Annotated in this window: 53 protein-coding genes and 1 tRNA gene (2 of these 54 only partly in view); 34 read left to right on the top strand and 20 right to left on the bottom strand. The window is 68.8% G+C overall.

Going from position 1 to position 57,174, the window contains the following annotated elements; all coding sequences use genetic code 11:
- Window positions 1-208, top strand: partial view of a TatD family hydrolase gene (locus tag RAC81_RS11020; RefSeq protein ID WP_375082382.1) — the 3' portion only. Its footprint begins 671 nt before the window's first position; 208 of the gene's 879 nt are visible here — the last part of the coding sequence; the start codon falls outside the window, past its left edge; it ends in the stop codon at window positions 206-208.
- Here RAC81_RS11020 and RAC81_RS11025 read toward each other — a convergent pair.
- Complete coding sequence (locus RAC81_RS11025; RefSeq protein ID WP_375082383.1) at window positions 187-1,452, bottom strand: MFS transporter; 1,266 nt, start codon at window positions 1,450-1,452, stop codon at window positions 187-189. The genes RAC81_RS11020 and RAC81_RS11025 overlap by 22 nt on opposite strands.
- A gap of 54 nt (window positions 1,453-1,506) precedes the next feature.
- Here RAC81_RS11025 and rsmA point away from each other — a divergent pair, with 54 nt between their 5' ends.
- From rsmA to RAC81_RS11060, 7 genes are all read left to right on the top strand, one after another.
- Window positions 1,507-2,376 (top strand): 16S rRNA (adenine(1518)-N(6)/adenine(1519)-N(6))-dimethyltransferase RsmA, encoded by an 870-nt coding sequence (rsmA, locus tag RAC81_RS11030; RefSeq protein WP_375082384.1) that lies wholly within the window; start codon window positions 1,507-1,509, stop codon window positions 2,374-2,376.
- A 9-nt stretch (window positions 2,377-2,385) separates the two neighbouring features.
- Complete coding sequence (gene mgrA / locus RAC81_RS11035) at window positions 2,386-3,453, top strand: L-glyceraldehyde 3-phosphate reductase (protein WP_375082385.1); 1,068 nt, start codon at window positions 2,386-2,388, stop codon at window positions 3,451-3,453.
- A 9-nt stretch (window positions 3,454-3,462) separates the two neighbouring features.
- A complete protein-coding gene (locus tag RAC81_RS11040; RefSeq protein ID WP_375082386.1) occupies window positions 3,463-4,395 on the top strand; it encodes a 4-(cytidine 5'-diphospho)-2-C-methyl-D-erythritol kinase in 933 nt (310 codons plus the stop codon).
- Between the two features lie 116 nt (window positions 4,396-4,511).
- Complete coding sequence (locus RAC81_RS11045; protein ID WP_375082387.1) at window positions 4,512-5,525, top strand: LacI family DNA-binding transcriptional regulator; 1,014 nt, start codon at window positions 4,512-4,514, stop codon at window positions 5,523-5,525.
- Between the two features lie 152 nt (window positions 5,526-5,677).
- Window positions 5,678-7,198: a multiple monosaccharide ABC transporter ATP-binding protein gene (mmsA, locus tag RAC81_RS11050; protein ID WP_179297497.1), complete on the top strand. Its 1,521-nt coding sequence runs from the start codon at window positions 5,678-5,680 to the stop codon at window positions 7,196-7,198.
- On the top strand, window positions 7,195-8,553 hold the full coding sequence (gene mmsB, locus RAC81_RS11055; protein WP_375082388.1) for a multiple monosaccharide ABC transporter permease: 1,359 nt from the start codon (window positions 7,195-7,197) through the stop codon (window positions 8,551-8,553). The genes mmsA and mmsB overlap by 4 nt, the downstream gene beginning before the upstream one ends.
- 59 nt (window positions 8,554-8,612) lie before the next feature.
- Window positions 8,613-9,734, top strand: a complete 1,122-nt coding sequence (locus RAC81_RS11060) for a substrate-binding domain-containing protein (RefSeq protein WP_375082389.1) — start codon at window positions 8,613-8,615, stop codon at window positions 9,732-9,734.
- Between the two features lie 249 nt (window positions 9,735-9,983).
- On the opposite strand, the gene RAC81_RS11065 is transcribed toward RAC81_RS11060, so the two are convergent.
- A complete protein-coding gene (locus tag RAC81_RS11065) occupies window positions 9,984-11,120 on the bottom strand; it encodes a DUF222 domain-containing protein (RefSeq protein ID WP_375082390.1) in 1,137 nt (378 codons plus the stop codon).
- A gap of 3 nt (window positions 11,121-11,123) precedes the next feature.
- The gene (locus tag RAC81_RS11070; protein WP_375082391.1) at window positions 11,124-11,348 is read right to left on the bottom strand and encodes a hypothetical protein; all 225 of its coding nucleotides are present in this window, start codon (window positions 11,346-11,348) and stop codon (window positions 11,124-11,126) included.
- Window positions 11,349-12,295: 947 nt separating this feature from the next.
- Between RAC81_RS11070 and RAC81_RS11075 the strand changes: the two genes are divergently transcribed.
- From RAC81_RS11075 to RAC81_RS11100, 6 genes are all read left to right on the top strand, one after another.
- Window positions 12,296-13,216 (top strand): phosphotransferase, encoded by a 921-nt coding sequence (locus tag RAC81_RS11075; protein ID WP_375082392.1) that lies wholly within the window; start codon window positions 12,296-12,298, stop codon window positions 13,214-13,216.
- Window positions 13,217-13,266: 50 nt separating this feature from the next.
- Complete coding sequence (locus RAC81_RS11080) at window positions 13,267-15,075, top strand: ABC-F family ATP-binding cassette domain-containing protein (protein ID WP_375082393.1); 1,809 nt, start codon at window positions 13,267-13,269, stop codon at window positions 15,073-15,075.
- A gap of 103 nt (window positions 15,076-15,178) precedes the next feature.
- Window positions 15,179-16,993, top strand: coding sequence for a Na+/H+ antiporter (locus tag RAC81_RS11085; RefSeq protein WP_375082394.1), 1,815 nt, complete (start codon window positions 15,179-15,181; stop codon window positions 16,991-16,993).
- A 101-nt stretch (window positions 16,994-17,094) separates the two neighbouring features.
- Window positions 17,095-18,003, top strand: a complete 909-nt coding sequence (locus RAC81_RS11090; RefSeq protein WP_375082395.1) for a MetQ/NlpA family ABC transporter substrate-binding protein — start codon at window positions 17,095-17,097, stop codon at window positions 18,001-18,003.
- Window positions 18,004-18,109: 106 nt separating this feature from the next.
- Window positions 18,110-19,153, top strand: a complete 1,044-nt coding sequence (locus RAC81_RS11095; RefSeq protein WP_375082523.1) for a methionine ABC transporter ATP-binding protein — start codon at window positions 18,110-18,112, stop codon at window positions 19,151-19,153.
- Window positions 19,153-19,812: a methionine ABC transporter permease gene (locus tag RAC81_RS11100; protein ID WP_375082396.1), complete on the top strand. Its 660-nt coding sequence runs from the start codon at window positions 19,153-19,155 to the stop codon at window positions 19,810-19,812. Before RAC81_RS11095 ends, RAC81_RS11100 begins: the two co-directional genes overlap by 1 nt.
- Here the strand turns inward: RAC81_RS11100 and RAC81_RS11105 are convergent.
- Both RAC81_RS11105 and RAC81_RS11110 read right to left on the bottom strand, forming a co-directional pair.
- The gene (locus tag RAC81_RS11105; RefSeq protein WP_375082397.1) at window positions 19,799-20,740 is read right to left on the bottom strand and encodes a pseudouridine synthase; all 942 of its coding nucleotides are present in this window, start codon (window positions 20,738-20,740) and stop codon (window positions 19,799-19,801) included. The genes RAC81_RS11100 and RAC81_RS11105 overlap by 14 nt on opposite strands.
- A gap of 16 nt (window positions 20,741-20,756) precedes the next feature.
- Window positions 20,757-21,692 (bottom strand): helix-turn-helix domain-containing protein, encoded by a 936-nt coding sequence (locus tag RAC81_RS11110; RefSeq protein WP_341933898.1) that lies wholly within the window; start codon window positions 21,690-21,692, stop codon window positions 20,757-20,759.
- A 107-nt stretch (window positions 21,693-21,799) separates the two neighbouring features.
- On the opposite strand from RAC81_RS11110, the gene RAC81_RS11115 reads away from it, so the two are divergent.
- Complete coding sequence (locus RAC81_RS11115; protein ID WP_375082398.1) at window positions 21,800-22,741, top strand: NADP-dependent oxidoreductase; 942 nt, start codon at window positions 21,800-21,802, stop codon at window positions 22,739-22,741.
- A gap of 48 nt (window positions 22,742-22,789) precedes the next feature.
- Here the strand turns inward: RAC81_RS11115 and RAC81_RS11120 are convergent, their stop codons facing one another.
- Entirely contained in the window at window positions 22,790-23,284 is a 495-nt protein-coding gene (locus RAC81_RS11120) for a MarR family winged helix-turn-helix transcriptional regulator (RefSeq protein ID WP_251587361.1), read from the bottom strand.
- Window positions 23,285-23,374: 90 nt separating this feature from the next.
- On the opposite strand from RAC81_RS11120, the gene RAC81_RS11125 reads away from it, so the two are divergent.
- The 6 genes from RAC81_RS11125 (at window position 23,375) to RAC81_RS11150 (ending at window position 28,963) form a co-directional block, all read left to right on the top strand.
- Window positions 23,375-23,446: transfer RNA gene (locus RAC81_RS11125), tRNA-Gln, on the top strand.
- Window position 23,447: 1 nt separating this feature from the next.
- Window positions 23,448-24,875 carry a bifunctional UDP-N-acetylglucosamine diphosphorylase/glucosamine-1-phosphate N-acetyltransferase GlmU gene (glmU, locus tag RAC81_RS11130; protein WP_375082399.1) on the top strand — a complete coding sequence of 476 codons (1,428 nt, stop codon included), beginning with the start codon at window positions 23,448-23,450 and terminating at the stop codon, window positions 24,873-24,875.
- Between the two features lie 8 nt (window positions 24,876-24,883).
- On the top strand, window positions 24,884-25,918 hold the full coding sequence (locus RAC81_RS11135; RefSeq protein ID WP_375082400.1) for a ribose-phosphate diphosphokinase: 1,035 nt from the start codon (window positions 24,884-24,886) through the stop codon (window positions 25,916-25,918).
- A 95-nt stretch (window positions 25,919-26,013) separates the two neighbouring features.
- The gene (locus tag RAC81_RS11140; protein WP_375082401.1) at window positions 26,014-26,469 is read left to right on the top strand and encodes an FMN-binding protein; all 456 of its coding nucleotides are present in this window, start codon (window positions 26,014-26,016) and stop codon (window positions 26,467-26,469) included.
- A gap of 16 nt (window positions 26,470-26,485) precedes the next feature.
- On the top strand, window positions 26,486-27,343 hold the full coding sequence (locus RAC81_RS11145) for an FAD:protein FMN transferase (RefSeq protein WP_375082402.1): 858 nt from the start codon (window positions 26,486-26,488) through the stop codon (window positions 27,341-27,343).
- 45 nt (window positions 27,344-27,388) lie between these two features.
- Window positions 27,389-28,963, top strand: coding sequence for an FAD-dependent oxidoreductase (locus tag RAC81_RS11150; protein WP_375082403.1), 1,575 nt, complete (start codon window positions 27,389-27,391; stop codon window positions 28,961-28,963).
- Between the two features lie 38 nt (window positions 28,964-29,001).
- Here the strand turns inward: RAC81_RS11150 and RAC81_RS11155 are convergent, their stop codons facing one another.
- Window positions 29,002-30,489, bottom strand: a complete 1,488-nt coding sequence (locus RAC81_RS11155; RefSeq protein ID WP_375082404.1) for a sensor histidine kinase — start codon at window positions 30,487-30,489, stop codon at window positions 29,002-29,004.
- Window positions 30,490-30,515: 26 nt separating this feature from the next.
- A complete protein-coding gene (locus RAC81_RS11160; protein ID WP_375082405.1) occupies window positions 30,516-31,244 on the bottom strand; it encodes a response regulator transcription factor in 729 nt (242 codons plus the stop codon).
- Window positions 31,245-31,418: 174 nt separating this feature from the next.
- Between RAC81_RS11160 and RAC81_RS11165 the strand changes: the two genes are divergently transcribed.
- Entirely contained in the window at window positions 31,419-32,879 is a 1,461-nt protein-coding gene (locus RAC81_RS11165; RefSeq protein ID WP_375082406.1) for an ABC transporter permease, read from the top strand.
- A gap of 35 nt (window positions 32,880-32,914) precedes the next feature.
- Window positions 32,915-33,640 (top strand): ABC transporter ATP-binding protein, encoded by a 726-nt coding sequence (locus RAC81_RS11170; RefSeq protein ID WP_375082407.1) that lies wholly within the window; start codon window positions 32,915-32,917, stop codon window positions 33,638-33,640.
- Between the two features lie 56 nt (window positions 33,641-33,696).
- Here the strand turns inward: RAC81_RS11170 and gndA are convergent, their stop codons facing one another.
- Both gndA and RAC81_RS11180 read right to left on the bottom strand, forming a co-directional pair.
- Window positions 33,697-35,151: an NADP-dependent phosphogluconate dehydrogenase gene (gene gndA, locus RAC81_RS11175; protein ID WP_375082408.1), complete on the bottom strand. Its 1,455-nt coding sequence runs from the start codon at window positions 35,149-35,151 to the stop codon at window positions 33,697-33,699.
- A gap of 79 nt (window positions 35,152-35,230) precedes the next feature.
- Complete coding sequence (locus RAC81_RS11180; RefSeq protein WP_256999418.1) at window positions 35,231-35,356, bottom strand: hypothetical protein; 126 nt, start codon at window positions 35,354-35,356, stop codon at window positions 35,231-35,233.
- A gap of 218 nt (window positions 35,357-35,574) precedes the next feature.
- Here RAC81_RS11180 and RAC81_RS11185 point away from each other — a divergent pair, with 218 nt between their 5' ends.
- Together RAC81_RS11185 and pth are read left to right on the top strand one after the other, a co-directional pair.
- Window positions 35,575-36,198 (top strand): 50S ribosomal protein L25/general stress protein Ctc, encoded by a 624-nt coding sequence (locus RAC81_RS11185; protein WP_375082409.1) that lies wholly within the window; start codon window positions 35,575-35,577, stop codon window positions 36,196-36,198.
- A 99-nt stretch (window positions 36,199-36,297) separates the two neighbouring features.
- Window positions 36,298-36,879, top strand: coding sequence for an aminoacyl-tRNA hydrolase (gene pth / locus RAC81_RS11190; protein ID WP_375082410.1), 582 nt, complete (start codon window positions 36,298-36,300; stop codon window positions 36,877-36,879).
- A gap of 115 nt (window positions 36,880-36,994) precedes the next feature.
- Here the strand turns inward: pth and RAC81_RS11195 are convergent, their stop codons facing one another.
- The 8 genes from RAC81_RS11195 to sdhC form a co-directional block, all read right to left on the bottom strand.
- Entirely contained in the window at window positions 36,995-37,753 is a 759-nt protein-coding gene (locus RAC81_RS11195) for a hypothetical protein (protein ID WP_375082411.1), read from the bottom strand.
- Window positions 37,754-37,778: 25 nt separating this feature from the next.
- On the bottom strand, window positions 37,779-38,783 hold the full coding sequence (gene trpS / locus RAC81_RS11200; protein ID WP_375082412.1) for a tryptophan--tRNA ligase: 1,005 nt from the start codon (window positions 38,781-38,783) through the stop codon (window positions 37,779-37,781).
- Between the two features lie 36 nt (window positions 38,784-38,819).
- A complete protein-coding gene (locus RAC81_RS11205; RefSeq protein WP_375082413.1) occupies window positions 38,820-39,659 on the bottom strand; it encodes an exodeoxyribonuclease III in 840 nt (279 codons plus the stop codon).
- Window positions 39,660-39,669: 10 nt separating this feature from the next.
- Complete coding sequence (locus RAC81_RS11210; protein ID WP_375082414.1) at window positions 39,670-40,884, bottom strand: YihY/virulence factor BrkB family protein; 1,215 nt, start codon at window positions 40,882-40,884, stop codon at window positions 39,670-39,672.
- Window positions 40,885-40,971: 87 nt separating this feature from the next.
- Window positions 40,972-41,739: a succinate dehydrogenase iron-sulfur subunit gene (locus tag RAC81_RS11215; protein ID WP_341933913.1), complete on the bottom strand. Its 768-nt coding sequence runs from the start codon at window positions 41,737-41,739 to the stop codon at window positions 40,972-40,974.
- A gap of 2 nt (window positions 41,740-41,741) precedes the next feature.
- Complete coding sequence (gene sdhA, locus RAC81_RS11220) at window positions 41,742-43,568, bottom strand: succinate dehydrogenase flavoprotein subunit (RefSeq protein WP_375082415.1); 1,827 nt, start codon at window positions 43,566-43,568, stop codon at window positions 41,742-41,744.
- Window positions 43,569-43,602: 34 nt separating this feature from the next.
- On the bottom strand, window positions 43,603-44,046 hold the full coding sequence (locus RAC81_RS11225) for a succinate dehydrogenase hydrophobic membrane anchor subunit (RefSeq protein WP_251587388.1): 444 nt from the start codon (window positions 44,044-44,046) through the stop codon (window positions 43,603-43,605).
- Entirely contained in the window at window positions 44,046-44,480 is a 435-nt protein-coding gene (sdhC, locus tag RAC81_RS11230) for a succinate dehydrogenase, cytochrome b556 subunit (RefSeq protein ID WP_096713723.1), read from the bottom strand. The genes RAC81_RS11225 and sdhC overlap by 1 nt, the downstream gene beginning before the upstream one ends.
- Window positions 44,481-44,674: 194 nt before the next feature.
- On the opposite strand from sdhC, the gene RAC81_RS11235 reads away from it, so the two are divergent.
- The 9 genes from RAC81_RS11235 to RAC81_RS11275 all read left to right on the top strand — a co-directional run bounded on the left by RAC81_RS11235 (window position 44,675) and on the right by RAC81_RS11275 (window position 55,366).
- Window positions 44,675-45,832, top strand: a complete 1,158-nt coding sequence (locus RAC81_RS11235) for a mannose-1-phosphate guanylyltransferase (RefSeq protein ID WP_375082416.1) — start codon at window positions 44,675-44,677, stop codon at window positions 45,830-45,832.
- A gap of 155 nt (window positions 45,833-45,987) precedes the next feature.
- Entirely contained in the window at window positions 45,988-47,100 is a 1,113-nt protein-coding gene (locus RAC81_RS11240; protein ID WP_375082417.1) for a BMP family protein, read from the top strand.
- A 138-nt stretch (window positions 47,101-47,238) separates the two neighbouring features.
- Window positions 47,239-48,753, top strand: a complete 1,515-nt coding sequence (locus RAC81_RS11245; RefSeq protein WP_375082418.1) for an ABC transporter ATP-binding protein — start codon at window positions 47,239-47,241, stop codon at window positions 48,751-48,753.
- On the top strand, window positions 48,750-50,060 hold the full coding sequence (locus tag RAC81_RS11250) for an ABC transporter permease (protein WP_375082419.1): 1,311 nt from the start codon (window positions 48,750-48,752) through the stop codon (window positions 50,058-50,060). The genes RAC81_RS11245 and RAC81_RS11250 overlap by 4 nt, the downstream gene beginning before the upstream one ends.
- A complete protein-coding gene (locus RAC81_RS11255; RefSeq protein WP_375082524.1) occupies window positions 50,060-51,343 on the top strand; it encodes an ABC transporter permease in 1,284 nt (427 codons plus the stop codon). The genes RAC81_RS11250 and RAC81_RS11255 overlap by 1 nt, the downstream gene beginning before the upstream one ends.
- Window positions 51,344-51,365: 22 nt before the next feature.
- On the top strand, window positions 51,366-51,764 hold the full coding sequence (locus tag RAC81_RS11260) for a cytidine deaminase (RefSeq protein WP_096713717.1): 399 nt from the start codon (window positions 51,366-51,368) through the stop codon (window positions 51,762-51,764).
- A complete protein-coding gene (locus tag RAC81_RS11265) occupies window positions 51,761-53,053 on the top strand; it encodes a thymidine phosphorylase (protein WP_375082420.1) in 1,293 nt (430 codons plus the stop codon). Before RAC81_RS11260 ends, RAC81_RS11265 begins: the two co-directional genes overlap by 4 nt.
- 69 nt (window positions 53,054-53,122) lie before the next feature.
- Window positions 53,123-54,238 (top strand): adenosine deaminase, encoded by a 1,116-nt coding sequence (locus RAC81_RS11270; RefSeq protein ID WP_375082421.1) that lies wholly within the window; start codon window positions 53,123-53,125, stop codon window positions 54,236-54,238.
- A gap of 18 nt (window positions 54,239-54,256) precedes the next feature.
- Window positions 54,257-55,366, top strand: a complete 1,110-nt coding sequence (locus RAC81_RS11275) for a polysaccharide deacetylase family protein (protein WP_375082423.1) — start codon at window positions 54,257-54,259, stop codon at window positions 55,364-55,366.
- A 22-nt stretch (window positions 55,367-55,388) separates the two neighbouring features.
- Here the strand turns inward: RAC81_RS11275 and RAC81_RS11280 are convergent, their stop codons facing one another.
- A complete protein-coding gene (locus RAC81_RS11280; RefSeq protein ID WP_375082424.1) occupies window positions 55,389-56,135 on the bottom strand; it encodes an alpha/beta hydrolase in 747 nt (248 codons plus the stop codon).
- 123 nt (window positions 56,136-56,258) lie between these two features.
- Window positions 56,259-57,174 carry the 3' portion of a mannitol-1-phosphate 5-dehydrogenase gene (locus RAC81_RS11285; protein ID WP_375082425.1) on the bottom strand. 242 nt of this gene lie beyond the right edge of the window, so the window shows 916 of its 1,158 coding nt (coding positions 243-1,158); the start codon falls outside the window, past its right edge — the gene reads right to left on this strand; it ends in the stop codon at window positions 56,259-56,261.

A 57,174-nucleotide genomic window follows, 5' to 3' on the forward strand; every position in this document is an offset into this window, starting at 1 on the left:
CCTCGCGGTCACGCCTCTGGACCGCATCCTCGTCGAGACCGACGCGCCGTTCCTCACGCCGACCCCGCTGCGTGGTCGTCCGAACGCGCCCTACCTGGTTCCGATCACCGTCCGCTTCATGGCGGCCGAGCTGGCCATGGACCTCGACGAGCTGTGCGCGCAGCTCGCCGCCAACACCCTTCGCGTCTACGGCTCGTTCGACGCCTGAGGCTTCGCGCTGACGATCTGCGAGATCGGACGCCATACGAGCAGCAGCGTGATCGCCGCGCCGGCGAAGGCGAACCACCACGGCGCGGTGAGGCCCCACACCTGTGCGATCACGCCGCCGAGCGCCTGCCCGATCACCATGCCGGCGAAGACGCCGACCATGTTCACCGACGCCACCCGGCCCTGGAGCTCTGCGGGTACGAGACGCTGCCGCACCGTCGTCGAGATGGTCGCCCACACGAAGGCGTAGGCGCCGAACACGAACATGATCACGAGCGCGACCCAGCCGGTCGTCGTGAGAGCGAAGGCCAGGTGCATGAGCACCTCGAGGGAGAGCACCACCCGCATGAGGGTGGCGAACGACACATGCCGCTCGAGCCATCCGAAGCTCAGGGTGGCGAGGATTCCCCCGGCGGCGGATGCCGTGGTGAGGGCGCCGTAGCCGACCGCGCCCATGTGGAGATGCTCCGTGGCGTACAGCACGAGCACGCCCCAGGGCGCCGCCCAGGTCACGTTGAAGACGAGGATGATGAGCACGAGGGTGCGTACCGGCGGGTTCTGCCACAGCCATCGCAGCCCCTCGGCGATGTCCGTGTGCACACGTGGTCTCTGCGCGACGCCCTCCTCAGCCGCCGCCGCGCGCGGGGGAACCGGCGTGCAAGCCATGCGGGAGACGAGCACGATCGCGAGCGTGACGCACAGCACTTCGAGCAGGAAGGGCCAGGCCGTCCCCGCCGCGAAGAGGAAGGCTCCGAGCGGGGGCCCGGCGAACTGGTTCGCGACGAGATACCCCGCCTGCAGTCGGGCGTTGCCGAGACCGAGGTCGGCGCGGTCGACGATCATCGGCAGGAGCGTGCTGCCGGCGGTGTCGACGAAGACCTCGGCGGTTCCGTAGAGGAAGGCCACGGCGAGGACGATGCCGATGTTCGCGGTGCCGGTGATCAGGAAGACGCAGAGGGCGGCGAGCACCACGGCGCGTGCCGCGTTCGCGACCATGACGAGTCGGCGGCGGTCGAACCGGTCGGCGATCGCCCCGGCGTGCAGGCCGAAGATCAGCCACGGGAGGAACTGCAGGATCGCTCCCGACGCGACGAGCAGCGGAGACGAGGTCAGCGAGGCGATCAGCAGCGGAGCGGCGGCCAACCCGACCCCGTCGCCGACGTTGCTCGTCCACGACGAGGCGAGCAGCCACCGGAAGTCGCGGCCCATGCGCCGTGGAGCGACCAGTTCACCGAGGGAGGGCATCCCTGAACACTAGTGCGGACCGGAGACATCGACGGGGTGGGGGAGAATGGACGAATGACCGTCACCCTGCTCGGCGCCACCGAGATCCGCCGCCTCGCCGCCGAGCTCGACGTCACCCCGACGAAGAAGCTCGGCCAGAACTTCGTCGTCGACGCCAACACGGTCCGCAAGATCGTGCAGGCCGCGCGCGTCGACGCGGGGGAGCGGGTCGTCGAGATCGGACCGGGGCTCGGGTCCCTCACGCTCGCGATCCTGGAGACCGGTGCCGCGGTCACGGCGGTGGAGATCGACCATCGCCTCGCCGCACGACTGCCGCAGACGGCGATCGACCACGGCGTCGAGCCCGACCGCCTCACGGTGGTGGATGCCGACGCCATGCGCGTCACGGAGCTTCCCGGCGAGCCGACCGTGCTGGTCGCGAACCTGCCCTACAACGTCTCGGTGCCGGTGCTGCTGCACTTCCTCGAGACGTTCCCGTACCTGGAGCGCGGTGTCGTGATGGTGCAGGCCGAGGTCGCCGAGCGCCTCGCCGCGAAGCCGGGGTCGAAGATCTACGGGTCGCCCAGCGTGAAGGCGGCCTGGTACGGCGAGTGGAGGCTCGCCGGTACCGTGTCGCGTCAGGTGTTCTGGCCGGTCCCGAACGTCGACAGCCTGCTCGTCGGGTTCGACCGCTCCGAGGGGGAGCGCGGTTCGGAGGATGAGCGCCGCCGGACGTTCCAGATCGTGGATGCCGCGTTCAACCAGCGCCGCAAGATGCTGCGGCAGGCGCTGTCGGGAATCTTCGGAAGCTCGGCCGCAGCCTCCGACGCCCTCGTCGCGGCCGGGGTCGCGCCGACCGCGCGCGGCGAGGACCTCACGGTCGACGACTACCAGCGTGTTGCGCAGCAGGTCGTCGAGGTCGGCGTGCCGGCCGCCACGGACTAATCTGGCACCGTGACCGACTCTCCTCGCTTCCGCCCGAACGTCCCAGAGCTCCACCGCCCGTACGCCGCCGACGAAGGCCGCTACCAGCAGTTCGAGTACCGTCAGGTCGGGTCCTCCGGACTGTACCTGCCCCCGATCTCGCTGGGGCTGTGGTGGAACTTCGGCGACAACATCCCGCTCGACAATCAGCGCGCGCTGCTGCGCCACGCGTTCGACCGCGGCATCACGCACTTCGACCTGGCCAACAACTACGGACCGCCCTACGGCTCGGCCGAGAAGAACTTCGGTCGCATCTTCGCCGAGGACTTCCGCCCGTACCGCGACGAGCTCATCATCTCGTCGAAGGCCGGGTGGGACATGTGGCCCGGACCGTACGGCGACTTCGCGAGCCGCAAGTACATCCTCGCCAGCGCCGAGCAGTCGCTGACCCGCATGGGCCTCGACTACGTCGACATCTTCTACTCGCACCGCGTCGACCCCGTGACGCCCATCGCCGAGACGATCGGCGCGCTCGACACCCTGGTCCGACAGGGCAAGGCGCTGTACGTGGGCATCTCGTCGTACAGCGCCGAGCGCACGGCCGAGGCGGTCGCGGTCGCTAATGATCTGGGCACGCCGCTCGTCATCCACCAGCCCGCGTACTCGATCCTCAACCGGTGGGTGGAGGACGGCCTGACCGAGACCCTCGAGCAGTCCGGGCTCGGGGCCATCGCCTTCACGCCGCTCGCGCAGGGGCTCCTCACCGACAAGTACCTCGGCGACGGCACGGCCGACCGTGCCCAGAAGCGCGGATCGCTGCCGGACGCTCCGCTCGGCGAGGAGGCGCTGCAGATCCTGCGCTCGCTGAACGAGATCGCCCGCGGTCGCGGCCAGTCCCTCGCTCAGCTCGCCCTGCAGTGGACGCTCCGCAATCCCGTCGTCGTCTCGGCGCTGATCGGAGCCTCGCGCCCCGAGCAGCTCGACGAGAACATCGCCGCCGTGAACGGTCCCGCCTTCACCGACGAGGAGCTGTCGCGCATCGACGAGCTCTCCGGGTCGATCGACGTCGACCTCTGGGCGACCTCCACCGAGCTCTGACGGCCCGTCATGACGTTCGCCGCCCCCGCCGAGTCCGTGCACGTGCGTGCACCGGGAAAGATCAACGTCTATCTCGGCGTGGGCGGCCGTCACGACGACGGATACCACGCACTGGCGACGGTGTTCCAGGCCGTGTCGCTCTACGAGGATGTCATCGCGCGCCATGCCGACGACTTCTCGCTCACGGTGTCGGGTGTCGACGACCCGGACACCGTGCCGGTGGACGACCGCAACCTCGCGATGCGTGCGGCCAAGCTCCTCGCGGCGGCAGCCGACTACCACGGCGGCGTCGCGCTGGAGATCCGCAAGAGCGTCCCGGTCGCCGGCGGCATGGGGGGCGGGTCGGCGGACGCCGCGGCGGCCCTCGTCGCCTGCGACGCCCTCTGGGGCACCGGCTTCTCGACGACACGGCTGCACGAGCTGGCAGCCCGTCTGGGCGCGGACGTGCCCTTCGCGCTGCACGGCGGCACCGCGGTCGGCACCGGCCGCGGTGATCAGCTGAACCCCGCTCTCGCGCGCGGCCGTTTCGACTGGGTGCTCGTGCCGAGCGAACAGGGCCTCTCGACGCCGCTGGTCTACGCGCGGCTCGACGCGCTCCGCGAGGAGGAGGGGGCGCTCGCCGATGATCCGCCGCTGTCTCTCGACGTGCCGATTCCGGTGCTCCAGGCGCTCCGTTCCGGTGACCCCGAGCTGCTCTCCGAGAGCATCTACAACGACCTCCAGGAGGCCGCGCTGCACGAGCGGCCCGAGCTGGAGACGACCATCCTCCGCGGCATCCACGCCGGCGCCCTGCAGGGGATCGTGTCGGGCTCGGGGCCGACGGTCGCCCTGCTGTGCGCGAACGCTGATGCCGCGAGGACCGTGCAGACGTCGCTCGACGAGCACGGGATCGACTCGCTGCACGTGCACGGCCCCGTCGCCGGCGCGCGCATCCTCGGCTGAGCGTCGACCCGCCCCGCGCTCTCCGGGCGACGTCGGGTGTCGTCGAAGTGCGTTCCCGCGCTCGCGGAGACATAATGGTGTGACGATGTGACCGTGCACATGCGAGGAGGCCTGCGGTGTCGACTGCCTCCGAGCGCGCCAGGATGCCCAGCATCCGCGATGTCGCGCGTCTCGCCGGAGTGTCGCATCAGACGGTATCCCGAGTGCTCAACGATCACCCCAGCATCCGCCCGGAGACGAAGGCGAAGGTCCTCGACGCGATCTCCGTGCTCGACTACCGGCCGAATCTCGCTGCGCGGGCGCTCGTCACGAGCAAGTCGAACATGCTCGGCATCCTGTCGGCGACCGTGGGGGAGTTCGGTCCGACGTCGTCGATCGTCGGCATCGAGGATGCCGCGCGCGAGGAGGGATACTCGGTCTCGACGCTGAACCTGTCCGCGACCTCGCCCGAGGCCATCGGCAGCGCGCTGCGCCAGCTCGCGCGCGAGCAGGTCGACGGGATCGTCGTGCTCGCGCCGCAGGTGCGCGTGTTCCATGTGCTGCGAGCAATGGCGAGCGATACGCCCTTCGTCTCGCTGCAGACCGCCTCGGGATCTGATGGCGTGAGCCTGTCGGCCGACCAGGTCGCGGGCGCTCGCACTGCCACCGAGCATCTCATCGCGCTCGGGCACAGCGATATCATCCACCTGGCGGGGCCGCAGGACTGGATCGAGGCGGAGTCGCGGATGCGCGGATACCTCGAGGCGCTGCGCGAGGCGGACCTGCCGACCTTCCCGCCGATCCGCGGCGATTGGACAGCCGACTTCGGCTACTTCGCGGGGCAGGAGCTTGCCCGTCGCCGAGATTTCACGGCCGTCTTCGTCGCGAACGACCAGATGGCCATCGGCCTCATGCACGGGTTCCGCGACGCGGGGATCCGCGTGCCGGAGGACGTGAGCGTGGTGGGCTTCGACGATATTCCCGTCTCGGCACACGTCGCACCGACGCTGACGACCGTGCATCAGGACTTCCCGGAGCTCGGCCGCCGGGCGGTGCGGCTCCTGCTCGCGCAGATCCGCGGCGAGGATCCGCCCGAGTTCGGGTCGTTGCAGACGACGCTGCGAACCCGGGAATCGGCCGCAGCTCGATAAGCGAACAATTCGCGTCGCGGTCTTGACACCGCCTCAGCGAGCGTAGACTATGTACCAATGTGAACGGTCACATCGACAGTGACCGCACGTAGCGAGGAAGATCCGTGAGCACCACAGCAACGTTGCCGGTCGTGTCTGGCCCCATCCTGGAGATGCGCAGCATCACCAAGGAGTTCCCGGGGGTCAAGGCGCTGTCTGACGTCTCCATCACCGTCCGCGCCGGAGAGATCCACGCGATCTGCGGCGAGAACGGCGCAGGCAAGTCCACCCTCATGAAGGTGCTGTCGGGCGTCTACCCGTATGGCTCCTACGACGGCGAGATCCTGCTGTACGGCGAGGAGCAGCGGTTCCGCGACATCGCCGCCAGCGAGCAGGCGGGCATCGCGATCATCCACCAGGAGCTGGCGCTCATCCCGGAGCTGTCGATCACCGAGAACATCTTCCTCGGCAACGAGATCCGCCGGTTCGGCCGCATCGACTGGCAGGCCCAGCGGCAGCGCGCCACCGAGCTGCTCGCGCGCGTCGGCCTCAAGGAGGACCCGGATGTCGCGATCAAGACCCTCGGCGTCGGCAAGCAGCAGCTGATCGAGATCGCGAAGGCGCTCAACAAGGACGTCAAGCTGCTCATCCTCGACGAGCCGACGGCCGCGCTCAACGAGAACGACTCGCAGCACCTGCTCGACCTGATCCTCGGCCTCAAGGCCAAGGGGATCGCGTCGATCATGATCAGCCACAAGCTCAACGAGATCGAGCAGATCGCCGACGAGATCACGATCATCCGCGACGGCCGCACGGTCGAGACGCTCGACATCTCGCGCGGCGAGATCAACGAGGACCGCATCATCCGCGGCATGGTCGGCCGCTCGCTGGAGAGCCGGTACCCCGACCGCACGCCCGAGATCGGCGAGGTGTTCTTCGAGGTCAAGGACTGGTGGGTCCAGCACCCGTCGGTCGCCGAGCGCATGGTCGTCAAGGGGTCGAGCATCAACGTGCGCCGCGGCGAGGTCGTCGGCATCGCCGGGCTCATGGGGGCGGGCCGCACCGAGTTCATGATGAGCCTGTTCGGTCGCTCGTACGGCAACTTCCAGTCGGGAACGATCATCAAGGACGGCCAGGAGGTCGTCATCCCCGACGTCGCCTCCGCGATCAAGCACGGACTCGCGTACGTGAGCGAGGACCGCAAGGTGCTCGGCCTCAACCTGCTCGACACGATCAAGCGCTCCGTCGTCGCCGCCAAGCTGTCGAAGATCACGCACCGCGGTGTCGTGGACGAGCGCGAGGAGTACACCGTCGCCGAGCGCTACCGCAAGGCGCTGCGCATCAAGACCCCCTCGGTCGAGGAGGGCGTCGGCAAGCTGTCGGGCGGCAACCAGCAGAAGGTCGTCCTCGCGAAGTGGATGTTCACCGACCCCGACCTGCTCATCCTCGATGAGCCGACCCGCGGCATCGACGTCGGCGCCAAGTACGAGATCTACGCGATCATCAACGAACTCGCCTCGCAGGGCAAGGGCGTCATCGTGATCTCGAGCGAGCTGCCCGAGCTGCTGGGCATCTCCGACCGCATCTACACCGTCTTCGAAGGTCGGGTCACCGACTGCATCCCGGCCGACCAGGCAACACCCGAGGCCCTCATGCGCAGCATGACCTCCGCGACTCAGAAAGCATCCGCATGACCACCGACCTCACGACAACGAAGCGTGGCTTCCACTTCGGCGACATCCGCAAGATGTTCGGGAGCAACGGCACCTCGTCGCTGCGCCAGTTCGGCATCCTCGGCAGCCTGATCGTCATCATCGTCCTGTTCGAGATCTTCACGCTGCTGCGGAACGGTCCGAACGGTGCGACGCTGACGCCGGGCAACGTGATCAACGTCATCAACCAGTACTCGTTCATCCTGATCCTGGCGATCGGCATGGTGATGGTCATCATCATGGGCCACATCGACCTGTCGGTCGGTTCGGTGGCCGCGTTCACGGGCATCATCGTGGCGAAGTCGATGGCCGAGTGGAACCTCCCGTGGCCGGCCGCGATCCTGCTCGGCCTCGCCGTCGGAGCTCTGGTCGGCGCCTGGCAAGGGTTCTGGGTGGCTTACGTGGGGGTCCCCGCCTTCATCGTGACCCTCGCGGGCATGCTGTTCTTCCGCGGGGCGCAGCAGTGGATCGGCGACGCGCAGACCATCCCGGTTCCCAAGGGCTTCCAGTACATCGGAACCGGCTACCTGCCGGAGATCGCGCTGCCGCTGCCCTTCAACGTGCCCACCATGATCCTCGCGCTCGTCGGTGTCGCCTGGCTCATCTTCTGGGAGATCCGCACCCGCCGCATCCAGCACAAGATGGGCTCGGACTCGGCGCCCGTCTGGGTCAGCACCGTCAAGGTCGTACTGCTCTCGATCGTCGTGCTCGCCGCCGGGTGGATGTTCGCGACCGGCCGCCCCGGCACGAGCTTCCCCGTCCCGGGCATCATCCTGCTGGCCCTCGTCATCATCTACTCGTTCGTCACCCGCAACACGGTCTTCGGCCGTCACATCTACGCGGTCGGCGGCAACCGTCAGGCCGCGCGCCTCTCGGGTGTGAAGGACCGCTGGGTCGACTTCTTCGTGATGATGAACATGTCGGTCATGGCCGCTCTCGCCGGCATGATCTTCGTGGCCCGCTCGCAGGCCTCCGGTCCGAACGACGGCACCGGCTGGGAGCTCGACGCCATCGCGTCGGTCTTCATCGGCGGTGCGGCCGTCGCGGGCGGCATCGGCACCGTGATCGGCTCGATCATCGGTGGTCTCGTCATGGCCTTCCTCAACAACGGCCTCGCGCTGCTCGGCCAGGGCGCCGACGTCGTCTCGATGATCAAGGGCCTCGTGCTCCTGCTCGCGGTCGGCATCGACGTCTGGAACAAGCAGCAGGGCCGCCCCTCGATCATCGGCTTCATGACCCGTCGCTGGGGCCGCAAGGACGACCCCGAGGCGTCGCCGGTGTTCGAGCCCAACAAGACTTACCAGGCCCCACCCGTCGAGAAGACGCGGGGCGAGTAAGCGAATCCTCGCGCAGTGCTCGCGCGCTGGATCCGTCACATCACACAGAAAGAGATCACATGAAGAAGATCATCGTCACAGCGACAGCGCTCGTCGCGACGGCTGCCTTCGCCCTGACCGGCTGCTCGGCCGAGCGTGGCGGCGACACCGGCTCGGGTTCGGGCGACGAGGCCACGAAGGGCTTCGCGGCCGACGCCACGATCGGCGTCGCGCTTCCCGACAAGACCAGTGAGAACTGGGTCCTCGCGGGCCAGCTCTTCACCGACGGTCTGGAGGAGGCCGGCTTCAAGGCCGACGTGCAGTACGCCCCGGCCAGCAACACGGTCGCGGAGCAGCAGAACCAGATCCAGGCCATGGTCACCAACGGCGCCAAGGTCATCATCATCGGCGCGAAGGACGGCAAGCAGCTGGCCACGCAGGTGCAGGCGGCCAAGGATGCCGGTGCCTACGTGATCGCGTACGACCGCCTCATCGAGAACACCGAGGCCGTCGACTACTACGTCGCGTTCGACAACTTCAAGGTCGGCCAGCTGCAGGGTCAGGCCCTGCTGGACGGTCTCGAGGCGCGTGCGGGCCACGAGGCTCCGTACAACATCGAGCTGTTCTCGGGTTCGCCGGATGACGCGAACTCCGCGGTCTTCTTCGACGGCGCCATGGAGGTCCTGCAGCCGAAGATCGATGACGGCACGCTGAAGGTCGTCTCGGGTCAGACCGAGATCGCCCAGACCGCGACCGAGGGCTGGCTCGCTGAGAACGCCCAGAACCGCATGGACACGCTGCTCACCGGCTCGTACAGCGGTGACACCGTGATCGACGGCGTCCTCTCTCCGAACGACACCCTCGCTCGCGCCATCATCACCTCGGTGCAGCAGGCCGGCAAGCCGGTTCCGGTCGTCACGGGTCAGGACTCCGAGGTCGAGTCCGTGAAGTCGATCATGGAGGGCGTGCAGTACTCCACCATCAACAAGGACACCACGCTCCTCGTGCAGCAGGCCATCAAGATGGTCGAGCAGCTGCAGAAGGGCGAGGAGGTCGACGTGAACGACACCGAGTCCTACGACAACGGTGTGAAGGTCGTCGACTCGTACCTGCTCGACCCGGTCATCGTCACCAAGGACAACGCGGCCGAGGCGTACGCCAACGTCCCGAGCCTCCTCGAGATCGTGAAGTCGTACCAGTAAGTACAAGGCGCAACAGCAAGCGATAACGCTCCGGCGAATGCGCTTCGCCGGGAACCGCCCGGGTCGTCAGGCCCGGGCGGTTCCTGCATGTCGTGGTCGTAATTGTTCGCGAGGTGATCGTTCGCGCGCGATCGTTCGCGCTGAACGCGGTGGCCCTGATCACCGGTCGCGCAGACAGTGGCCCTGATCACCGGTCACGCAGACGGTGGCCCGGATCACCGGTCGCGCAGACAGGAGCTGTCGCTCAGGTCAGAACGGCGCGCGGGCGGCGACGGCGGTGTCGCGGAACACGACCGTGTTCGGTGCGGGCGGGGTGTCGAGATACGTCCGACCGGTCGGACTGGTCCAGCGCAGCACTCCGCCAGACAGTTGCTCGACGTGCCAGGGGGAGTGGTGTTTCAGCACGTGATGTCGGCGGCAGAAGTGCGCGAGGTTCGTGTCGCAGGTCGCCCCGCCCGTCGCCGCGTCATGGTTGTGATCGAGGTCGCATCTACGCGCGACGATCCGGCATCCGGGAAAGCGGCACCGCTGATCGCGCGCTCGCAGGTGACGTCGGAGGTGTCGGCTCGGTCGGTAGCGGTCGACCGCCAGCATCCGTCCGCTCACGGGGTCGGTGAGTACCCGGTTCCATCCTGACGCTCCGCCGGCGAGGACGCGTGCCGTCTCGGCATCCACCGGGATCACCCCGTCCAGCTCGGCGGGAGGCGCTACCGGGGTCGCCGCTGCCGCATCTCCCGCGTCCGCGGCTCCTGTGACGTCAGCCACATCATTGCCCATGAGCGTGAGCACGGGCACCGTGATGTCGATCCGAGCCTGAATCGCGCCGAGCAACCCGTCGGCCGTGTCATGCCCGGCGGGCACGCCGGTGAGCACGAGGTCGGTCAGCAGGTCGGCGCGGATCTCATCGACCGTTCGTTCGTCGGCGGCATGCTCTTGTCCGTCTTGGCGCGCGTCGCGCGCGGCTGCGCGGTTCTCGTCGCGCAGCGCGTGCGCTGCCTGCGAGAGTCGATCGAACATGCCGTGCACCAGCACCGCCGGCGCATGAACATGCAGACCGGCCATGCCGTCTTCGCCATCCGTGATCCACACCCGACGAGTCGCCCGAGCGTCGCGGTGCCGTTCGTCGATCGAGCGCGCGAGCAACTTCTCCGCCTCACGTCGGGCGAGCAGCCGCAGCCGGTTCGGCGACTCCTCCTCGGCGAGGGGAATCATCACGGCGGCGTAGGCCGCGCGATCCGCGTCGTCGAGGTGCGAACCCGCATCGACGATCACCCGGGTGTGCGCGGCGCTGATCCGCCCCGCCCCCTGCGCCGCCCAGACGGTCGGGAACTGCTCGACGAGCAGCATCGCGTCGGCCATGCGTCGTTCGACTGTTCTGTCGCTCACGCGCTACACCGCTCCGATCTCGGCTGCGATCGCGCGGATCGCATGGTCCCCGCCATCGGGGTGAGCTCCCTGCTTCGCGATGTCGATCGCCAAGTGATTCGCGACCGCGAGAAGCCCGTCGCGCGCCGCCTGCATCGACGCCAGTGTCCGGTCTGCGAGGCGAAGCGTCTCGACGAGACCGGCGAGCGTCGCCATCTGCGAGTCAATCGCGTCGAGGAGTGCTGTCATGACTCGAGTCAACCACGAGCCACCGACATTCGAACAAAGTTTCGCACAGCCCCCGCAGGCTGGGCGAGTTACCCTGGGGCAATGGTGGCCGGTTCTGTCCCCTCGGAGAGAGCGCTCGCCGAGTTCGGCATCGATCTGCGACTCCTCCAGCTCGAACGCCTACCAGGCGGTCGCGGGCGGACGTTCCGGGCCGGCGACATCGTGCTGCGACCGTCTGTAGGCGACGGCGAGACCGTGTGGAAAGCCGAGACACTCTCGACCCTTCCGCGCTTCGAGCTTTTTCAGACTCCGCGTGCAGTGTCCAGTGCCGAGGGGTCGTGGACTGCGGATGGATGGGAAGCGTGGCAGTGGCTCCCCGGTCATACGGACGAGACACGCACAACGGAGGTCCTCCGCGCGGGAAGTGCCTTTCACCGCGCTGTCGCGCACCTGCCTCGTCCGGCCTTCATCGATGACGCGGCAGACCCATGGGCGAGGGCTGACCGTATCGCCTGGGGTGAGGAGCGCCTTCCGGACAGCGCCGTCTTGAAACGGCTCGCTGGAGCGTTCCACTCGGTAGACGCCGAGTCGCAAGTGATACACGGTGACCTTCTCGGGAACGTCATGTTCGCGAACGACGAGCCACCGACGATCATCGGTTGGGCTCCATATTGGCGCCCGGTCGGGTTTCGCCGACGCCATCGTCATTGCGGACGCCGCGTGCTGGCACGGGCTGGAGTTGCACGAGCTGCGATCCTTCCGAGACCGGATTTCGGAAGGATCGCAAATGCTCGTGCGAGCTCTCGTCTTCCGGATCGCGACGCTTCACCTGCTGGGACACTGGAACCAGGACCTGGAATCGCGCCACGCGCCCGTCGTCGAAGCAGCGCTGAACTGACGCTCACGACATCCACCGAGCTCGCTTGGCCCTCGCGCCCGCGTGCCCGCCTGGCGGATAGGGTGGCCCGATGGCACGGCTCGAATGGTCACAGCTCCCACCCGAGACCCGCGCTCGCGTCGAGGAGGTCGCAGGATCCGCGGTGAGCGTCGCGCGCACGCAACCCGGCGGCTTCTCCGCCGGCCTGGCATCGCGGGTGACCTTCGCCGACGGCAGTCGCCGTTTCGTGAAGGCGATACCCGCGGCATCCCCGGGCACGTTCGACCTCTATCGACGCGAGGCGGAGATCCTGCGCATGGTTCCGCGAGGGCTTCCCGCCGCCCATCTCATCGACTCGTTCATCGATGACGACTGGGCGGTCCTCGTGATCGAGGACGTCGACGGCCGGCATCCGCGGAAGGACTCGCTGCTCGACGCCGCGCTGGTGCTCGGCGCGATCGCCGCGCTCGCGAGTACAGAACCTCCCGCGTCGCTCCCGCGACTCGCGGACGAGATCGCCGAGGACGCGGGGTCGTGGGAACGGCTCGCCACCGCCGACCTTCTCGCCACGACCACCCCGTGGTGTGTCACCCACCTGGCGTCACTTCAGGAGCATGCGCGACGCGTGGGCGCGGCGGTCGCGGGGGAGCGGCTCGTGCACGGGGATCTCCGCGCCGACAACATCCTGATCGATGCTGACGGGCGTGCCCGGCTGCTCGACTGGCCGTGGGCGGCCCGCGGAGCGGGGTGGGAGGACGCACTCCTCTATCTCCTCGATCTGCGGGTGGAGGACCCCGCAACCGATGTCGATCCGTTGCGCGCCCATCCGGCGTTCGACGGTTCGTCCACCGAGGATCACATCTCGCTCCTCGCGGCGCTCGGCGGGGGCTGGTTCGAGAAATGCCGCTGGCCCGCGCCACCCGGTATGACGACGCTGCGCGACTTCCAGCGACGCGAAGCGCTCGCCGCCGTCGACTGGATCGCGCAGATGTCGCTCGTAGACGGAAACTGAGCAGAACGGCGCGGCCGCCCGCAGCCCGCGCGACTACCCTGGAAGACGACATGGCACATCTTCTCGGGGCTGAAGCCCTGCACCTCGAATATCCGACCAGGGTCGTCTTCGACTCCGTGACCCTCGGCATCGAGGAGGGCGACCGCATCGGCATCGTCGGCCGCAACGGCGACGGCAAGTCGAGTCTGCTCGGCATGCTCGCCGGCACCAAGGAGCCCGATTCCGGCCGCGTCACGGTGCGCGGCGGCACCACGATCGGCGTCCTCTCGCAGGCGGACACCCTCGGCGACGACGTCACGATCGCCGAGGCGGTGGTGGGCGACACCCCCGAGCACGAGTGGGCGGGCGACGCGCGGGTGCGCGATGTGATCGCCGGACTCCTCACGGATCTGCCGTGGGATGCGCGGATCGGCTCCCTCAGCGGAGGACAGCGCCGGCGGGTGTCGCTCGCGAAGCTGCTCGCGGGGGATTGGGACGTCATCGCCCTCGACGAGCCGACCAACCACCTCGACGTCGAGGCCATCACCTGGCTCGCCGGACACCTCAAGCGGCGGTGGCCGGCGAACTCCGGCGCACTCCTCGTCGTCACCCACGACCGGTGGTTCCTCGACGAGATCTGCACCGAGACGTGGGAGGTGCACGACCGCATCGTCGAGCCCTTCGAGGGCGGCTACGCGGCCTACATCCTGCAGCGCGTGGAGCGCGATCGCATGGCGGCGGCCACCGAGGCCAAGCGGCAGAACCTCGCGCGCAAGGAGCTGGCGTGGCTGCGCCGCGGCGCTCCCGCCCGCACGAGCAAGCCGAAGTTCCGCATCGAGGCGGCCAACGAGCTCATCGCCGACGTGCCGGAGATCCGCGACACGGTGTCGCTGCAGTCGCTCGCCGTATCGCGCCTGGGCAAGGACGTCGTCGATCTGCTGGACGTCGGCGTCACCTACCCGACCGCCGACGGAGGCACCAGACGCATCCTGTCCGACGTCGAGTGGCGCATCGCGCCGGGCGAGCGCACCGGCATCCTGGGGGTGAACGGCGCCGGCAAGTCGACCCTCCTCGGGCTGATCTCGGGCACCGTCGAGCCGACCGAGGGGCGCATCAAGCGCGGCACCACGGTCAAGGTGAAGTCCCTGACGCAGCGCCTCGACGAGCTCGAGCAGCACTGGAACGATCCGGTGCGGGTCGTGATCTCGGGGCTCCGCACCTCGTACACGATGGGCACGGGATCGAAGGCGCAGGATCTCACGCCGGGGCAGCTGCTCGAACGTCTGGGGTTCTCGTCGGCGCAGCTGTCCACCCCCGTCAAAGACCTCTCGGGCGGACAGCAGCGCCGGCTGCAGCTGCTCCTCGTGTTGCTCGACCAGCCCAACGTCCTGATCCTCGACGAGCCGACCAACGACATGGACACCGACATGCTCGCGGCGATCGAAGATCTCCTCGACTCGTGGTCTGGCACCCTGCTCGTCGTCAGCCACGACCGGTACTTCCTCGAGCGCGTGACGGATCAGCAGTACGCGATCCTCGACGAACGTCTGCGCCACCTGCCCGGCGGCGTCGACGAGTACCTCCGCCTGCGTCAGCTGCAGGAGGCAGCCCCGGCGAGCGTGACGAAGACGGATGCCGCAGCGGCACCGTCCGGTCTCGACGGCGCAGAGCTGCGCGCGGCTCAGAAGGAGATCGCGTCTCTCGAGCGTCGGATCCAGAAGCTCACCGACCAGGTCGACAAGGCCAAGCACGCCCTCGCCGACCATGATCAGTCGGACTACGCGGGCCTCGGAGACCGCATGAAGAAGATCGGCGAGCAGGAGTCCGAGATCGAGGAGCTCGAGTTGCGCTGGTTCGAGCTGACCGAGCAGATCGGCTGAGAGCGTATCGGCTGAGAGCGTATCGGCTGAGAGCGCATCGGCTGAACAGAGCAGATCGGCCCCGCGAGGAATATCCTTCTCCTACCTGCGTTGGGAGGTAGGGATGGAAGGCCTCGAAGTAACCGTCCTGATCGGACTCACGATCCTCGTCGGAGCGCTGCTCGCTCCCCGTATCCGCCTCGCTCTGCCGCTCGTCCTCGTCATCCTCGGACTCGCGTGGGGATTCATCCCCCAGCTGCGCGAGATCCAGCTGCCGCCCGAGACGGTCCTGCTGCTGTTCCTCCCGGTGATGCTGTTCTGGGAGAGTCTCACGACGTCGCTGCGATCGATCCGCCGCGACTTCCGCTACATCCTCCCGATGAGCACGCTGCTCGTCGTCGCGTCCGCGTTCGCGGTCGCCGGCATCGGAGTGCTGTTCGGGATGCCGTGGGAGATCGCCCTCATCCTCGGCGCCGCGGTCGCCCCTCCCGACGCCACCGCCGTCGCCGCGCTCGGCCGTCTGCTGCCGCGCCGGATGTTCATGAAGCTCAAGGCCGAGAGTCTCACGAACGACGGCACCGCGCTCGTCCTGTACGCCATCGCGGTCTCGCTGGCGCTGGGCGGCAACATCACGCCGTGGTCGGTCACCCTGTCGGTGCTCATCTCGTATGTCGGCGGGGTCGCCGCGGGCGTCGTGGTCGCGACGCTCGGGTACCTGCTCCTGCGCCGCACGTCGCGGACCGTGGTGATCAACGTCACGCTGCTCCTGATCCCGTTCAGCTCGTTCCTGCTCGCCGAGATTGTTCACGCATCCGGTGTGCTGTCCGTCGTGGTGGCCGGACTGATCGTCGCCTACGTGTCGCCGCGCGTGACGACGGCATCCTCCCGCCGCCAGGCCGACGCGGCGTGGCCGTTCGGGGTGTTCCTGCTCAACGGAGCGCTGTTCGTGCTCATCGGGCTCGAGGTCCAGTTCGTCGTCCACGAGATCTCGGGAGCCGCGATCGGACGGCTCGTGCTCATCACGCTGGCCGTCTGGGTCACGCTCCTGGTCGTGCGCTACGTCTTCCAGTTCCTGAACGCCGTGTTCCAGCGGCAGCCCGGGCTCCGTCAGGCGCGCGGGTCCCGTTCCCGTGCGCGAGCGGTCTCGACGGTCGCAGGTATGCGCGGGGCCGTGTCTCTCGCTATCGCGCTCTCCGTCCCGGCCGCGAGCGCGACCGGCGGCGAGATCGCCGGCCGCGACCAGATCGTCTTCGTCACGGCCGGAGTGATCCTGCTCAGTCTTCTGGTGCAGGCGCCCCTGCTCCCCGCGCTCGTGCGGTGGGCGCGGTTCCCCGTCGACCACGCGGAGGACGAGGAGTACGAGCTGGCCGAGCGCACCATCTCGGGCGCGGCCCTCGCCGCTCTCGACGACCTCGCCGCCGAGCACGGCGTCGGACAGGAGGTCCGCGACAAGGTGCGTGCCGAGGGCTACCAGATGCTCGAGTTCTCGAACGCGCGAGCTCTGGCCAGAGAGCAGGCGATCGTGGATGCCGAGGCGCGCGCCCTCGACGAGATGCTCGACGAGCCCGACCCGCTCGGCGGCAGCGGCACGGGCGGTGCGCGCGTCGTCACGGGGAACGGGGGAGCCGATTCCCCGTCGGGCATGAACGCGGCGGTGGCCGACGGCGACGCGCTGATCGACGGCGATGGAGGCGCGGAGGGCGAGGTCAGGACCCTGCAGATGATCGCCACGTCGCCCGACGTCGACGTCATGCAGCGGTCGCCGCTCGTGCGCCACGACGAGCACACGCGGCTCAAGCTCGCCCTGATCGACCGCAAGCGGGAGGTGCTGCTGGGCCTCCGTCGATCGGGCAGGGTCGACGACCTCGTGGTGCGGCGGATCTCGGCGCGGCTCGACCTCGAACAGGTGCGGCTGCAGGGGATCGAGGAGTTCGACTGACGCGGCGTGACCCGCTGTGACGCTCTGTGACACTCGATTATCGGGCGGTGGCGGCGGCTGCCTAACGTATTCGAGTCCCCCAAGAGAGGAACCCCTACCCCATGTCACGCCGTACCACTTCCCTGATCGCCGCGCTCGCCGCGGTGCCGCTGTTCGTCGCCCTCTCGGGTTGCGCGACCGCATCCTCCGACGCCGGATCCGGCGGTGACTCCGGGGGCGATGAGACCGTCAAGATCGGCGTCGTCGGCAAGGGCGACGCGCAGTGGGCGCCGTTCGTCGAGGCCGCGGCCGAGGAGGGCATCACGGTAGAGCTCGTCGACTTCGGCTCGTACGAGCAGCCGAACCCGGCGCTGAGCGAGGGAGAGATCGACCTCAACCAGTTCCAGCACATCGTGTACCTCGCGAACTACAACGTGAGCTCCGGCTCGGACCTCGAGCCCATCGGCGCGACCGCCATCTACCCGCTCGGTCTGTACTCGAAGAAGTACGACGACGTGAAGAGCATCCCCGAGGGCGAGACCGTCGCCGTCCCCGACGACGCGTCCAACCAGGCCCGCGCTCTGCTCGTGCTGCAGTCCGCCGGCCTCGTCGAGCTGAAGAGCGGCGGGACGATCTTCTCGGATCTCGCCGATGTCGATACCGAGAAGTCGAAGGTCAAGGTCACCGCTCTCGAGGCCGCGCTCATCCCGACATCGCTGCCCGATGTGGCCGCCGCGATCATCAACAACGACTTCGTCGAGGACTCGGGCCTGACGTTCGACGACGCGATCGCGCAGGACGACCCCGAGGACCCCAACGCGCTGCCGTACGTGAACGTCTTCGCCGCGCGCGCCGAGGACGCCGACAACGAGACGTACCTCAAGCTCGTCGAGATCTTCCAGACGAACGAAGACGTGCAGGCCGGTCTGCTCGAGTCGTCGGGTGACACCGCCGTGCCGCTGCAGACCCCCGTGAAGGACCTCGTCGACTCGCTCAAGAAGGTCGAGAAGGACACCGAAGCGCAGAAGTGAGTCAGCGGGGGTGAGATCCACCCCTCGCTGATACGAGAGAATCGGGTGGCGCCGCGTGCGTCACCCGATTCGTCGTTCCGCCGCCCACCCCATCACCGGAGCATCCATGCCGATCGTGAGCCTGACCAACGTGTCGAAGGCCTATCCCTCCCGCACGTCGCGCGACGCCCAGATCGTGGCTGTCGACGACGTCACCCTCGACATCGAGAAGGGCGACGTCTTCGGGATCATCGGGTACTCGGGCGCGGGCAAGTCCACGCTCGTGCGACTCATCAACGCGCTCGAGCCGGCCACGGCGGGCACGATCCTCGTCGACGGCGTCGACATCACGACGCTGTCGGAGAGCGCGCTGCGCAAGGTCCGCGGCGGCATCGGCATGATCTTCCAGCAGTTCAACCTGTTCTCGTCACGGTCGGTGAAGGCGAACATCGCGTACCCCCTCAAGCTCGCGGGGTGGTCGAAGGCCGACATCGAGGAGCGCGTCACCGAGCTGCTGTCGTTCGTCGGTCTGTCCGACAAGGCCAAGGCGTATCCCGAGCAGCTCTCCGGCGGTCAGAAGCAGCGCGTCGGCATCGCGCGCGCCCTCGCGACGAAGCCCGCGATCCTGCTGGCCGACGAGGCGACGAGCGCCCTCGATCCGCAGACGACGCACGAGGTGCTCGATCTGCTCGGCCGCGTCAACCGGGAGCAGGGCGTCACGATCGTCGTCATCACGCACGAGATGGACGTCATCCAGACCATCGCCACGAAGGTCGCTGTGATGGAGCGCGGCCGGGTTATCGAGCAGGGCGACGTGTTCGACGTCTTCTCCGCACCGCAGAACCCGGCATCGCAGCGCTTCGTCGGGACGGTGGTCAAGGGCATCCCGTCGCCGGCCGAACTGGCGGTGCTGCGCGACCGGCACCACGGCCGTATCGTCACGTTCTCGTTCCGCGACGGCGACTCCTCGCAGGCGCAGGTGTTCCTCGACCTCGCGGCAGCCGGACTCGACTTCGAGCTCGTGTACGGCGGCATCAACGACATCCGAGGTCGCGCGTTCGGGCATCTCACCCTCGCGATCCGCGGCGACGCCACAGCCATCGACCGCGCGCTCGCGACGATCGGTGAACGCGTCGAAGTGACCGAGCTCGCCGGAGAGGAGACCCGCTGATGGATCGCCTGATCGAACTGGGCCCGGAGTTCTGGTCCGCCGCCCTCGAGACGCTCTACATGACCACGTTCGCGCTGGTGCTCGGCGGGGTGCTAGGTCTCGTGATCGGCGTCGTGCTCTACGTCACCCGCCCCGGCGGACTCATGCAGAACGCGGTCGTCTCGGCGATCGCGAACCTCGCCGTGAACTTCTTCCGTCCGATCCCGTTCGTGCTGTTCGTCGCCGTCGCGCAGCCGTTCGCCCGCGTCGTGGTCGGCACCGGCATCGGCACCACCGCCGGCGCGTTCCTCATCGGTATCGCGGCCGCCTTCGCGATCGGACGCATCGTCGAGCAGCACCTCGTCTCGGTGTCGCCCGGCGTGATCGAGGCCGCGCGAGCGATGGGGGCGAGCCCGCTGCGCATCCTCTTCACCGTCGCGATCCCCGAATCCCTCGGCCCGCTCATCCTCGGCTACACCTTCATCGTCGTCGCCCTCATCGACATGACGGCGATGGCCGGTCTGATCGGCGGCGGAGGCCTCGGAGCCTTCGCGCAGGTCTACGGCTTCCGGCAGTTCGAGCCGGTCGTGATGTGGGCCGCGATCATCCTCATCGTCGTGTTCGTGCACCTCGTGCAGCTGCTCGGAACCCGCCTCGCGCGTCGGATCATGCGTCGCTGACCGCGCTCGCCTCCGGTGCGAAGGCGAGCGTGCGTCGCGTGGTGAACTCCCTCTGGGCGCCGTTCAGCGGGTCGACGAAGCGCAGCTCGCGAGCAAGGAGCTGCAGCGGCCGGTCGAAGTCGTCCGGGGTCTCGGGCTCCAGCACAGGGTAGAACCGGTCGTGCAGGATGCCGAGGCCCACCGCGGCGAGGTGCACACGGAGCTGGTGCATCTTGCCGCTGTGCGGACGGAGCAGAGTGTGCACGACGTCGCCGTCGGCGTTCTGGATCTCGATCAGCGTCTCGGCGTTCGGCTCGCGATCCGGAATGACCTCGACGCACAGCTGCGCACGAGGCTTCACGATGTGGTTGCGGTACACGAGGGGGAAGCCCGCGGCATCCTGTTCCCAGCCCTCGGGACGCGCGGACACCGCCTCGTAGGTCTTCTGGACCTCGCGATTCTCGAACATCAGCTGGTACGCGCCCCGCGTCTCCGGACGGGCGGAGAACATCAGCAGGCCGGCTGTGGCGCGATCGAGACGGTGGATCGGGGTGAGCTCCGGGATGCCGAGGAGATTGCGCAGCCGCACGAGCGCGGAGTTCTGCACGTACTTGCCGCCGGGCGTCGTCGGCAGGAAGTGCGGCTTGTCGATCACGACGAGGTCGTCGTCGTGATGCAGCACCTCGATCGGGAACGGGATCTCGCGCTCCTCGGGCGGCTCGCGGTAGTACCAGACGAACTCCTCCGCGCCGAGCGGGGTCTCGCGCGGGAGCGGCCTGCCGTCGCGCGCCACGATCTCGCCGCGGTCGAACCGCACAAGCAGCCGCTCGGGGTCGAGGTGGAAGAATCGCTCGATCATGTAGGCCGCGATCGTCGGCCACTCGCCCGTCAGGGGCACGTGGAGTCGGGTCGCACCCACGCCGTCGCGCATGGGGAGGGGGGAGAGCATGCCCATTCGGATCAGCCTACGCGGCGCGCGCGAACCGCGACCGGTACTGCTGCGGCGCGATGCCCAGCCGATCGCGGAAGTGCTTGCGCAGGGCGGCCGCTGTGGCGAACCCCGAGCGCAGGGCGACATCGTCGATCAGCAGGTCGGTCGTCTCGAGCAGCTCTCGCGCACGGTCGACCCGGGCGTCGGCGAACCAGTCGCCGACCGTGCGGCCCGTCTCGCTCCGGAATCGTCGAGTGAGGGTCCGGACGCTCATGCCGAAGTGCGCGGCGACCGCTGCCAGTGACAGCGGCTCCTCGACGTGGGCCAGCAGCCAGGCCTGGATGTCGCCCGCCGATCCGACCGGAGTCTGCGGCACCGGCGGACGCGCGATGAACTGACGCTGACCTCCGCCGCGGTGCGGCGCGGCGAGCGTGGTCTGCGCGACGAGAGCGGCGACGGCCGCGCCGTGGTCGCTCGCGATGAGGTGCATGGTCGCGTCGACCGCGGCGGATGCGCCGGCGGCGGTGAGCACGGAGCCCTCGTCGACGAAGAGCTCGTCCTCGCGCAGCCGCACGCGGGGGAACCGGCGGGCGAACTCGTCGGACGCGCACCAGTGCGTCGTCGCCTCCTTGCCGTCGAGCAACCCCGCGGCTGCGAGAGTGAACGCACCGGTGCAGAAGCTCACGATGCGTCGGTCGGCGTACTCGGCGAGGCCGATCGGGTCTCCGGCGATCTCCGCATCGCTCCAGGGCGGCACGATGATCGTGTCGGCCGTCTCCAGGATCCGGCGGTCGGCTGCCGGTGTGATCGCGAAGTCGGCGTTCGTCGCGACGGGGAGGCCGTCGAGCGTGCAGGTGGTGACGGAGTACAGGGGCTCGCCGTCGCGCTGAGCCGCGCGGAAGAAGCGGGCTGGCACCCCGAGCTCGTAGGGGAAGACGCCGGGGAGGGCGACGACGGCGATCCGATGCATGGCTCTATCGTGACACATGTTGTCCTTCGGGTCACTGGTGGCGATCCGTCTCGGCGACCAGGCTGATGTCTGCGATCAGATGATCCGCAGACCAGAAAGGCAAACCAGTGCGTTCAGCGAAGTACTCAGGACCCGGCTCGGCCGCCGACGTGATCTCGATCGTCGAGGTCGAGACCCCGACCCCCGGGCCCGGCCAGGTCCTCCTCCGTGTCGGAGCAGCCGGCCTCAACCCCGTCGACGTGAAGATCCGGGCGGCAGCGCACGACTTCGGCGTCATCCGCTACTCCGCTCTCCCCGGGTGGGACGTCGCCGGCGTGATCGCCGAGGTCGGCCCCGAGGTCACCGGCTGGGCGCCCGGCGACCGCGTCCACGCGCTCGCCGCCTTCCCCGACATCGCGCACACGCTGGCGGAGTACGCGCTCGTCTCCGCCAGCGACCTCGCCCCGATCCCGAGCACGTGGTCGACGGCGCAGGCCGGCGCGGCCCCGCTCGCGGTTCTCACGGCCTGGCAGGCGCTGGATGCCGCGGGCGTGCGCGACGGGCAGCGCGTCCTCGTCCTCGGCGGTGCCGGAGGCGTCGGTCACCTGGCGATCCAGCTCGCCGTCGCCCGAGGGGCAGAGGTCGTCACGACGGGCAGCCCGGCGAAGCACGAGCTGCTGCGGGGCTGGGGAGCGGCGGAGGTCGTCGACTACCGCGACGAGCAGGGCCTCGCCGCCATCGCCCCCGTCGACGCCGTGATCGTCACGGTCGATGCCACGCTGCCGCCGCGCGGTGCCGTGCGCGAGGGGACGTCGGTGATCACGATCACCGGCCTGTCCGCCGCGCAGACGGCCCAGCTCGGGGAATGGGGAGCATCGCCCGTGCAGCGCATCCTCGTCCATGCCGACGGCGCAGAGCTGTCGGAGATCGCGATGCTCGCCGAAGCGGGTCGCGTGAGCGTGCACCTCGACTCGAGCTTCCCGCTCGACGACCTCGCTGCGGCGCAGGAGCGCGTGGAGACGGGTCGGGCGACCGGCAAGGTCGCGGTCATCGTCGATCCGACGATCTGACCGAGATGGTGCGGGTCGCGGCAGGATCCCGACCCGCACCGCCGGTCGTCAGGCGTCGAAGCTCAGGCTCAGCTTGCGCAGCAGAGCCGCGAGGCGGTCGCGGTCGCCCCGGGAGAGGCCCTGCAGCAGGTCGGCCTCGACGTCGACGAGACGCGTGATCGCGGCATCCACGCGAATGCGTCCGTCGTCAGTGAGCGTGACGAGCACGCTGCGCCCGTCGGCAGGATCCGCCTCGCGCCTCACGAATCGGCGTCCGACGAGCCGGTCGATGCGATTGGTCATGGTCCCGCTGGACACGAGCGTCTGCTGCAGCAGCTGCTTGGGCGAGAGCTGGAACGGTGACCCCGCCCGACGCAGCGCGGAGAGCACATCCCACTCCCACGGTTCGAGGTCGCTGCGGCGGAAGACGTCACGGCGAGCACGGTCGAGCAGACGCGTGAGTCGGTCGACCCGCGACAGGACCTCGAGCGGCGAGAAGTCGAGATCAGGGCGCTGGGCGTTCCAGGCGCCGACGATGCGATCGACCTCATCCGCCTGGCTCATCCGTCCATTATCGCCGGTGGGACGACGCGTGCCGTCGGCACCCGGGTGGACGTGGCAGACTTGACGGGCGGCCGCCCCTGGGCGCCGCGGTCCGCCGTGGTGTAATGGCAGCACGACAGCCTTTGGAGCTGTGAGGTCTAGGTTCGAGTCCTGGCGGCGGAGCATGACTGGGAACAATCTCGCCATCATCGTCCTCGCGGCCGGGCAGGGCACCCGCATGAAGTCGCGGCTGCCGAAGGTGCTGCATCCCATCGGCGGTCGACCGCTCGTCGGGCACGTGCTGACGACGGCCGCGCGTCTCGCCGCCGACCACGTGGAGGTCGTCGTGCGGCACGAGCGCGACCAGGTGGTCGCGGCGCTGCGCGAGGACTACCCGGATGCGGTGTTCGTCGACCAGGACGACGTGCCGGGCACCGGGCGCGCTGTCCAGGTCGCGATCGACGCGATCCCCGATTTCGACGGCGACGTGCTCGTCCTCTCCGGCGACTGCCCGCTGGCCGACGTCGACACGCTCAGCGCGTTCCTCGCCGAGCATCGGGATGCCGAGGCCGCCGCCACCCTGATGACGGCGGTCGTCGACGACCCGACCGGATACGGTCGCGTGATCCGCGACGCCGACGGCGGCGTCGACCGCATCGTGGAGCAGAAGGACGCGACCGCCGACGAGGCGTCGGTGCGCGAGATCAACGCCGGCATGTACGTCTTCCGTGCTGAAGCGCTGCGCCGCTACCTGCCGCAGGTCGGCGTCGACAACGCGCAGGGCGAGATGTACCTGACCGATGTCCCGGGGCTGCTGCGCGCCGCGGGCGACCGCGTGGCGGCATCCGTCGTCTCCGACGTGTCGGTGACCTTCGGCGTCAACGACCGCGCGCAGCTCGCTCTCGTCGGCCGTCTGCTCAACGAGCGCATCGTGCGCCGCTGGCAGCTCGAGGGCGTCACCGTGATCGATCCGGCGACCACGTGGATCGACGACGACGCGACGCTCGCACCCGACGTCACGATCCTTCCGAACACCCAGATCCTGCGGGCCACGAAGATCGGCGAGGGCGCCATGATCGGGCCGGACACCACGCTCGTCGACTGCGAGGTGGGGGAGAGGGCCACGGTGCGCCGCAGCGACGCGACCCTCGCCGTGATCGGCACCGAGGCGACGGTCGGGCCCTTCTCGTATCTGCGCCCCAACACGGTCCTCGGAGCCGGGGGTAAGATCGGCGCCTACGTCGAGACGAAGAACGCCGAGATCGGGGAGGGCAGCAAGGTCCCGCACCTGTCGTACGTCGGCGACGCCACGATCGGCCGGGGCGTGAACCTCGGCGCGAGCACCATCACGGCCAACTACGACGACGTGAACAAGCACCGCACCGTGGTCGAGGACGAGGTGCACACCGGCTCGCACACGACGCTCGTCGCGCCCGTTAGGCTGGGTGCTGGCGCCAAGACAGGTGCCGGCGCCGTCGTCCGCAAGGACGTCCCGGCCGGTGCCCTTGCCATGAGCGTCGCCCCCCAGCGCAACATCGAGGGCTGGGTCGAGAACAACAGGGCAGGCACGGGCGCGGCGGATGCCGCGGCACGGGCCCGAGCGGCGGAGTAGGCGGACTGATGGCGCGCAAGAACAAGACGGTCGTTCTGGATCGGGACAACGGCATCGCTCCGGGTCTCGTCGCCAAGACGAAGAAGCGGCTCGTGGTCGCAGGCGGCCGCTCCCACCCCGAGCTGACCGCCGCTGTGGCGTCGGCGCTCGGCACCGAGGTCGTGCCCACCGAGCACCGCACGTTCGCCTCGGGTGAGATCTACGCCCGCTTCGAGGTGTCGATCCGCGGATGCGACCTGTTCCTCATCCAGACGTTCGGCGAACCGGTCAACGAGTGGCTCATGGAGACGCTCATCATGATCGACGCCGCCAAGCGCGCATCCGCCAAGCGCATCACCGTGGTCGCGCCCTACTATCCGTATTCGCGTCAGGACAAGAAGGGCCGCGGGCGCGAGCCGATCAGCGCCCGCCTCGTCGCCGATCTGCTGAAGACGGCGGGCGCCGACCGCGTCATGAGCGTCGATCTGCACGCCGCGCAGATCCAGGGCTTCTTCGACGGTCCGGTCGACCACCTATTCGCCAAGCCCGTGCTGCTCGAGCACTTCGAGCGCACGCTGAGCCCCGCCGATCGCGAGATCCTCACCGTCGTCTCGCCCGACATGGGCCGCGTGCGAGTGGCCGACACCTGGTCGGACAGCCTCGGCGCCCCGCTCGCCATCATCCACAAGCGCCGTGACCCCAAGGTCGCCAACCAGGTCTCGGTGCACGAGATCGTCGGCACCGTCGAGGGCCGCACCTGCCTGCTCGTCGACGACATGATCGACACCGGCGGCACGATCGTGAAGGCCGCGCAGGCGCTCAAGGCCAACGGCGCCCACCGGGTGATCGTCGCCGCCACTCACGCGATCTTCAGTGATCCGGCCTCCGAGAGGCTCCAGGACGCCGCGATCGACGAGGTCGTGATCACCGACACGATTCCGCTCACGGAATCCCGTCGCTGGGAGAAGCTGACGATCCTGCCGATCGCGCCGCTGCTCGCCCGGGCCATCCACGAGGTCTTCGAGGACGGCTCGGTCACGAGCATGTTCGGCGGCGACGCGTAGGTCACGCAGCGTCACGGCACAGCCGGTCCATAGGACGCATCCCTACGGTCGATTCAACGACATGCAGTTGTCTCGAACAGAGCCGGAGGACCATCATGATCCGCACGACCGTACCGACCACTGTCCGCAAGGGTTCCGCGCTGCTCGGCGTCGCCGGACTCCTCGTCCTCGCCGGATGCTCCGGCACCGGCGACGCGCAGACGCCCTCCACCGGTGACGACGGCACGACGTCGGACTCCACCGCCGCGAGCGGCGAGTACAAAGACGGCACGTATGAGGCCGAGGGCTCCTACCAGACGCCGGAAACCGTCGAGACGATCTCGGTGTCGCTGACGATCGCCGACGGCGTGGTCGAATCCGTCGAGGTGACGGGCGACCCCAAGGCCCGCGAGACCGAGCAGTACCAGGGCCAGTTCATCGACGGCATCTCCGACGAGGTCGTGGGCAAGTCCCTCGACGAGATCGAGGTCAGTCGGGTGGCCGGATCCTCGCTCACGAGCGGCGGCTTCAACGAGGCCGTGGCGTCGATCAAGGAGCAGGCCGCCGCCTGAGGCGCCTGACCCCGCCATGGCGACCTGGCGCTTCGAGGCGATCGGCACCGGCTGGGAGATCGAGAGCGATGTCGACCTCGTCGAGGCGACGCGGAGAACCGTCACCGCGGAGATCGAGCGCTTCGACCGCGAGTGGTCGAGGTTCCGAACGGACTCGGCGGTGACCCGCCTCGCCCGCGAGGGAGGGAGCATCGCGTCACCTGACGCGGCTCCCATGCTCGACGCGTTCCGAGACGCCTCCGCTGCGACCGGTGGCGCCGTGAACCCTCTCGTCGGTGACAGCCTCTCGGCGCTCGGTTACGACGCCTCGTATTCGCTCATTGCCGGCTCGCCGGTCGCCGCGCCGTCGGACTGGCAGCGCCTCGTGCGATGGACGGAGGGCGGCGCCACGGCATCCGCTCCCGTGCTGCTCGATGTCGGCGCGCTCGGCAAGGGGCGACTCGTCGACCTGGTGGCGGATGCGCTCCGCGGCGTGCCCGGCGATCTCGTCGTCGACGCCGGCGGTGACATCCGGGTGCGCGGGAGGGCAGTACGCATCGGTCTCGAGCATCCGTACGACGCGACCAAGGCCATCGGCGTCGTCGAGCTGCAGGATGCCGCGCTCTGCGCGTCGGCCGTCAACCGCCGTGCCTGGGGCGACGGCCTGCACCACGTCCTCGACGCGCGCACGGGCGTCCCCGTACGCACCTGGGCGGCGACCTGGGCGATCGCCTCGGACGCGATGCGAGCGGATGCCGTCGCCACGGCGCTCTTCTTCGACGGCGGCCCCGAGCTCGCCGGCGCGTGGGGAGTCGAGTGGGTACGGATGTCGACCGACGGGCGCGCCGAGCGCTCCGCCGGGTGCCCTGCCGAGCTGTTCACCGTCAGGGCGTAGGGGCATGGCCCTCTGCGCCGTCATCGATCAGGGAAGAGGAGAACCGTGATCACCTCCCTCACCGCGCTGCGGCAGCGCGTGCTGGCCTTCCTCGGCGGCATCTCGATGTACCGCCTCGTGCTGTTCGCTCTGCTCGCGCTCGCCGTCATCGCGATCGTGCTGTCGGCGCTCGGCGTGATCGTGTCGCCGACGCCGGTCGAGATCGTCGTGTCGTTCGTCGTGCTCGCCGTCGTCATCTCGGCCGTCGACGCCGCCGCGCAGCGCGTGCTCCGGCTGCCCTGGCGCATCGAGTCCTCGCTCGTGACCGCGCTCATCCTGCTGTTCGTGCTGCGTCCCGGCATCGAGGGCGCCGCGCTGCTGGGTCTCGCGATCGCCGGGACGCTCGCAAGCCTGTCGAAGTACCTCATCGCCTGGCGCGGTCGGCACATCGTCAACCCCGCCGCGTTCGGCGCCGCGGTCGTGTCGATCCTCGGGTCGTTCGGTGCATTCGAGTGGCTGGGCACCTCCTCCTCGTGGTGGGTCGGCACGCCCTCCCTCTTCCTGCCCGTCGCGATCCTCGGCCTCGCGGTGCTGTGGCGCACCGAGAAGGTGCGCATCGTGCTGGCCTTCCTCGTGATCGCGATCGCGGTGTCGGTGCTGCGGCAGGGGGCGCAGGCGCAGGAGTTCTCGATCGGGTTCGACCTCGGGAGCGCGCTCTCGTTCGCGGTGCTGCAGTCGCCCTTCCTCTTCCTCGGCGCATTCATGCTGTCCGAGCCCCTCACCATGCCGCCGCGGCGCTGGCAGCAGTTCTCGGTCGCTGCGCTCGTGGGCGTGCTGGCCGGGTGGCCGATCGCGATCGGATCGCTGTTCACCCTCGGTCAGGAGCGGGCGCTGCTCATCGGCAACCTCCTGGCGTTCGCCTTCGCGCTCCGCGGCTCGGTGCGTCTCGTGCTGGAACAGCGGCGGTCCCTCACGCCGACGGCGCAGGAGCTCACCTTCCGCGCGCGGGGGACCGTGCGCTTCCAGCCCGGCCAGTACCTCGAGCTCGACGTGCCGCATCGCAGGCCCGACGCCCGAGGCACCCGGCGCGAGTTCAGCATCGTGTCGGCGCCCGCCGATCTTCCGACGGTGCGCATCGCCTACAAGAACGGCGATCAGGCGCATCCCTCCAGCTACAAGCGCGCTCTCGCAGCGGCTGAACCCGGTGCGACGCTCGCCATGACCGGGACGTGGGGCGACTTCCTGCTGCCCCGCTCCGACACGCCCGTGCTGATGGTCGCCGCGGGGATCGGCGTCACCCCGTTCGTGTCGCAGCTGCGCCAGCTGCAGCAGACCGGTCAGCAGCGTGACGTGGTGCTCGTATACGTCGCCGCCGACAGCACCGAGCTGGCCTTCCGTGACGAGCTCGCGGCGACGGGCGCGCGCGTCGTCGTGTTCACCCGCGATGAGCCCGCTGACCTTCCCGCGCACTGGAGCTGGGCGCGGGGCGCGCGCCTCGACGGCGCGGGCCTGGAGCAGTGGGTGCCGGATCTCGGCTTCCGCCATGCGTACATATCGGGGCCGCCGCGGCTCATCGCCGATCTGGCCCCCGCGCTGCAGAAGGCGAGGTCGCTCACGACCGACGCGTTCGCCGGCTACTGATCGCCCGGCTCCCGATCGCCCGGCTACTGATCGCCGGGCTACTGATCGGAGGGCTGGTCCTCCGTCGACGATCCCGGGTGCATCGGGATGCGCACCGTGAACGTGGTGTCACCGGGTTCGCTGTCGACGGTGATCCGGCCGCCGTGACCCTCGACGATCGCCTTGACGATCGCGAGCCCGAGTCCGGTGCCGCCCGTCTGCCTGGCGCGGGAGGTGTCGGCCCTGGCGAACCGGGCGAACAGTTCGTCGCGCACGCTCGGGTCGATGCCGGGGCCGTCGTCGTGCACGCGCAGCACGGCGTCGTCGCCCTCGCGGTCGACCCGCAGTGTGATGTGGGTGCCTGCGGGCGTGTGCGTGCGGGCGTTCGCGAGCAGATTCGCCACCACCTGATGCAGCCGGCCCGCGTCGCCGATGATCAGGAGGGGTTCGTCGGGCACCTCGATGTTCCAGTGGTGTTCCGGCGCCGTAGGCCGCGCATCCGACAGGCCCTCGAGTGCGAGCTGAGTGAGGTCGACGGTGCCGTGCACGAGCTCTCGGCCCTCGTCGAGCCGCGCGAGGAGCAGCAGGTCCTCCACGAGCCTCGACATGCGCAGCGACTGCGCCTGGATGCGCTCAAGAGACGTCGTGGCGCCCTCGATCACCGCTGGGCCCTGCTGCTGGCTGAGGGCCTTCAGTGACAGCTCGGAGTACCCGCGGATGCTGGCGAGGGGCGTCCGCAGCTCGTGGCTGGCGTCTGCGACGAACCGCCGCATCCGCTCCTCGTTCTTCTGGCGTGCGGCGAGCGACGTGTTCACGTGATCGAGCAGCGTGTTCAGCGACGCGCCGACGAGACCGGTCTCGGTGCGCGGGTCGGCCTCGTACGCGGGAACCCGCTCGGTGATCTCGACCTGGCCGCGATCCAGCTGCTGGTTCGCGACGCGGGTGGCGGTGGCGGCGACCGCCCGCAGCGGACGCAGACTCACGCGGATCGTGATCGCTGTCGTGAGGGCGAGCAGGATCAGCCCGCCGAGGGTCGCGAGGACGATGACCGTCAGCAGGGTCGTGAGCTGGTTCTGGATCTCGTCGCGCGGGAGACCGGCGACGATGGTCGCACCCGTGCGCGGCGCTGTGACGACGACGACGCGGTAGGAACCGAAGCCATCGATGGTCACCGTGGCGTTGCGTCCACCCCGGAGAGCGGATTCGATCTGCGCGAGCTGCGCCGAGCTGAGGGCATCGGGGCCAGACCCGACGGTGTTGCCGGGTTGGTTGAGCACGACACCGCTCGCACCCGCCTGATTCGAGACCGCGAACAGCAGGCCGGGCTCCTGGGCGGTCTTCCCCGCCAGAACGTCCTCAGCGGTCGCGATGTTCGAGGGGAAGTCGTCGACGATGTACGACAGCTGTGTCGCGTACTGGCCGATCTTCTCGTCGAGCTGACGTTCGAGGGTCGCCCCCAGAGTCGCGCTCGTGATGACCGCGACGATCACGAGGATGAGCGAGACGAACCCGATCACCGCGGTCATGAGCCGGGTCTGCAGGCTCATCGGCCTCGCCGTGAGTCGGGGACTGGTCACTGAGGCGCCTTGATCATGTAGCCGACGCCGCGCACGGTGTGCAGCAGGGGGGTGCGACCCGCATCGATCTTCTTCCGCAGGTACGAGATGTACAGCTCGACCACCGACGACTTGCCGCCGAAGTCATAGCTCCACACCCGATCGAGGATCTGCGCCTTCGACAGCACGCGTCTCTCGTTCCGCATCAGGAACCGGAGCAGCTCGAACTCGGTGGCGGTGAGCTCGATCTCGGTGCCGTCGCGCACGACCTCGTGGCTGTCCTCGTTGAGCGAGAGGTCGGCGACGCGGAGGATCGACTGGCCGTCGTCGGCGGTGGCGTGTCCCGTGCGGCGGATGATGGCGCGGAGGCGCGCGATGACCTCCTCGAGGCTGAACGGCTTGGTGACGTAGTCGTCACCGCCGGCGGTCAGGCCTGCGACGCGGTCGCCGACGGCATCCTTCGCAGTCAGGAACAGGACCGGCACGAGGTTCCCCGCCTCGCGGAGTCGCCGCAGCACCGACATGCCGTCGAGGTCGGGCATCATGATGTCGAGCACCAGGGCGTCCGGCTCGAACTCGCGGGCGACCTGCAGGGCTTCGAGTCCCGAGGACGCTGTGCGCACTTCCCAGCCCTCCATGCGCAGAGCCATCGAGAGCAGGTCGGTGAGCATCTGCTCGTCGTCGACGGCGAGGATGCGCAGAGGGGAGCCGTCAGGGCGGCGCAGTTCGGGGAGGTCGGAGCTCATGCCTCCATTCTGCGGAATCTCCTATGACGTTTCTATGGGATCCGATATGTGTTCGCTGAGAGATCGGGTCCTGGTCGATCGGCATAGGTTTCTCATCATCCACGCCTCGATCCCGCAAATCTCCGATTCCTAACGTCGTGATCGGCCCGCGAACCGCGCGGCGGAAGGAGACACATGTACGGCACGTATCTGCGACGGGAGTTGGCGGGTCGCAAGAAGCAGACGGCGATCGTCGCGATAGGACTCGCGATCGCCATCGCCCTCGTCATCATCGTCAACGCGCTCACCGCAGGGGTGAGAGACGCGCAGGCGCAAGCCCTCGAGTCCGTCTACGGAATCGGCACCGACCTCACGGTCACCGGTGCGGCGGCCGAGCCGGGGGAGGGAGGCGGACAGCGCTTCGACTTCGGGTCGGAGGACGGCACGACCGACGGCGAGACCACCACGCTCAGCCAGTCGACTCTGCGCACCGACCTCATGCGCGGCACGCTCGACGCCTCGGTGCTCGACACCGTCACCTCGACGGACGGCGTGACGGCGGCGACTGCGGCACTCAGCCTCACGAACTCGACCTTCTCCGGGGAGCTGCCCAGCGGCGGCTTCGGCGGGACGGATGCCGAGGGCACCATGCCGACCGAGGGTCAGGCGCCCCCGCAAGGCGGAGAAGGCGGCGGCTCGTTCGGCGTCGACTCGTTCACCGTGCTCGGCATCGACCCCGCCGCGGCATCGGTGGGTCCACTCGCCTCGGTCGAGGTCAGCGACGGCCGTGCACTCGACAGCGACGACGGCGGCTCTCTCGTCGCTCTCGTCGACGCGTCTTACGCGACCACGAACGAGATCGCGGTGGGCGACGCCATCGACGTGGCCGGCTCCGACGTCGAGGTGGTCGGCATCGTGGCATCCACGTCCGACTCCGCCGACACCGCGGCGAACGTCTACCTGCCTCTCGACACCGCGCAGGAGCTCTCCGGCGCGGGCGACGTGATCTCGACCGTGTACGTGCAGGCCGAGTCCGCGGCGTCGATCGACGCCGTTCGGACTGCGCTCGCCGGCGAGCTCCCGGACGCGACGATCACCTCGCAGTCCGAACTCGCCTCGACCGTGTCCGGGTCGCTCTCCAGCGCGACGTCTCTCATCACGAACCTCGGCACGTGGCTGTCGATCATCGTGCTCGCCGTGGCCGTGCTGCTCTCGGTGCTGCTCACGCTGTCCGGAGTCTCGCGCCGCACCCGCGAGTTCGGCACGCTCAAGGCGATCGGCTGGTCGAACGGCCGTGTGGTGCGACAGGTGGCCGGCGAGTCGATGGTGCAGGGCCTGATCGGCGGAGCCGCGGGACTCGCGCTCGGCATCATCGGCATCGTCGTCATCAACCTCGTGAAGCCCACTGTGGCGGCCACCTCCGCTACCGGCGCCGACGGCGGCGGACCCGGCGGCATGGGCGGCGGTCCCACCGGTGGAGGAGGCATGTTCCAGGCGCAGCAGGCGGCGGACATCGTGCTGCAGGCGCCGTTCAGCCTCTGGGCGCTGGTGGCCGCGGTCGGTCTCGCCGTGCTCGGAGGACTCGTCGCCGGAGCCTTCGGCGGCTGGCGCGCAGCCCGCCTCAGTCCCGCCGAGGCATTGCGCTCCGTCGCCTGACACCCACACGCCACACAGAGACAAGGAGAAAACACATGACCATCGCAGACGTCGCCACGGCGACCGCACCCGGGGATGCCGCAGTTCCGCTGTACCGCGCGCGGGATGTCACACGCATCTATGCGCAGAAGGGGCGATCCGTCAGGGCCCTCACCGGGGTCGACCTCACCATTCACCCGGGCGAGTTCGTGACGATCCAGGGACCCACCGGCGGGGGGAAATCCACGCTGCTGCAACTGCTCGGGGCGCTCGACAAGCCGTCATCCGGCTCACTCCGGCTGGGCGAGATCGAGCTGGCCTCGGCATCCGCTCGCGAGCTCACCCGGATCCGTTCCGAAGAGATCGGCTTCGTGTTCCAGGGCTTCAACCTGATCCCGACCCTCACAGCCGCCGAGAACGTCGACATGGCACTGGAGCCGTCGTCACCGGGCAGAGCGGAACGAAGGAGACGTGTGGCCGAGGCCCTCGCCCATGTGGGGCTCGGAGACCGCGGCGATCACCTGCCGACAGAGCTGTCGGGCGGACAGCAGCAACGCGTCGCCATCGCCCGCGCGATCGTGAAGAGGCCGCGTGTGCTTCTCGCCGACGAGCCGACGGGCAACCTCGACGAGAGCATGCGAGACGAGATCCTCACGCTCCTCGAAGGGCTGTGCGCTCAGGGGATCACGATGATCGTCGTCACGCACGACTCCGCCGTCGCCCGCCGCGCGACCAGACGGCTGCGCCTCTCCCAGGGCGCCGTGCAGGACATCACCCGGTGAGGACGACGAAGGCCCCGGCGCGATGCGTCGGGGCCTTCGTCGTGCTCAGACGACGCTCAGTGCGTGTCTTCGGCTTCGATCTCGGTGCGGTCGCCCGACCACTGGGTGTGGAAGGTGCCTTCCTTGTCGATGCGCTTGTAGGTGTGCGCGCCGAAGAAGTCGCGCTGTCCCTGCACGAGCGCTGCGGGCAGGCGGTCGGCGCGGATGCCGTCGTAGTACGACAGCGACGACGAGAACGCCGGAGCGGGGATGCCGGCCTGGGCGGCGGCGATGACGACGCGCCGCCACGCGGCCTGACCGCGGGTGAGCGCCTCGGCGAAGTACGGCGCGGTCATGAGCACGGGGAGCTCCGGCTCGGCCTGGTAGGCGTCGGCGATGCGGTTGAGGAACTGTGCGCGGATGATGCAGCCGCCGCGCCAGATCTTCGAGATCGCGCCGAGGTCGATGTTCCAGTCGTACTCGGCTGCGCCCGCACGGATCTCGTCGAAGCCCTGCGAGTACGCGACGATCTTCGAGGCGTAGAGCGCCAGACGCACATCCTCGATGAACGCGTCGACGTCTTCCGGGGCGACGGTGAACGCCTCGCCCGGGCCGGGGAGAGCGGCGGCCGCGGCGCGCTGCTCGGGGTGCGAGGACAGCGAGCGGGCGAACGTGGCCTCGGCGATACCCGAGACGGGGACGCCCAGCGACAGAGCGGTCTGCACGGTCCACGCTCCCGTGCCCTTGGCACCGGCCTGGTCGAGGATGACGTCGACGAGCGGCTTGCCGGTCTCGGCGTCCAACTGACGCAGCACCTCGGCGGTGATCTCGATCAGGTACGACTCGAGTTCGCCCCGGTTCCAGTCGGCGAAGATGTCGGCGATCTCGGCCGGGCTCTTGCCGGTGCCGCGACGGATCAGGTCGTACGCCTCGGCGATGAGCTGCATGTCGGCGTACTCGATGCCGTTGTGCACCATCTTCACGAAGTGTCCGGCGCCGTCGTGACCGACGTGCGTGACGCACGGCTCGCCCTCGGCGACTGCGGCGATCGACTTCAGGATCGGGCCGAGCGTGACCCACGACTCGTCCGAGCCGCCTGGCATGATCGACGGGCCGGTGAGGGCACCCTCCTCGCCGCCGGAGATACCGGCGCCGACGAAGTTCACGCCCGTCTCGCGGACGGCCTTCTCGCGGCGGATCGTGTCGGGGAAGTACGCGTTGCCGCCGTCGACGATGATGTCGCCCGGCTCGAAGACCTCGAGGAGCGAATCGATCACGGCATCCGTCGGGCGGCCGGCCTTGACCATGATGATCGCGGTGCGCGGCTTCTGCAGCGAGTCGGCGAACTCCCGGTAGGTCTGCGCGGGCAGGAAGCCGGCCTCGGGGTGCTCGGAGACGAGCGTCTCGGTCTTCTCGTAGCTGCGGTTGAAGATCGCCACCGTGTTGCCCTCGCGGCTGGCGAGGTTACGGGCGAGGTTCGACCCCATGACGGCGAGTCCGACGACTCCGATGTTGGCTGATGCTTCGGGCACAGAGGGCTCCTCGATCGTGAAGGTTGGGATGCCCCCAGATTATCGCGGTGCGCGCGATCGAGCCGCGTCTGTGTCGGCGTCAGTCCTTGCGGTAGCCGGAGCGGCCGAGCGAGAAGAGGGCCCCGAACGTCGCGGCGGCCGCGCACACGGTCATCGCGCCGATGACCCAGGCGATCACGTGGGAGAAGAAGGCGCCGTCGAACATGGGGACTCCGTTTTCTGCAGAGGGGGCCGGTGTCCTCAGCCTACCGGGTCGTTTGCTACCATGAGGGGAGTACCTCGGCGAGGGATGCTTCTGCGCGTGCGCGGAACATCCGTTATCGACGCGGCGAAGCAAGCCGGTGGCTTCCCTCACGTGTCTGCGTTCGAGAACAATTCCAAGACCACCGCGCAGCCTCGCTGCGTGCCCCGAAGGAGAACCCCATGTCTGAAGACACCAAGGTCGTCGCCGAGCTCCGCGAGAGCTTCGGCAAGGGCTTCGCCCGTCGCCTCCGCGCCGCCGGCAAGATCCCTGCCGTCATCTACGGTCACGGCACCGAGCCCGTGCACGTCGCTCTGCCGGGCCACCAGGTCTCGCTGATCATCCGCCGTGCCAACGCGCTGCTCGAGCTCGACATCGCGGGCAAGGAGCAGCTCGCCCTGGTCAAGGACGTCCAGAAGGACCCGGTGCACCAGATTGTCGAGCACATCGACCTCCTCGTCGTGAAGAAGGGTGAGAAGGTCACGATCGACGTTCCCGTCGTCGTCACGGGCGAGCCCTTCGCCGGTACGATCGCCACGCTCGACGCGACCACGTTGTCGATCGAGGCCGAGGCCACGCACATCCCCGAGAACGTCGAGGTCTCCGTCGAGGGTCTCGAGGAGGGCGCGCACATCACGGCCGCCGACGTCGCACTGCCCAAGGGCTCGACGCTGCTGACCGACCCCGAGGTCCTCGTCGTCGCCGTGTCGGTGCCGGTCCTCGAGGTCGAGGAAGACACGACCGCCGAGGAGCCCGCCGAGGGCGAGACCGAGGAAGAGGCCGCTCAGGAGGACGCCGCGGAGTAATCTCCGACAGCTTCAGCACGGAGGGGACGCGAGGTCATCGCGTCCCCTCCGTCGTATCCCGACGCGGACGGCCGTCCGCACATGCGAGAGGACGACGACATGGCATCCACCTGGCTCGTGGTGGGGCTGGGCAATCCCGGCCCGCGATACGAGGCGACCCGGCACAACATCGGGCAGATGGTCGTCGACGAGCTCGCCGCGCGTCGCGGCGAGACCTTCCGCGAGCACAAGGCGGGGGCGCGGGTCGTCGAGACCTGGCTGCGCCCGGGGGCGGACAAGCTCGTGCTCGCGAAGCCCAACACGTTCATGAACGTCTCGGGGACGCCCGTCGCCGCCCTCGCGCGCTTCTACTCCGTGCCGCCGGAGCGGCTCGTCGTCGTGCACGATGAGCTCGACATTCCCTTCGACACGATCAAGCTCAAGAGCGGCGGCGGTCACGGCGGCCACAACGGCGTGCGCGACATCGCGAGCGCGATCACCACGCCGGACTTCCCGCGGGTGCGGGTCGGCATCGGACGTCCCCCGGGTCGACAGGATCCGGCGGACTGGGTGCTGTCGCCGTTCGGCAAGGACGAGCGCGCCAACCTGCCGATCCTCGTGTCGGACGGGGCGGATGCCGTCGAGCTGCTGGTCGCAGAGGGGCTCGTCGCGGCACAGCAGAAGCACCACGCGCCGCGCTGACGCCGGCCCGAGCCTGAGATCAGGAGGCTGCGCCGAGATCAGGAGGATGCGGTCGGAAAGTTCCTGATCTCTGGTGATGCTCCTGATCCCAGCAGCCCCGCACGGCGGCCGCGGATCAGGTGGTCGGCAGGAAGCCCGCGGCCGTTCCCGTGGAGATCGCGAACAGCAGGACGACCCAGAAGATGATGGGTCCGAGCACAGCGACGACGAGCGCCGCGATGCCGGCACCCCGTCCCTGATTCCGGCGAATGGCGAGGATGCCGATGACGATCGCCGCGATCCCGAGGATCGTTCCGGTCCAGAACGAGATCTCGGCCCAGAGCACCTGATCGCGGGCGGGCGACAGCAGCGACAGGAAGTCGGGGTCGGTCGTGTCGAGGCCGCTGGGGATGCGGCGTCCGATCTCGTAGCCGGCGACGCCGACCACGATCGGCGTGACCACGGAGGACACGGCAGCGAAGATCAGCGACAGGATGCCGAGCAGCGCCGACTTCTTCTCGGTCGGGCGAGGCACCTGGTAGGCGCCGGATGGAGCGGCGTAACCCCCGACCGGCACCTGGTAGGCCCCGGGAGGAGCGGGTTGCACATAAGCGGGTGTGCCGGGAGCGGGGAACTGCGGAGCACCGGCCGGGGCCGGCGGGATGCCCGGCGGCACGGGCGCCTGCGCGGGAGCCGCCGGGTAGGCGGCGGGCGCTGCGTGGGACGGGGGAGCGGCGTATGCCGGGGGAGCCTGCGGTGCCGGCGGAGCGGCGTATGCCGGCGGAGCGGCGTATGCCGGCGGAGCCTGCGGTGCGGGCGGAGCCGGCGGGTACGCGGCGGGAGCCGGAGGCACCGGAGGGACGTCACCGTACGAGGGCTGCTGCGGATCGCTCACGCCCCCATCCTAGGTGCGCCCCGGTTCAGACTCGGCGCAGCAGGCCGACGCGGTCGTACACGGTCGCGAGGGTCGCGTCGGCGACCTCATCGGCCCGCGCGGCGTTCGAGGCGAGGATGCGGTCGAGCTCGGCCGGGTCGTCGAGCAGCTCCAGCGCGCGAGCGCGCACGGGCTCGAACTCGTTCACGACGACCTCGGCGAGACCCTTCTTGAAATCCCCGTAGCCGCGGCCGGCGTACTCGTCTTCGATCGACGCCACCTGGCGACCCGTGAGGGCGGCGTAGATGGTCAGCAGGTTCGAGACCCCGGGCTTGTTCTCGCGATCGAAGCGCACCGACCCCTCGTTGTCGGTGACGGCGCGCATGATCTTCTTCGCGGACTTCGCCGGGTCGTCGAGCATCCACAGCACGCCGGCGTCGCTCTCGGCCGACTTCGACATCTTCGACGTCGGGTTCTGCAGGTCGTAGATGCGCGCGGTGTCCTTCTGGATCACGGGCTTCGGCACGACGAAGGTCTCGCCGAACCGCGCGTTGAAGCGCTCCGCGAGGTCGCGCGTGAGCTCGACGTGCTGCTTCTGGTCGTCGCCGACGGGCACGACATCGGTCTGGTAGAGCAGGATGTCGGCGGCCATGAGCACCGGATACGTGAACAGGCCGACGCTCGTCGAGTCCGCGCCGTAGCGAGCCGACTTGTCCTTGAACTGGGTCATGCGACCCGCTTCGCCGAATCCCGTGATCGTTGAAAGGATCCAGGCCAGCTCGGCGTGCGCGCGCACGTGCGACTGCACGTACAGCGTCGACTGGGAGGGTTCGATGCCCGCAGCGATGTACTGAGCGGCCGTCCGGCGGGTCTTCTCGCGGAGCTCGGCCGGGTCCTGAGCGACGGTGATCGCGTGCAGGTCGACGACCGAGAAGAAGGCGTCGAACGAGCTCTGCAGTTCCCGCCACTGCAGCAGCGCCCCGATGTAGTTGCCGATCTGGAGGGAGTCGGCGGAGGGCTGCATTCCGGAGTAGAGGCGAGGCTTGGTCACGGTATCAATCCTATGGGCGACGCGTCGCCCGCGAGTTCAGTAGGTGTAGTCGACGACGACGGGCGCGTGGTCGCTCCAGCGCTGGTCATAGGCGGCCGCACGGGCGACGTGGTACGCCGTGACGCGCTCGGCGAGCGCGGGAGTGGCGAGGTGGTAGTCGATGCGCCACCCCGAGTCGTTGTCGAACGCCTGTCCGCGCATCGACCACCAGGTGTACGGCCCCTCGACCTCGCCGTGGAAGCGCCGACCTACGTCGACCCAGCCGAGGCCGACACCCGTCGAGCCGTCGACCCCCTCCACTGGCTCGCCCGCCGGGCCGAGGAAGCGATCGAAGTACGCGCGCTCGCGCGGGAGGAATCCCGCCTTCTTGCGGTTGCCTCGCCAGTTCTTGATGTCGAGCTCACGGTGCCCGACGTTGAGGTCACCGGTCACGAGCGCGAGGGCGTCGTTCTGACCGAGCTCGGCGAGCCGCGCGCCGAACGCGTCGAGGAACTTCCACTTCTCCTCCTGCTTCGGAGTGTCGGCCTCGCCCGAATGCACGTAGGCGCTCACGACGGTAAGCGGACGGTCGCCGATCAGGAAGTCGGCCTCGATCCATCGGCCCTTCGAGTCGAAGTCGGACGGTCCGAAATCGGTGCGGAACGAGAGCGCGGGCACACGGCTGGCGATCGCGACACCGGCTCGGCCCTTGGCGCTGGCCTCGTCGTGCACGAAGGTCCAGCCGGGAAGGGCGGCCTCGAGGTGCTCGTCCTGACCGCGCACCTCCTGGAGGGTGAGCACATCGACGTCGGCGGCGTCGAGCCAGGAGCTCATCCCGTTGCGGGCCGCCGCCCTGATCCCGTTGACGTTGACAGAGGCGATACGCAGATGAGGCATGCGGACAAGCCTAACGAGCGCCACCGACATCCCGGGACGCGCTGTCGCGCTCCGCTCGCAGCCTCTCGATGAAGGAGGGGACGGGGTCGGGGAGGGGCGGCGCCGACGCCTCGAGCTGGGCGAGATCCGCCTCCGCGTGGCGCTCCTGCCTGCGGGCGGCCCACGAGCGGTACCACGGCGCCCGCTCGCGTGCCGATCGTGCGGCATCCAGGCGGATACGCGCGGCGGCGACGAGGGTGCGGTGTTCGTCAGCCAGCCGCTGCGCATCCGAGCGTCGGGTGAGGGGAAGGTCTCGGTCACGTGCCGAGACCGCGATCCACGACGAGGCGACCAGCATCACCACGCCGTTGACGCGGAACCACAGCAGGAGGCCGACGAAGATGGCGAACGTCGCCAGCAGGGGGTTGCTCGGGGTGTAGCTCAGCAGGAACCCGGCGCCGTACTGGAGCACTGTCATCGCCGCTCCGCCGAGGAGGGCGCCCGGCCAGATCGTCCGCCAGGCGAGGGAGGTACCGGTCAGGAACCGCACCATCGCCGCCAGCGCGCCCGAGAGCAGCGCGAAAGACACCACGACGGTGCCGAGACGGATGCTCAGGGTGAGCCCGGCCGACCCGGTGTCCCACCCGACGAGGCCGAGCAGCCAGCTCAGGGCGGCGGCACTGGCCGAACTGAGCAGGGATCCCGCGATCAGCGCGACGCCGAAGATGAGCGCGGCGAGGAGATCACGCGCCTTGAGCATCACGTAGCTGCGGAGGTCGGGTGGCAGTCCGAAGATGTCGCGGGTGGCCCGGCGGGAGAACGTCACCCAGCCGATGGCCGTCCAGATGACAGTGCCCAGGGCGATGAGGCCGGTGACGCTGAGGACGCCGGTCGTGCTCGCGGCGATCTCCTGGGCCTGTTCGGGCGTGAACAGCCCGCCCTCCGGCTGGATGAGGTTCGGGATGTAGCTGTTGATGACGTCGATCAGGGCGTCGACGGCCTCTTCGCTCGCTCCGAGCCAGAGGCCGGCGACGGCGAACGCGAGGTAGATCGCGGCGAAGATGGCGAACAGGGCCTGGTAGCTGACTCCGGCTGCGAGCAGGAAGCCGTTGTGCTGCAGGAAGTGTCGCCACACCCGCACCGGGAAGAGTCCGAGCGTGCGCCTCGTCAGCGTCGCCGCGCGGTCCACGACCGCATCGATCCGCCCGGGCTCCGTCTCGCCCGCTGCTCGATCTCGCTCCGACACGTCTTCACCCTATCGGCGGCCGCACCGGAGACGGCAGACGGGCGGCCTCCCGAAGGAGACCGCCCGTCGAACAGCTGGAACCGGAGGTCAGGGACGACCGCGCAGCACGGCCTGCTTGACTTCGGCGATGGCCTTGGTGACCTCGATGCCTCGGGGGCACGCCTCGGAGCAGTTGAAGGTCGTGCGGCAGCGCCAGACGCCCTCCTTGTCGTTGAGGATGTCGAGGCGGACGTCCGCGTTGTCGTCGCGGGAGTCGAAGATGAAGCGGTGCGCGTTGACGATCGCCGCCGGGCCGAAGTACTGGCCGTCGGTCCAGAACACCGGGCACGACGAGGTGCACGCGGCGCACAGGATGCACTTGGTCGTGTCGTCGAAGATCTCGCGATCGGCGATCGACTGAGTGCGCTCCTTGCCCTTCTCCGGCACGGAGTTCGCGACGAGGAACGGCTGCACCTCGCGGTACGACGCGAAGAACGGCTCCATGTCGACGACGAGGTCCTTCTCCAGCGGCAGGCCCTTGATCGCCTCGACGTAGATCGGCTTCGAGATGTCGAGATCCTTGATCAGCGTCTTGCAGGCGAGGCGGTTGCGGCCGTTGATGCGCATGGCGTCGGATCCGCAGATGCCGTGCGCGCAGGATCGGCGGAACGTGAGCGAGCCGTCGACCTCCCACTTGATCTTGTGCAGCGCGTCGAGGACGCGGTCGGTGGAGTACAGCTCCACGTCGTAGTCGACCCAGTGCGGCTCCGCATCGACCTCGGGATCGAAGCGACGGATGTTGAACGTGACGATGAAGGACTGGATGCCGGTGTCCTCCGTGGCCTCTGCGGGGGCCTCGGCGAGTGCGTTCGACATGCTCAGTACTTCCTCTCCATCGGCGGGTAGTTGAACTCGCCCTGCTCGTTCTTGGTGAACACGACGGGCTTCCAATCGAGCTTGATGTGGTCGCTCGGGTCGGAGGAGTGGGGGTCGCCCGTCAGGTACGCCATGGTGTGCTTCATGTAGTTGTCGTCGTCGCGCTTCGGGAAGTCGTCGCGCATGTGGCCGCCCCGGCTCTCCTCGCGGTTCTGCGCCGCGTACACGACGACCTCGGCGATGTCGAGCAGGAAGCCCAGCTCGACCGCCTCGAGAAGGTCGGTGTTGAACCGCTGGCCCTTGTCGTCGACGTGCACGTTCTTGTAGCGCTCGCGCAGCTCGGCGATGACGCCCAGGACGTGCTGCAGTGATTCGTGCGTGCGGAAGACCTGCGCGCCCTTGTCCATCTCGTCCTGCAGCGTCTTGCGCAGCACCGCGATGCGCTCGGTGCCCTGGTTGTTGCGCAGGCCCTCGAGCATGTCGGAGACGAACGCCGCCGGGTTCTCGGGCAGCGGCACGAAGTCGGCGGTCTTGACGTACTCGACCGCGTTGCGGCCGGAGCGCTTGCCGAAGACGTTGATGTCGAGGAGCGAGTTCGTGCCGAGGCGGTTCGCGCCGTGCACCGAGACGCACGCGCACTCGCCGGCGGCGTACAGGCCGGGGACGACGGTGTCGTTGTCCGCGAGCACCTCGCCGTTGTTGTTCGTCGGGATGCCGCCCATCGCGTAGTGGGCGGTGGGCATCACCGGCACGGGCTCGACGACCGGGTCGACGCCCAGGTAGGTGCGGGCGAACTCGGTGATGTCGGGGAGCTTGGTCTCGAGGACCTCGGCTCCGAGGTGCGTGCAGTCCAGAAGCACGTAGTCCTTGTGCGGCCCGGCGCCGCGACCCTCTGCGACCTCCTGCACCATGCAGCGCGCGACGATGTCGCGAGGAGCGAGGTCCTTGATGGTGGGGGCGTAGCGCTCCATGAACCGCTCGCCGGAGGCGTTGCGGAGGATCGCGCCCTCGCCGCGGGCACCCTCGGTGAGGAGGATGCCGAGGCCGGCGAGACCGGTCGGGTGGAACTGGAAGAACTCGAGGTCCTCCAGGGGGAGGCCCTTGCGCCAGACGATGCCGACGCCGTCACCGGTGAGGGTGTGCGCGTTCGAGGTGGTCTTGAAGATCTTGCCGAAGCCGCCGGTGGCGAAGATCACGGCCTTCGACTGGAAGACGTGCAGCTCGCCGGTCGACAGGTCGTAGGCGACGACACCCGCGACCTGGGTCTTGCCCGCGGCATCCTTCACCGTGATGAGGTCCAGCACGTAGAACTCGTTGAAGAAGTTGATGCCGAGCTTGACGCAGTTCTGGAACAGCGTCTGCAGGATCATGTGGCCCGTGCGGTCGGCGGCGTAGCAGGCGCGGCGCACCGGCGTCTTGCCGTGCTCTGCGGTGTGCCCGCCGAACCGGCGCTGGTCGATCTTGCCCTCGGGTGTGCGGTTGAAGGGGAGACCCATGTTCTCCAGGTCGATGACCGCGTCGATGGCCTCCTTGGCGAGGATCTCGGCCGCGTCCTGGTCGACGAGGTAGTCGCCGCCCTTGACCGTGTCGAAGGTGTGCCACTCCCAGCTGTCCTCCTCGACGTTCGCGAGGGCCGCCGCCATGCCGCCCTGCGCCGCGCCGGTGTGCGACCGCGTCGGGTAGAGCTTCGAGATCACGGCGGTCTTCGCGCCGGGACCCGCCTCGATCGCCGCGCGCATGCCCGCGCCGCCGGCGCCGACGATGACGATGTCGAACTGGTGGTAGTGCACGCCGTCGCGCACGAAGGAGTCCTGGGTCTCTGTAGTCACTTCTTCTTATGCCTTCTCTTCTACTTGCCCAGTGTTAGTTGCCCAGTGTCTGGCACTGTTCCCACAGCGTGCTCGACTCGGTCACACCGAGGCACGGGTCGAACGTGAAGACCACGAGGGTGCCGAGGATGATGAGCAGCGCCGCCGCGAGGCCGAGAGCCCAGATCAGCGCCTTGCGCGCGGTGGCGTTGGTGACGTAATCGTTGACGATCGTGCGCATGCCGTTCGCGCCGTGGATCAGGGCGAGCCAGAGCATCAGCACGTCCCACCACTGCCAGAACGGCGTGGCGAACTTACCGGCGATGAACGCGAAGTCGAGGGCGTGGATGCCCTCGCCGACCATGAGGTTGATGAACAGGTGTCCGAAGATGAGGATCACGAGCACCATGCCCGAGACCCGCATGAAGACCCAGCCCCACTTCTCGAGGTTGACCCCGCGGCGGGCGCGGGTGGGGGCGGCGACGGTCTGGGCGGTCATCAGTGTCCTCCTCCGAAGCCGGCGAACGCGAGCATGAGGTGGCGCGGCACGAAGCCCGCCATGATGATGCCCCAGACAAGGAGCACGCCCCAGAAGAGCTGGCGCTGGTAGCGGGCGCCCTTCGACCAGAAGTCGACCGCGATGATGCGCAGGCCGTTCATGGCGTGGAAGACGATGCCCGCGACGAGCACGACCTCGCCGAGTGCCATGACCGGGTTCTTGTACGTGCCGATGACGGCGTCGTACGCCTCCGGCGACACCCTGATGAGCGCCGTGTCGAGCACGTGCACCAACAGGAAGAAGAAGATGGCGACTCCGGTGATGCGGTGAAGCACCCACGACCACATGCCTTCGCGACCCCGGTAAAGGGTGCCGCGGGGGGTCTTTGACGTGGTTTCCGAAATCGACGGTGTCAAGCGAGCGCTTGTGGACACGGTCGTCCTCCCTGGATCGATGTGACTCGGTCGCGTGCGCTGCGTGGTCCGGGCAGGATCCCGTCTTCGCGAGGCACGGCCGATCGGAGTCCATCCTATTCCCGTCGGCGGGGCCGCAGCGACGAAGGCGTGCCTAACCGGCTCGACGTCCATAGCGTTCCCGTATGGTTCCGATCAGCTCTCGACATGGTCGGATGCGACCCAGTGCGGGGCAGGGGCCCGGCTACCCTGGCAGGGTGAGCCATCCCATCCCGAACTTCTACGCCGTGATCCCCGCCGGCGGCATCGGCAGCCGACTCTGGCCGCTCTCGCGTGCGGACGCCCCGAAGTTCCTGCACGACCTCACGGGATCGGGGCACTCCTTGCTCCGTGACACCTGGGACAGGCTCGAACCGCTCGCCGGTCCCGATCGCATCGCGGTGGTGACCGGACGAGCGCATCGGGCCGCGGTGGAGGCGCAGCTGCCGGGGGTCGCCGACCTCAACGTGTTCCTCGAGTCCGAACCTCGCGAGTCCGCCGCCGCGATCGGCCTCGCCGCGGCGATCCTGCACCGCCGCGATCCCGACGTCATCATCGGCTCGTTCAGTGCGGACCACGTGATCCGAGGCACACGCGTGTTCGAGTTCGCTGTGCGGGATGCCGTCGAGGTGGCGCGCGAGGGATACATCTGCACGATCGGCATCTCGCCGACGGAACCCGCGGTCGGGTTCGGCTACATCAAGAGGGGCCCGGAGCTCGTCGTCGAGGGAGCCAGGGAGGCGGCGCTCGTCGAGAGCTTCGTCGAGAAGCCCGACCTCGAGACGGCGAAGGCCTACGTCGCGAGTCGCGACTACCTGTGGAACGCGGGCATGTTCATCGCGAAGGCGAGCGTGCTGCTCGACGAGCTCGCGGCGAACGAGCCCGCCCTGCACGCGGGCCTCGTCGAACTCGCCGAGGCGTGGGACGATCGCGACCGGCGCGGCCCTGCGGTCGACCGCATCTGGCCCGCCCTGAAGAAGATCGCGATCGACTACGCGGTCGCGGAGCCCGCGGCCAAGCGCGGGCGGCTCGCCGTCGTGCCAGGCCACTTCGACTGGGATGACGTGGGGGACTTCGCCTCGCTCACCAAGCTCATCACGAACGGCCGCAAGAACGATCTGGCCGTGCTCGGGCCGAAGGCCAGAGTGCTGTCGGATGCGGCCAGCGGCATCCTCGTCAGCCAGACCACACGTGTGATCAGCCTCGTCGGAGTGCAGGACATCGTCGTGGTCGACACCCCGGATGCGCTCCTCGTGACGACCGTCGAGCACGCGCAGAGAGTCAAGGGCGTCGTCGAGTCGCTCAAGCTCACCGGACGCGGAGATGTGCTCTGATGCGCAGATGAGCGCGCATCTGTGCTCACCCGTTGGCTTGATTTCAGCTTTGTAACCATTCCCTACCGGCCCGCTCCTCGATGTACGCAATCGGCGAAACAGTAGGTAACTTTGATCGATCCGCGAGGGCCGCGGGTTCGTTGAGGAGGCATGAGTTGACCATCTCCACCACCAAGAAGCTGCTCGGCGCGACCATCGCCGCTGGAGTCGTCTTCGCTCTCGCCGGCTGCGGCCAGGCTCCGACGGAATCCGGCGACAACGGCGGCGGCGACGCCGCATCCGACTTCCTGCCCTGCCTCGTCTCGGACGCCGGCGGCTGGAACGACAAGTCGTTCAACCAGTCCGCCAAGGAGGGCATGGACCGCGCAGCGGACACCCTCGGCGTCAAGCCGCTCGAGTTCGAGTCGGCCAATGACAACGACTACGCGCCGAACCTCGAGACCGCCGTCTCCGAAGGCTGCTCGTTGATCGTCTCGGTCGGCTTCAAGCTCTCGGCGGCGACCGTCGAATCCGCTCTCGCGAACCCGGACATCGACTACGCGATCATCGACGACTACGCCGACAACGATTTCGATGGCACCACCGACGCGCCGAACATCAAGCCCCTCGTCTTCGACACGGCTCAGGCCGCCTACCTCGGCGGCTACGCCGCAGCCGGATGGTCGGCTCAGGCAGGCGTGAACAAGGTCGGCACCTTCGGCGGCATGCAGATCCCGTCCGTCGCGGTGTTCATGGACGGCTTCGCGCTCGGCGTGGACAAGTACAACGAGGACAAGTCGGGCGCCGTGCAGGTGTTCGGCTGGGATGTCGACACCCAGGAGGGCTCGTTCACCGGCGGCTTCGACGCCAACGACACCGCCAAGCAGACCGCCCAGGGAGTGCTGGACCAGGGCGTGGACGTCATCCTCCCCGTCGGCGGCCCCATCTACCAGAGCGCGGCAGCCGCGATCAAGGACAGCGGCAAGGACACCCTCATGGTCGGCGTCGACAGCGACCTCGCCGTCGCCGACGAGAGCGTCGCCGACGTCACTCTCTTCTCGATCATGAAGGCCATCGACGTGGCCGTCGAGGACGCGACGATCGCGGCCTCGGAGGGCGACTTCGACCCGGCGCCGTACGTGGGCACGCTCGAGAACGAGGGCGTGAAGCTCTCGGGCTTCGGCTCGTTCGAGTCGCAGCTCCCCGACGGGCTGCTCGACGAGATCGCAACTCTGCAGGAGCAGATCATCTCCGGCGACATCACGGTGGAGTCCCCGAACTCCCCGTAAGTCGCAGCAGGTCCAGGGCGGGGCGAGTGGAGCAAGCAGCCACTCGCCCCGTGCCGTGGGCGGACCACTGTCCGCAGGGCGGGCGCATCGGTGCGCACCGCCCGAGACTCTTCGGACACTTCTGGATAAGGTGCAGATATGAAGCTCGAACTTCGCGGCATCACCAAGCGATTCGGTAGCCTCGTGGCCAACGACCACATCGATCTCGTGGTCGAGCCGGGGCAGATCCACGCTCTTCTCGGTGAGAACGGCGCAGGCAAGTCCACTCTCATGAACGTCCTGTACGGCCTGTACCAGGCCGACGAGGGCGAGATCCTCCTCGACGACGTCGTGCAGCGCTTCCGCGGTCCCGGTGACGCGATGAACGCGGGCATCGGCATGGTGCATCAGCACTTCATGCTCGTACCCGTCTTCACGGTCGCGGAGAACGTGATGCTCGGACACGAGCAGACCAAGGGCGTCGGCCGGCTCGACATCGCCAAGGCGCGGGAGCACGTGCGCGCGGTCGCCGCTCGTTTCGGCTTCGACATCGACCCGGACGCCATCGTCGGCGATCTGCCGGTCGGAGTGCAGCAGCGCGTCGAGATCATCAAGGCGCTGTCGCGCGACGCCAAGGTGCTCGTGTTCGACGAGCCGACGGCGGTGCTGACTCCCCAGGAGACGGACGAGCTCATGGGCATCATGCGGCAGCTCCGCGAAGAGGGCACCGCCATCGTGTTCATCACCCACAAACTCCGCGAGGTCCGCGAGGTCGCGGACACCATCACGATCGTGCGCCTCGGACGCATCGTGGGCGAGGCGTCGCCGACCGCCAGCAATGCCGAGCTCGCCTCGCTGATGGTCGGCCGCGCGGTCGAGCTGACGGTGCAGAAGGATGCGCCGCGGCTCGGCGACGGCGGTCTCGAGGTCGAGGGACTCCGCGTCCTCACCCCGACAGGCGCGATCGTCGTGGACGGGGTCGACTTCACCGTGCGGCCGGGCGAGGTGCTCGCGATCGCGGGCGTGCAGGGCAACGGTCAGACCGAGCTGGTGGAGGCCATCGTCGGTCTCGCGGCGCGCGTCGAGGGATCGATCACTCTCGACGGCACGCAGCTCGTCGGCAAGAGCGTCCGCGGCATCCTCGACACGGGTGTCGGGTTCGTGCCGGAGGACCGCAATGAGGACGGACTGGTCGGCGGGTTCTCCGTCGCGGAGAACCTGATCCTCGATCGCTCCGACGACGAATCGTTCAGCCGTGGAGGGACGATTCGCCGCGCCGCGCTCGAAGAGTTCGCGAAGGAGCGGATCGCCGAGTACGACATCCGGACGCAGGGACCCCACACCCCGGCGGGTACGCTGTCGGGCGGCAACCAGCAGAAGGTCGTGATCGCCCGCGAGATGAGTCGCGAGCTGCGGCTCCTCGTCGCCGCCCAGCCGACGCGCGGCGTCGACGTGGGGTCGATCGAGTTCATCCACAAGCGCATCATCGAGACGCGGGACGCGGGAGTCCCCGTCGTGGTCGTCTCGACCGAGCTCGACGAGGTCGCAGCTCTCGCCGACCGCATCGCGGTCATGTATCGAGGAACCATCGTCGGCATCGTGCCCGGCGACACCCCGCGCGAGACGCTGGGTCTGATGATGGCGGGCGCTGCCGAAGGAGAGGCAGCCGCATGAGCGGGACAACACCGGGGGCGGATGACGCCGTGAAGGGCGTCCCCGCCGAGCAGCTGCCGCGGGCGACGGGTCCGCTGACCGGCGACGTTCCGCCGCCGCCTCGAGGCAACGTCATCCTCAAGGAGATCCTGCGCGGCAGCGCTGTCTCGACCGTCCTCGCCATCTTCTTGGCGCTCGTCGTCGGCGGCGTCCTCATCGCGTTCACGAACGAGGACGTCCAGGAGGCTTCCGGGTACTTCTTCGCCCGCCCCGGCGACACGTTCGCGGCGGCGTGGCAGGCGGTCTACAACGGCTACGAGGCTCTTTTCCGCGGCGCGATCTTCAACGCGCGGGGCAACGACTTCGCAGCGCAGATCCGCCCGCTCACGAACACTCTCGGCTTCGCCGCCCCGCTCATCGCCGCCGGTCTCGGTGTGGCCCTCGCGTTCCGCGTCGGCCTGTTCAACATCGGCGCCCGCGGTCAGATGCTCATCGGCGTCGCGGTCGCCGGTCTGCTGACGTTCAACCTCGACCTGCCGATCTGGCTCCACATCCCCGTCACGCTCATCGCCGGTATCGCCGGTGGTGCACTCTGGGGCGCGATCGCGGGTCTCATCAAGGCCCGCACCGGCGCGCACGAGGTCATCCTCACGATCATGCTCAACTACGTGGCGTATTACCTGCTGCTGTGGATGATCCGTACTCCGGGGCTGCTGCAGAAGCCCGGCACCAATCAGGCGCTCGGATCTCCGACGCCGGAGACGGCGCAGTTCCCCGAACTGCTGGGCCCGCGGTTCCCGCTGCTCGACTTCGGCTTCGTGCTCGTGATCGTGGCGACGCTGTTCGTCTGGTGGCTGATCGAGCGCTCGGCGCTCGGCCTTCGCATGCGCGCGGTGGGAGAGAACCCCCACGCGGCTCGTGCGGCCGGAATCAGCGTGCAGCGGGTCTACGTGTACGCCATGCTGTTCGCCGGCGGCCTCGCCGGTCTGGCCGGCATGAACCAGGTGCAGGGTGCCGTCACCACGGGTATCACCGAGACGATCGATGCCGGCATAGGCTTCGACGCGATCACGGTCGCGCTCCTGGGTCGCAGCCGCGCCTGGGGCACGTTCGCAGCAGGAATCCTCTTCGGTGCTCTCAAGGCCGGGTCGTTCTCGATGCAGGCGCAGGACATCCCCGTGGACATCGTGCTCGTGGTGCAGTCGCTCGTCGTGCTCTTCATCGCGGCTCCGCCGCTGCTGCGCGCAGTGTTCTTCCTGCCCAAGTCCGATGCGGAGAAGGCAGCCAAGGCGAGAGTCAAGGCTGCGAAGAAGGCGGTGGCCGCATGATGTCGCTCGTTCAGACCGAGGCCGCCGACGGCACGGTGCAGCTCGCCACCGTGCGCGAGCGTCACCTGAAGGCGCCGATCGTGCTCGCCGCGGTGACCGTGCTCCTCGCGCTTCTCTTCCTGCTCGTTCCACGCAGCGGCACGAGCTCGTTCCGGCTGAGCGACCAGTCGTCTGCCCTCGCACTGCCGGATGTGGCGCTGCCGACGGGGCCGACCATCTGGGTGGTCGTCGGCATCCTGGTCGTGCTCACGATCGCAGCGTTCCTGCGCGCGTGGAGCTATCGCAAGGCGTCGCTGTGGATAGCCGCCGGCTTCGGCGCGATCGCGGTCTTCGGCTTCCTCGTCTGGGCCGGAGCCGGCGGTCTCGTCCCCGTCACCAGCCTTCTCTTCGGCGCGGTGTCGCTGTCGGTGCCGCTCGTGTTCGGCGCTCTCGGCGGAGTGATCGGCGAGCGCGCCGGCGTCGTGAACGTCGCGATCGAGGGGCAGCTGCTGCTCGGCGCCTTCTCCGCGGCCCTCCTGTCGAGCATCACCGGAAGCCCCTTCGTTGGCCTCCTCGGAGCCATGCTCGGCGGTGTTCTCGTCGCCAGTGTTCTCGCGGCATTCGCGATCAAGTACCTCGTCGAGCAGGTCATCGTCGGCGTCGTGCTGAACGTGCTCGTCAGCGGCCTCACCGGCTTCCTCTACGGTGCGCTCCTGGCTCCGCACGAGGCGGAGCTCAACACGCCCGTGCGCTTCAGCCGCATCGAGATCCCGCTGCTGAGCGACATCCCGATCATCGGTCCGGTGCTCTTCAATCAGACGTTCATCGTGTACCTCATGTTCATCACCGTCGCGGTCGTCGCCTGGGGCCTTTACCGCACCAAGTGGGGTCTTCGTCTGCGCGCCGTCGGCGAGCACCCGCAGGCGGCAGACACCGTCGGCATCAAGGTCAACTCGACGCGCTTTTGGAATGTGCTGCTCGCGGGCGCTATCGCCGGTGTCGGCGGGGCGTACTTCACGCTGGTGTCGGTTCCGCAGTTCGGCAAGGACATGACAGCAGGCCTCGGGTTCATCGCCCTCGCCGCAGTGATCTTCGGTCGATGGGACCCGATCCGTGCGACGCTGGCCGCGCTGCTCTTCGGGTTCGCCACGAACCTGCAGAACCTGCTGTCGATCCTGAAGACGCCGATCCCCGGCGAATTCATGCTGATGCTGCCGTACGTCGTGACGCTGCTCGCGGTGGCAGGCTTCGCGGGTCAGATCCGTGGCCCTGCGGCGAGCGGCAAGCCGTACATCAAGTCCTGACACCCGAGGAGTCGAGAGAGACATGACCGATATCGACTGGGATGAACTGCGTCAGGTCGCGACTGACGCGATGACGAAGGCGTACGCGCCCTACTCGCGCTACAAGGTCGGAGCCGCCGCGCTCGTCGGAGACGGTCGCATCGTCGCCGGCTGCAACGTCGAGAACGCCTCCTACGGTGTGACCCTGTGCGCCGAGTGCGCGCTCGTCGGCGACCTGCACATGTCGGGCGGCGGCCAGCTCGTGGCCTTCGTCTGCGTGAATAACGACGGACAGACCATCATGCCGTGCGGCCGCTGCCGTCAACTGCTCTTCGAGCACGCGATGCCCGGGATGCTGCTGGAGACCGTGTCCGGCATCCGTACGATCGACGAAGTCCTGCCGGACGCGTTCGGCCCCCGAGACCTGGAGGACGCCCGATGAGCGTTGAGCCCTTCGACGCCGTCGACGTGATCCGCGCGAAGCGCGACGGGGGAGCGGTGTCCGAGCCGGCCCTGCGCTGGATGGTCGACGCCTACACCCGCGGATACGTCTCCGACGCGCAGATGGCGTCGTTCGCGATGGCCGTCTTCCAGCGCGGGATGGAGCGTGACGAGATCCGCGTGCTCACCGACGCCATGATCGCGTCCGGCGAGCGGATGCGCTTCGCGAGCCTCGGCAAGAAGACCGTCGACAAGCACTCGACGGGCGGCGTGGGCGACAAGATCACCCTGCCGCTCGCTCCGCTCGTGGCGGTGTTCGGCGTCGCCGTGCCGCAGCTCTCCGGTCGAGGTCTGGGTCACACCGGCGGCACTCTGGACAAGCTCGAATCGATCCCGGGTTGGCGCGCGGCGCTCAGCAACGACGAGATGTTCGCGCAGATGAAGAGCGACGTCGGTGCGGTCATCTGCGCCGCCGGCTCGGGGCTCGCCCCGGCCGACAAGAAGCTCTATGCGCTGCGCGACGTGACGGGCACGGTCGAGGCCATTCCGCTGATCGCCTCCAGCATCATGTCGAAGAAGATCGCGGAGGGGACCGAAGCCCTCGTGCTCGACGTGAAGTTCGGCTCCGGTGCCTTCATGCAGGACATCGACCGCGCCCGCGAGCTCGCCCGCACCATGGTCGCCCTCGGCACCGACTCGGGCGTCGCGACCACGGCGCTCCTGACCGACATGAACGTGCCGCTCGGCCTCGCCATCGGCAACGCCAACGAGGTTCGCGAGTCGGTCGAGGTCCTCGCCGGCGGTGGCCCCGCGGACGTCCGTGAACTGACGATCGCCCTGGCCCGCGAGATGCTCGCGCTCGCGGGACAGCCCGATGCCGACGTCGAGGCCGCCCTCGACGACGGACGTGCGATGGACAGCTGGAAGGCCATGATCCGCGCGCAGGACGGCGACCCCGACGCCGCCCTCCCGACCGCCCGCGAGACGCACGTCATCACGGCACCCGTCGACGGTGTCGTCTCGCGCATGGACGCGCTGCCGTTCGGCATCGCCGCCTGGCGTCTCGGCGCCGGACGCGCTCGGGCCGAAGATCCCGTGATCTTCGAGGCGGGCATCGACCTGCACGCGAAGCCCGGCGACCGGGTGAAGGAGGGGCAGCCGCTGTTCACGCTCTCCGCCGCCGACGAGGCGCGCTTCCCCCGTGCGCTCGAGGCGCTCGAGGGGTCGTGGGAGATCGGCGACAGTGCGCCGGAGTCGGGTCCGATCGTCCGCGAGCGCATCACCGCCTGAGAGTCGTCCGGGGGCGCGGCGCTTCGAGCGCTACCCTGAACTGACCGATCCGCGACCGAGAGGGAACACATGTCGATCGACGCGAACGGCGACGTCACCGTCCAGGGGGCGTCGCTGCGCGCCCTGCCCAAGGTGTCGCTGCACGACCATCTCGACGGCGCGCTGCGCCCCGCGACGATCATCGAGCTCGCCGATGCCATCGGCGTCGACGTCCCCGAGACCGACCCGCGCAGGCTCGGAAAGTGGTTCGCGTCGAAGAGCGACTCCGGGTCGCTCGTCGACTACCTCAAGACCTTCGACCTCGCGATCGCCGTGATGCAGACGAAGGAGGGACTCACCCGCGTCGCCAGGGAGTTCGTGCAGGACCTTGCGAAGGACGGCGTCATCTACGGCGAGGTGCGCTGGGCTCCGGAGCAGCATCTCACCCGAGGGCTCTCGCTCGACGACGCCGTCGGGGCGGTGCAGCAGGGCATCGAAGAGGGCGAGGATGCCGCGGATCGCGCCGGTCACAGCATCCGCGTCGGTCAGCTGATCACCGCGATGCGCCAGACCGACCGCGCCCGCGAGATCGCCGAGCTCGCCGTGTCGTACCGCGGCCGCGGAGCCGTGGGCTTCGACATCGCGGGCCCGGAGGACGGCTTCCCGCCGTCGAACCACCGCGCGGCCTTCGACTACCTCGCCGAGAACTTCTTCCCCGTCACGGTGCACGCCGGAGAGGCTGCGGGTCTCGAGTCCATCCGCTCCGCGCTGCTCGACGGCCGCGCCCTGCGCCTCGGACACGGCGCCCGCATCGCCGAGGACCTGCAGGTCGTCACGCAAGAGGGCGACGAGGTGCAGGTGCAGTTCGGTGACCTCGCGCGGTGGGTACGCGACCGCGAGATCCCGCTCGAGCTCTCACCGTCGTCGAACCTGCAGACCGGAGCGATCTCAGCGTGGGGCAAGACCCTCGCCGACCACCCCTTCGACCTGCTGTACCAGCTCGGGTTCGCGGTGACCGTGAACGTCGACAACCGCACCATGAGCGCCACCTCCCTGACACGTGAGCTCGCACTGCTCGTGGAGGCGTTCGAGTACGACCTCGACGACCTCGAGACCTTCCAGTTCAACGCCGCCTCCGCCGCCTTCCTGCCGGTCGAGGAGCGCGAAGAGCTCGTCGAGATGATCGGTCAGGGCTTCTCCGGCTGAGCCGCGAGGAGGAGGGTCGTGGCTTCCGGGGGGAAGAAGAATCGGCGCCGCATCGGGGTCGTCGTCGCAGTCGGTGCCGTGCTGGTCGTCGCAGGGGCGTGCGCTGTCGCGTTCGTGTCGATCAATCGTCCGCCCGAGGTGAAGGTCCCGCGCATCGAGGCGCAGCCGATCGAGAGGCCGCTGACGCCCGCCCAGCAGCTCGTGGCGGATGCCGACGACCCGCTCGCCTGCGCGGTCACGTTCCTCGGTGACGGGGCTCCCGTCGACCCGATGCTCCAGTGGCAGAGCGCTCTGTACGCCGGACTGCCGATCCCCGCGCAGGACGGGCGTGTCTTCGCGGGCTGGTACCCGACGGAGGCCGATGCTGCCGCGCTGTCGGCGGCGGTGCGCGTGAACGGCGCCGACCCCGTCGTGTGCGTCGACCAGCAGGTCGAGCTCTTCGCCGGATGGACGACGCCCGAGGCGAACGCGGCCGAGAACGCGAAGATCCCGATCCTCATGTACCACCAGTTCACGACCAACCCCGATGGGGAGTCCGGCTGGTTGCGCGGCAACTACGCCTACATCGGCGACTTCGAGGCGCAGATGAACCACATCGCGACCACGGGTTTCTACCTGCCGACGTGGGACGAGCTGAGCGCCTTCATCGACGGACGGCTCTTCCTCCCCGCGCACTCCGTCATCATCACCGACGACGACGCGGATCAGACCTGGTTCGACCTCGCCGTCCCGGTGATCGACAAGTACAAGCTGCTGTCGACCTCGTTCATGATCACGGCCTACCGACAGGATCCGGCTCCATCGGTATACGTGCTGCGCCGCTCGCACACCAACGACATGCATCAGGCCGGCGAGAACGGCAGGGGCCGCATGGTCAACTGGACGGCCGAGCAGATCGCGGCCGACATGAACGCGTCCGGCGACATCCTGGGCGTGCGCGAGGTCATGGCCTACCCGTTCGGTCATTACAACGACACGGCCAAGCAGGGCGTCGCGATGGCCGGTTTCGAGATGGCGAGGACGATCGAGCCCGGGTACGTGACCATCGGCACCGACAAGCTCGCGCTGCCGGTGGTTCGCATCGACTACGGCATGGGACTCGAGGCGCTGATCAAGCGGATCGGCTGACTTTCCGTCGTCCGCGTCCGGGTCAGCGTGCGTGCGACCCGGCGAAGAACTGCCGCAGAAGCTCCGCGACCTGCTCGTGCATCTCCTCGTCGGAGATCGTCGGGGTGCCGTCGCCTGCCTGCGGACCGTAATCCCCGAACGAGGCGTGCGACGCGCCGTCGATCTCCACCATCTCCGCATCGGCGGGCAGCAGGTCTCGGGCATCGTCGATCTTCGCGGGTGTCGACAGACCGTCCTCGCTTCCCGAGATGCTCAGGACGCGGAGGTCGGATGCCGACACGTCGCCGGCGCAGTACGAGCCGAACAGCACGAGAGCCTCGGCGTCCGTCGCGAGCTGGCAGGCGCGCACGCCGCCGAGGGAGTGACCTCCCACCGCCCAGTCGTCGATGTCGGGAGCCGCCGACGTGAAGGCGTCGAGGCCGCGAAGATCGAAGAACGCGAGATTCAGCCACGGGCGCGTGATGACGACGGTGACGCCGTCCTCGGCCAGACTCTGCAGGATCGGCGCGTACGCCCAGGGGTCGACCTTCGCGCCGGGGACGAACACGAGCCCGAGGTCCGACTCCCCGCCGGCCGGGGTCATCACGATGCCCTGCGGAGCGTCGGCCACGTCGATCGCGCTGTTGGCGCGGACCTCGGCGAGCGGCTCCGGCTCGGCCGCCATGACGCCGACCTGGCTCCAGATGACGATTCCGGCCGCGCCGAGCACGACCACCGCGACGAGGCCCCACACGATCGAGGTCAGGATGCGGTGACGCTTCTTCTTCACCGATCCACCGTACGTCCCGAACCTGTGCGATGCGCGAACGTCGTCGCTGGGATCGGCCCCCGGCACGCAGAACGCCCCCTGCCGATCGGGCGACAGGGGGCGTGGCTCTGGATGATCGGCGCGTCAGGAGGCGCGCAGCGCCGTCTGCCGCGAGGCGACCGCATCGCGCACCGCCGGGAACAGCGGATGCTCCGGGTCGAGCCCGGTCGTGCGGGTGGTGAACGCCTCGGCGTCCTCCGCACGCAGCAGCTGCTGCAGTTCGACGGCCTGCTCGTCCTCGCGATCGTCGAACTCGAGCGCGGCGGTGACCGCTCCGACGAGGGCGATCGTCGGCAGACCGCGCTCCGCCGCCATCGCGGCCGGGCCGATGAACCGCTCCTGACGCGAGATCTTCCGCAGCGGCTGTCGGCCGACGCGCTGCACGGTGTCGACGAGCGACGGGTTACGGAAGCGCTCGAGGATCTTCGCCCGGTAGTCCGCCAGCTCTGCGGGGTCGAGGCCGTGTTCGGCGACCAGGACGGCAGAGGTCTCTTCGAGAGCCGCTGCCACGCGAGCGGCGATGTCGGGATCGTCGAGCGCGTCAGAGATCCGCTCGATGCCGGCGCGGGCGCCGAAGTAGGCCGTAGCCGCATGGCCGGTGTTGACCGTGAAGAGCTTGCGCTCGATGTAGGGCGCGAGATCGTCGACGAAGTGCGCTCCGGGGATGCGCGGCAGGTCCCCGCCGAATGCGCCGGACTCGATCGCCCACTCGTAGTACGGCTCGACCGTGACGTCGACACCGCCGTCCGCGGGCTGGCCGGGGACGATGCGGTCCACCGCGGTGTTGGCGAACACCGCGCGGGAGAGGAGCTCGGCGGCATCCGCTCCCGCAGCCTTCTCGACCTCCGCCCGCAGGGTGTCCGTCGCGCCGATGGCGTTCTCGCAGGCCATGACCTGCAGCGGCGCGGCGTCGGGGGAGCGGCGGGCGAGCCCTGCCACGATCGTCGGCGCGACGAAGCGCAGCACTGTCGGTCCGACCGCGGTGGTGACGACGTCGGCC

The organism is Microbacterium sp. CR_7 (genome assembly GCF_041954755.1).
Taxonomy (GTDB): Bacteria; Actinomycetota; Actinomycetes; order Actinomycetales; family Microbacteriaceae; genus Microbacterium.

Coding starts and splice junctions, on each gene's coding strand:
- RAC81_RS11060 (WP_375082389.1), top strand. CDS start 8,613: ATGAAGAAGATCATCGTCACAGCGACAGCGCTCGTCGCGACGGCTGCC.
- RAC81_RS11080 (WP_375082393.1), top strand. CDS start 13,267: ATGGCACATCTTCTCGGGGCTGAAGCCCTGCACCTCGAATATCCGACC.
- RAC81_RS11185 (WP_375082409.1), top strand. CDS start 35,575: ATGTCTGAAGACACCAAGGTCGTCGCCGAGCTCCGCGAGAGCTTCGGC.
- rsmA (WP_375082384.1), top strand. CDS start 1,507: ATGACCGTCACCCTGCTCGGCGCCACCGAGATCCGCCGCCTCGCCGCC.
- RAC81_RS11170 (WP_375082407.1), top strand. CDS start 32,915: ATGACCATCGCAGACGTCGCCACGGCGACCGCACCCGGGGATGCCGCA.
- RAC81_RS11265 (WP_375082420.1), top strand. CDS start 51,761: ATGAGCGTTGAGCCCTTCGACGCCGTCGACGTGATCCGCGCGAAGCGC.
- RAC81_RS11025 (WP_375082383.1), bottom strand. CDS start 1,452: ATGCCCTCCCTCGGTGAACTGGTCGCTCCACGGCGCATGGGCCGCGAC.
- RAC81_RS11145 (WP_375082402.1), top strand. CDS start 26,486: ATGGCGACCTGGCGCTTCGAGGCGATCGGCACCGGCTGGGAGATCGAG.
- RAC81_RS11095 (WP_375082523.1), top strand. CDS start 18,110: ATGCCGATCGTGAGCCTGACCAACGTGTCGAAGGCCTATCCCTCCCGC.
- pth (WP_375082410.1), top strand. CDS start 36,298: ATGGCATCCACCTGGCTCGTGGTGGGGCTGGGCAATCCCGGCCCGCGA.
- RAC81_RS11235 (WP_375082416.1), top strand. CDS start 44,675: ATGCGACCCAGTGCGGGGCAGGGGCCCGGCTACCCTGGCAGGGTGAGC.
- RAC81_RS11075 (WP_375082392.1), top strand. CDS start 12,296: ATGGCACGGCTCGAATGGTCACAGCTCCCACCCGAGACCCGCGCTCGC.
- RAC81_RS11160 (WP_375082405.1), bottom strand. CDS start 31,244: ATGAGCTCCGACCTCCCCGAACTGCGCCGCCCTGACGGCTCCCCTCTG.
- RAC81_RS11245 (WP_375082418.1), top strand. CDS start 47,239: ATGAAGCTCGAACTTCGCGGCATCACCAAGCGATTCGGTAGCCTCGTG.
- RAC81_RS11250 (WP_375082419.1), top strand. CDS start 48,750: ATGAGCGGGACAACACCGGGGGCGGATGACGCCGTGAAGGGCGTCCCC.
- RAC81_RS11140 (WP_375082401.1), top strand. CDS start 26,014: ATGATCCGCACGACCGTACCGACCACTGTCCGCAAGGGTTCCGCGCTG.
- RAC81_RS11110 (WP_341933898.1), bottom strand. CDS start 21,692: ATGCATCGGATCGCCGTCGTCGCCCTCCCCGGCGTCTTCCCCTACGAG.
- RAC81_RS11255 (WP_375082524.1), top strand. CDS start 50,060: ATGTCGCTCGTTCAGACCGAGGCCGCCGACGGCACGGTGCAGCTCGCC.
- RAC81_RS11085 (WP_375082394.1), top strand. CDS start 15,179: ATGGAAGGCCTCGAAGTAACCGTCCTGATCGGACTCACGATCCTCGTC.
- RAC81_RS11090 (WP_375082395.1), top strand. CDS start 17,095: ATGTCACGCCGTACCACTTCCCTGATCGCCGCGCTCGCCGCGGTGCCG.
- RAC81_RS11165 (WP_375082406.1), top strand. CDS start 31,419: ATGTACGGCACGTATCTGCGACGGGAGTTGGCGGGTCGCAAGAAGCAG.
- RAC81_RS11180 (WP_256999418.1), bottom strand. CDS start 35,356: ATGTTCGACGGCGCCTTCTTCTCCCACGTGATCGCCTGGGTCATCGGC.
- RAC81_RS11120 (WP_251587361.1), bottom strand. CDS start 23,284: ATGAGCCAGGCGGATGAGGTCGATCGCATCGTCGGCGCCTGGAACGCC.
- RAC81_RS11040 (WP_375082386.1), top strand. CDS start 3,463: ATGACGTTCGCCGCCCCCGCCGAGTCCGTGCACGTGCGTGCACCGGGA.
- RAC81_RS11205 (WP_375082413.1), bottom strand. CDS start 39,659: ATGCCTCATCTGCGTATCGCCTCTGTCAACGTCAACGGGATCAGGGCG.
- RAC81_RS11100 (WP_375082396.1), top strand. CDS start 19,153: ATGGATCGCCTGATCGAACTGGGCCCGGAGTTCTGGTCCGCCGCCCTC.
- RAC81_RS11105 (WP_375082397.1), bottom strand. CDS start 20,740: ATGCTCTCCCCCCTCCCCATGCGCGACGGCGTGGGTGCGACCCGACTC.
- RAC81_RS11260 (WP_096713717.1), top strand. CDS start 51,366: ATGACCGATATCGACTGGGATGAACTGCGTCAGGTCGCGACTGACGCG.
- RAC81_RS11135 (WP_375082400.1), top strand. CDS start 24,884: ATGGCGCGCAAGAACAAGACGGTCGTTCTGGATCGGGACAACGGCATC.
- mmsB (WP_375082388.1), top strand. CDS start 7,195: ATGACCACCGACCTCACGACAACGAAGCGTGGCTTCCACTTCGGCGAC.
- mmsA (WP_179297497.1), top strand. CDS start 5,678: ATGCGCAGCATCACCAAGGAGTTCCCGGGGGTCAAGGCGCTGTCTGAC.
- RAC81_RS11155 (WP_375082404.1), bottom strand. CDS start 30,489: ATGAGCCTGCAGACCCGGCTCATGACCGCGGTGATCGGGTTCGTCTCG.
- RAC81_RS11070 (WP_375082391.1), bottom strand. CDS start 11,348: ATGACAGCACTCCTCGACGCGATTGACTCGCAGATGGCGACGCTCGCC.
- RAC81_RS11270 (WP_375082421.1), top strand. CDS start 53,123: ATGTCGATCGACGCGAACGGCGACGTCACCGTCCAGGGGGCGTCGCTG.
- RAC81_RS11225 (WP_251587388.1), bottom strand. CDS start 44,046: ATGACCGCCCAGACCGTCGCCGCCCCCACCCGCGCCCGCCGCGGGGTC.
- glmU (WP_375082399.1), top strand. CDS start 23,448: ATGACTGGGAACAATCTCGCCATCATCGTCCTCGCGGCCGGGCAGGGC.
- RAC81_RS11215 (WP_341933913.1), bottom strand. CDS start 41,739: ATGTCGAACGCACTCGCCGAGGCCCCCGCAGAGGCCACGGAGGACACC.